Source organism: Yeosuana sp., assembly GCF_057126245.1.
Map to the genome: position 1 here is coordinate 1 of NZ_DBNGMQ010000088.1, position 53,926 is coordinate 53,926.

Annotated in this window: 52 protein-coding genes and 1 pseudogene; 27 read left to right on the forward strand and 26 right to left on the reverse strand. The window is 33.2% G+C overall.

Annotated elements, in window-relative coordinates:
* Positions 1-86, forward strand: a pseudogene (locus AC15TD_RS11880) (HU family DNA-binding protein); the annotation flags it as partial.
* A 343-nt stretch (positions 87-429) separates the two neighbouring features.
* Positions 430-1,977 (forward strand): Rne/Rng family ribonuclease, encoded by a 1,548-nt coding sequence (locus AC15TD_RS11885; RefSeq protein WP_484452369.1) that lies wholly within the window; start codon positions 430-432, stop codon positions 1,975-1,977.
* A gap of 139 nt (positions 1,978-2,116) precedes the next feature.
* On the opposite strand, the gene AC15TD_RS11890 is transcribed toward AC15TD_RS11885, so the two are convergent.
* From AC15TD_RS11890 to AC15TD_RS11900, 3 genes are all read right to left on the reverse strand, one after another.
* Positions 2,117-3,157: an NADP(H)-dependent aldo-keto reductase gene (locus AC15TD_RS11890; RefSeq protein ID WP_484452370.1), complete on the reverse strand. Its 1,041-nt coding sequence runs from the start codon at positions 3,155-3,157 to the stop codon at positions 2,117-2,119.
* Positions 3,158-3,272: 115 nt separating this feature from the next.
* On the reverse strand, positions 3,273-4,232 hold the full coding sequence (locus tag AC15TD_RS11895; protein ID WP_484452371.1) for an OmpA family protein: 960 nt from the start codon (positions 4,230-4,232) through the stop codon (positions 3,273-3,275).
* Between the two features lie 20 nt (positions 4,233-4,252).
* Positions 4,253-5,038 carry an exodeoxyribonuclease III gene (locus tag AC15TD_RS11900; RefSeq protein ID WP_484452372.1) on the reverse strand — a complete coding sequence of 262 codons (786 nt, stop codon included), beginning with the start codon at positions 5,036-5,038 and terminating at the stop codon, positions 4,253-4,255.
* A 177-nt stretch (positions 5,039-5,215) separates the two neighbouring features.
* Between AC15TD_RS11900 and AC15TD_RS11905 the strand changes: the two genes are divergently transcribed.
* Entirely contained in the window at positions 5,216-8,626 is a 3,411-nt protein-coding gene (locus AC15TD_RS11905; protein ID WP_484452373.1) for a hypothetical protein, read from the forward strand.
* Here AC15TD_RS11905 and AC15TD_RS11910 read toward each other — a convergent pair.
* The 5 genes from AC15TD_RS11910 to AC15TD_RS11930 all read right to left on the reverse strand — a co-directional run bounded on the left by AC15TD_RS11910 (position 8,623) and on the right by AC15TD_RS11930 (position 15,077).
* Positions 8,623-9,561: a M28 family peptidase gene (locus AC15TD_RS11910; RefSeq protein ID WP_484452374.1), complete on the reverse strand. Its 939-nt coding sequence runs from the start codon at positions 9,559-9,561 to the stop codon at positions 8,623-8,625. The two genes, AC15TD_RS11905 and AC15TD_RS11910, sit on opposite strands and share 4 nt — an antisense overlap.
* A gap of 89 nt (positions 9,562-9,650) precedes the next feature.
* Positions 9,651-10,391 (reverse strand): succinate dehydrogenase/fumarate reductase iron-sulfur subunit, encoded by a 741-nt coding sequence (locus AC15TD_RS11915; protein ID WP_484452375.1) that lies wholly within the window; start codon positions 10,389-10,391, stop codon positions 9,651-9,653.
* Positions 10,392-10,401: 10 nt separating this feature from the next.
* A complete protein-coding gene (locus tag AC15TD_RS11920) occupies positions 10,402-12,402 on the reverse strand; it encodes a fumarate reductase/succinate dehydrogenase flavoprotein subunit (protein ID WP_484452376.1) in 2,001 nt (666 codons plus the stop codon).
* A gap of 2 nt (positions 12,403-12,404) precedes the next feature.
* The gene (locus tag AC15TD_RS11925) at positions 12,405-13,100 is read right to left on the reverse strand and encodes a succinate dehydrogenase cytochrome b subunit (RefSeq protein WP_484452377.1); all 696 of its coding nucleotides are present in this window, start codon (positions 13,098-13,100) and stop codon (positions 12,405-12,407) included.
* Positions 13,101-13,265: 165 nt separating this feature from the next.
* On the reverse strand, positions 13,266-15,077 hold the full coding sequence (locus AC15TD_RS11930; RefSeq protein WP_484452378.1) for a T9SS type A sorting domain-containing protein: 1,812 nt from the start codon (positions 15,075-15,077) through the stop codon (positions 13,266-13,268).
* A gap of 88 nt (positions 15,078-15,165) precedes the next feature.
* Here AC15TD_RS11930 and AC15TD_RS11935 point away from each other — a divergent pair, with 88 nt between their 5' ends.
* The gene (locus tag AC15TD_RS11935) at positions 15,166-16,458 is read left to right on the forward strand and encodes an aminopeptidase P family protein (RefSeq protein ID WP_484452379.1); all 1,293 of its coding nucleotides are present in this window, start codon (positions 15,166-15,168) and stop codon (positions 16,456-16,458) included.
* A gap of 59 nt (positions 16,459-16,517) precedes the next feature.
* Here AC15TD_RS11935 and AC15TD_RS11940 read toward each other — a convergent pair whose 3' ends face one another.
* Positions 16,518-17,840, reverse strand: coding sequence for an aspartate kinase (locus tag AC15TD_RS11940; RefSeq protein ID WP_484452380.1), 1,323 nt, complete (start codon positions 17,838-17,840; stop codon positions 16,518-16,520).
* Between the two features lie 99 nt (positions 17,841-17,939).
* Between AC15TD_RS11940 and AC15TD_RS11945 the strand changes: the two genes are divergently transcribed.
* From AC15TD_RS11945 to AC15TD_RS11955, 3 genes are all read left to right on the forward strand, one after another.
* Positions 17,940-18,596 carry a hypothetical protein gene (locus AC15TD_RS11945; protein ID WP_484452381.1) on the forward strand — a complete coding sequence of 219 codons (657 nt, stop codon included), beginning with the start codon at positions 17,940-17,942 and terminating at the stop codon, positions 18,594-18,596.
* Between the two features lie 95 nt (positions 18,597-18,691).
* Entirely contained in the window at positions 18,692-19,471 is a 780-nt protein-coding gene (locus AC15TD_RS11950) for an alpha/beta fold hydrolase (protein WP_484452382.1), read from the forward strand.
* A 411-nt stretch (positions 19,472-19,882) separates the two neighbouring features.
* Entirely contained in the window at positions 19,883-20,131 is a 249-nt protein-coding gene (locus tag AC15TD_RS11955; protein WP_484452383.1) for a hypothetical protein, read from the forward strand.
* Here the strand turns inward: AC15TD_RS11955 and thiL are convergent.
* Positions 20,121-21,167 (reverse strand): thiamine-phosphate kinase, encoded by a 1,047-nt coding sequence (thiL, locus tag AC15TD_RS11960; protein WP_484452384.1) that lies wholly within the window; start codon positions 21,165-21,167, stop codon positions 20,121-20,123. The two genes, AC15TD_RS11955 and thiL, sit on opposite strands and share 11 nt — an antisense overlap.
* A gap of 163 nt (positions 21,168-21,330) precedes the next feature.
* On the opposite strand from thiL, the gene AC15TD_RS11965 reads away from it, so the two are divergent.
* The 17 genes from AC15TD_RS11965 to AC15TD_RS12045 all read left to right on the forward strand — a co-directional run bounded on the left by AC15TD_RS11965 (position 21,331) and on the right by AC15TD_RS12045 (position 36,257).
* A complete protein-coding gene (locus tag AC15TD_RS11965; protein WP_484452385.1) occupies positions 21,331-22,695 on the forward strand; it encodes a choice-of-anchor B family protein in 1,365 nt (454 codons plus the stop codon).
* 9 nt (positions 22,696-22,704) lie between these two features.
* Positions 22,705-24,051, forward strand: coding sequence for a hypothetical protein (locus AC15TD_RS11970; RefSeq protein WP_484452386.1), 1,347 nt, complete (start codon positions 22,705-22,707; stop codon positions 24,049-24,051).
* Positions 24,052-24,819 carry an MbnP family protein gene (locus AC15TD_RS11975; RefSeq protein ID WP_484452387.1) on the forward strand — a complete coding sequence of 256 codons (768 nt, stop codon included), beginning with the start codon at positions 24,052-24,054 and terminating at the stop codon, positions 24,817-24,819.
* Positions 24,820-24,822: 3 nt separating this feature from the next.
* Positions 24,823-25,890: a cytochrome-c peroxidase gene (locus tag AC15TD_RS11980; protein WP_484452388.1), complete on the forward strand. Its 1,068-nt coding sequence runs from the start codon at positions 24,823-24,825 to the stop codon at positions 25,888-25,890.
* Positions 25,891-26,073: 183 nt separating this feature from the next.
* Positions 26,074-26,403 (forward strand): HesB/IscA family protein, encoded by a 330-nt coding sequence (locus AC15TD_RS11985; RefSeq protein WP_484452389.1) that lies wholly within the window; start codon positions 26,074-26,076, stop codon positions 26,401-26,403.
* 26 nt (positions 26,404-26,429) lie between these two features.
* Positions 26,430-27,878 carry a Fe-S cluster assembly protein SufB gene (gene sufB / locus AC15TD_RS11990; RefSeq protein WP_484452390.1) on the forward strand — a complete coding sequence of 483 codons (1,449 nt, stop codon included), beginning with the start codon at positions 26,430-26,432 and terminating at the stop codon, positions 27,876-27,878.
* Entirely contained in the window at positions 27,878-28,363 is a 486-nt protein-coding gene (locus AC15TD_RS11995; protein WP_484452391.1) for a flavodoxin family protein, read from the forward strand. The genes sufB and AC15TD_RS11995 overlap by 1 nt, the downstream gene beginning before the upstream one ends.
* A 10-nt stretch (positions 28,364-28,373) precedes the next feature.
* Positions 28,374-29,126: a Fe-S cluster assembly ATPase SufC gene (sufC, locus tag AC15TD_RS12000; RefSeq protein ID WP_484452392.1), complete on the forward strand. Its 753-nt coding sequence runs from the start codon at positions 28,374-28,376 to the stop codon at positions 29,124-29,126.
* Positions 29,127-29,201: 75 nt separating this feature from the next.
* The gene (gene sufD, locus AC15TD_RS12005) at positions 29,202-30,515 is read left to right on the forward strand and encodes a Fe-S cluster assembly protein SufD (RefSeq protein WP_484452393.1); all 1,314 of its coding nucleotides are present in this window, start codon (positions 29,202-29,204) and stop codon (positions 30,513-30,515) included.
* An 86-nt stretch (positions 30,516-30,601) separates the two neighbouring features.
* Positions 30,602-31,816, forward strand: a complete 1,215-nt coding sequence (locus AC15TD_RS12010; protein ID WP_484452394.1) for an aminotransferase class V-fold PLP-dependent enzyme — start codon at positions 30,602-30,604, stop codon at positions 31,814-31,816.
* Positions 31,817-31,980: 164 nt separating this feature from the next.
* A complete protein-coding gene (locus AC15TD_RS12015; RefSeq protein WP_484452395.1) occupies positions 31,981-33,051 on the forward strand; it encodes a zinc metalloprotease in 1,071 nt (356 codons plus the stop codon).
* 76 nt (positions 33,052-33,127) lie between these two features.
* Positions 33,128-33,556: a hypothetical protein gene (locus AC15TD_RS12020; protein ID WP_484452396.1), complete on the forward strand. Its 429-nt coding sequence runs from the start codon at positions 33,128-33,130 to the stop codon at positions 33,554-33,556.
* Positions 33,557-33,594: 38 nt separating this feature from the next.
* Positions 33,595-34,017 carry a SufE family protein gene (locus tag AC15TD_RS12025; RefSeq protein WP_484452397.1) on the forward strand — a complete coding sequence of 141 codons (423 nt, stop codon included), beginning with the start codon at positions 33,595-33,597 and terminating at the stop codon, positions 34,015-34,017.
* Between the two features lies 1 nt (position 34,018).
* Entirely contained in the window at positions 34,019-34,345 is a 327-nt protein-coding gene (locus tag AC15TD_RS12030) for a DUF59 domain-containing protein (RefSeq protein WP_484452398.1), read from the forward strand.
* A gap of 14 nt (positions 34,346-34,359) precedes the next feature.
* Positions 34,360-34,689, forward strand: a complete 330-nt coding sequence (locus tag AC15TD_RS12035) for a cupin domain-containing protein (protein ID WP_484452399.1) — start codon at positions 34,360-34,362, stop codon at positions 34,687-34,689.
* A 3-nt stretch (positions 34,690-34,692) separates the two neighbouring features.
* Positions 34,693-35,199 carry a DUF2480 family protein gene (locus tag AC15TD_RS12040; RefSeq protein ID WP_484452400.1) on the forward strand — a complete coding sequence of 169 codons (507 nt, stop codon included), beginning with the start codon at positions 34,693-34,695 and terminating at the stop codon, positions 35,197-35,199.
* A gap of 128 nt (positions 35,200-35,327) precedes the next feature.
* Positions 35,328-36,257 (forward strand): DUF3078 domain-containing protein, encoded by a 930-nt coding sequence (locus AC15TD_RS12045; RefSeq protein ID WP_484452401.1) that lies wholly within the window; start codon positions 35,328-35,330, stop codon positions 36,255-36,257.
* Between the two features lie 52 nt (positions 36,258-36,309).
* On the opposite strand, the gene hflX is transcribed toward AC15TD_RS12045, so the two are convergent.
* On the reverse strand, positions 36,310-37,524 hold the full coding sequence (gene hflX, locus AC15TD_RS12050; protein ID WP_484452402.1) for a GTPase HflX: 1,215 nt from the start codon (positions 37,522-37,524) through the stop codon (positions 36,310-36,312).
* Between the two features lie 76 nt (positions 37,525-37,600).
* Between hflX and AC15TD_RS12055 the strand changes: the two genes are divergently transcribed.
* Positions 37,601-38,569 (forward strand): endonuclease/exonuclease/phosphatase family protein, encoded by a 969-nt coding sequence (locus AC15TD_RS12055; RefSeq protein WP_484452403.1) that lies wholly within the window; start codon positions 37,601-37,603, stop codon positions 38,567-38,569.
* Positions 38,570-38,681: 112 nt separating this feature from the next.
* Here the strand turns inward: AC15TD_RS12055 and AC15TD_RS12060 are convergent, their stop codons facing one another.
* Together AC15TD_RS12060 and AC15TD_RS12065 are read right to left on the reverse strand one after the other, a co-directional pair.
* Positions 38,682-39,062 (reverse strand): hypothetical protein, encoded by a 381-nt coding sequence (locus AC15TD_RS12060; RefSeq protein ID WP_484452404.1) that lies wholly within the window; start codon positions 39,060-39,062, stop codon positions 38,682-38,684.
* Positions 39,063-39,146: 84 nt separating this feature from the next.
* Positions 39,147-39,671, reverse strand: coding sequence for a RidA family protein (locus tag AC15TD_RS12065; RefSeq protein ID WP_484452405.1), 525 nt, complete (start codon positions 39,669-39,671; stop codon positions 39,147-39,149).
* A 451-nt stretch (positions 39,672-40,122) separates the two neighbouring features.
* On the opposite strand from AC15TD_RS12065, the gene AC15TD_RS12070 reads away from it, so the two are divergent.
* Positions 40,123-40,536: a hypothetical protein gene (locus AC15TD_RS12070; RefSeq protein ID WP_484452406.1), complete on the forward strand. Its 414-nt coding sequence runs from the start codon at positions 40,123-40,125 to the stop codon at positions 40,534-40,536.
* 456 nt (positions 40,537-40,992) lie between these two features.
* On the opposite strand, the gene AC15TD_RS12075 is transcribed toward AC15TD_RS12070, so the two are convergent.
* The 12 genes from AC15TD_RS12075 to AC15TD_RS12130 form a co-directional block, all read right to left on the reverse strand.
* A complete protein-coding gene (locus AC15TD_RS12075; RefSeq protein WP_484452407.1) occupies positions 40,993-41,187 on the reverse strand; it encodes a hypothetical protein in 195 nt (64 codons plus the stop codon).
* Positions 41,188-41,209: 22 nt separating this feature from the next.
* Positions 41,210-41,671 (reverse strand): hypothetical protein, encoded by a 462-nt coding sequence (locus AC15TD_RS12080; protein WP_484452408.1) that lies wholly within the window; start codon positions 41,669-41,671, stop codon positions 41,210-41,212.
* Positions 41,655-41,858, reverse strand: coding sequence for a helix-turn-helix transcriptional regulator (locus tag AC15TD_RS12085; protein WP_484452409.1), 204 nt, complete (start codon positions 41,856-41,858; stop codon positions 41,655-41,657). Before AC15TD_RS12085 ends, AC15TD_RS12080 begins: the two co-directional genes overlap by 17 nt.
* Positions 41,859-42,156: 298 nt before the next feature.
* Complete coding sequence (locus tag AC15TD_RS12090; protein WP_484452410.1) at positions 42,157-44,031, reverse strand: prolipoprotein diacylglyceryl transferase family protein; 1,875 nt, start codon at positions 44,029-44,031, stop codon at positions 42,157-42,159.
* A complete protein-coding gene (locus AC15TD_RS12095; protein ID WP_484452411.1) occupies positions 44,028-44,714 on the reverse strand; it encodes a hypothetical protein in 687 nt (228 codons plus the stop codon). Before AC15TD_RS12095 ends, AC15TD_RS12090 begins: the two co-directional genes overlap by 4 nt.
* A gap of 71 nt (positions 44,715-44,785) precedes the next feature.
* On the reverse strand, positions 44,786-45,385 hold the full coding sequence (locus tag AC15TD_RS12100) for an ABC transporter ATP-binding protein (RefSeq protein WP_484452412.1): 600 nt from the start codon (positions 45,383-45,385) through the stop codon (positions 44,786-44,788).
* On the reverse strand, positions 45,382-46,197 hold the full coding sequence (locus AC15TD_RS12105; RefSeq protein ID WP_484452413.1) for a hypothetical protein: 816 nt from the start codon (positions 46,195-46,197) through the stop codon (positions 45,382-45,384). The genes AC15TD_RS12100 and AC15TD_RS12105 overlap by 4 nt, the downstream gene beginning before the upstream one ends.
* Before the next feature lie 6 nt (positions 46,198-46,203).
* Positions 46,204-47,055: a hypothetical protein gene (locus tag AC15TD_RS12110; RefSeq protein ID WP_484452414.1), complete on the reverse strand. Its 852-nt coding sequence runs from the start codon at positions 47,053-47,055 to the stop codon at positions 46,204-46,206.
* A 192-nt stretch (positions 47,056-47,247) separates the two neighbouring features.
* Positions 47,248-47,385 (reverse strand): hypothetical protein, encoded by a 138-nt coding sequence (locus AC15TD_RS12115; protein WP_484452415.1) that lies wholly within the window; start codon positions 47,383-47,385, stop codon positions 47,248-47,250.
* A 99-nt stretch (positions 47,386-47,484) separates the two neighbouring features.
* Positions 47,485-47,637 (reverse strand): hypothetical protein, encoded by a 153-nt coding sequence (locus AC15TD_RS12120; protein WP_484452416.1) that lies wholly within the window; start codon positions 47,635-47,637, stop codon positions 47,485-47,487.
* Positions 47,638-47,911: 274 nt separating this feature from the next.
* A complete protein-coding gene (locus AC15TD_RS12125; RefSeq protein WP_484452417.1) occupies positions 47,912-49,357 on the reverse strand; it encodes a DUF5689 domain-containing protein in 1,446 nt (481 codons plus the stop codon).
* Positions 49,358-49,415: 58 nt separating this feature from the next.
* Positions 49,416-52,229, reverse strand: a complete 2,814-nt coding sequence (locus tag AC15TD_RS12130; RefSeq protein WP_484452418.1) for a carboxypeptidase regulatory-like domain-containing protein — start codon at positions 52,227-52,229, stop codon at positions 49,416-49,418.
* A 108-nt stretch (positions 52,230-52,337) separates the two neighbouring features.
* Between AC15TD_RS12130 and AC15TD_RS12135 the strand changes: the two genes are divergently transcribed.
* Positions 52,338-53,387, forward strand: a complete 1,050-nt coding sequence (locus AC15TD_RS12135) for an endonuclease/exonuclease/phosphatase family protein (RefSeq protein ID WP_484452419.1) — start codon at positions 52,338-52,340, stop codon at positions 53,385-53,387.
* A 42-nt stretch (positions 53,388-53,429) separates the two neighbouring features.
* On the opposite strand, the gene AC15TD_RS12140 is transcribed toward AC15TD_RS12135, so the two are convergent.
* Positions 53,430-53,870: a hypothetical protein gene (locus AC15TD_RS12140; RefSeq protein ID WP_484452420.1), complete on the reverse strand. Its 441-nt coding sequence runs from the start codon at positions 53,868-53,870 to the stop codon at positions 53,430-53,432.
* Positions 53,871-53,926: the final 56 nt, after the last annotated feature.

The window sequence follows — 53,926 nt, forward strand, 5'->3', positions numbered from 1 at the left end:
TTAAAATACCATCTCATAATATCCCTGCATTTAAGCCAGCAAAAGTTTTTGTTGAAGGCGTTAAAACAAATGTAGACGTTAAATAAAGCATTAAACGAATTATTAATTTAAAAGATACTATTTATGCCAAGTGGTAAAAAACGTAAAAGACATAAGGTAGCGACGCACAAACGTAAGAAACGTAGACGCGCTAACCGTCACAAAAAGAAAAAATAGATCAAAAAAGTAGTTAGATTAGCTGCTTTTTTTGGTTTTAAAAACAAAACGTTCTTTGAAATGAGTTCATCAAAATTTCACACTTTTTAAGTGCTTTTTGAACTCCACGGATTTAAAAAATCCTGTGACTCTGCCAATTAAAAATTAATTGGTAGATAAATAATGTATAATCCATCTGTTGCGCTATGGCGTAATGGAATTAAAATTAACTAAATGGATAAAGAATTGATCATTAGATCTAGTTCCGAAGCAGTTGATTTTGCCTTATTAAAAGATGGAAAACTTGTTGAATTACAGAAAGACGAAGGAGGTAACAAATTTTCAGTTGGTGATGTGTTTATAGCCAAAATACGAAAAGCTGTTCCAGGTTTAAATGCTGCATTTGTAAATGTGGGTTATGATAAAGATGCATTCTTGCACTATCATGATTTAGGCCCAAAACTTCCATCGCTTTTAAAATTCACAAAAAGTGTAAGCACAGGTAAACTAAGAGATTTTTCGTTAAAAAATTTCCCATTTGAAAAAGATATTGATAAAGACGGCAAAATTGCCAATGTCTTAAAATCAAATCAATCGCTATTAGTACAAATAGTAAAAGAGCCTATATCAACTAAAGGTCCCAGAATTAGTTCTGAGTTGTCCATAGCTGGTAGATATATTGTTTTAGTTCCTTTTTCTAACCGTATTTCTATTTCTCAAAAAATAGAAGACAAAGAAGAAAAAGACCGACTAAAACGATTGGTAAAAAGCATTACGCCACCGGGGTTTGGCATTATTGTACGCACTGTAGCACAAGGCAAAAAAGTAGCAGAGCTAGATAGAGATTTACAAAATTTGCTTAGTCGTTGGACGGCAATGTGTAAAAAGCTACACAAAGCACATCATCCCAGTAAAGTATTAGGAGAAATGAATAAAGCCTCGTCAATTTTACGAGATATATTCAATGACACCTTTACAAGTATTCATGTAGATGATGAAGCGCTTTACATTCAAATTAAAGATTACGTGCAAGAAATTGCACCAAACAAAGAATCAATAGTTAAATTGTATCAGTCTAACGTTCCGATTTTTGAAAAATTCGGTATTGAAAGACAAATTAAAACCTCCTTTGGTAAAACCGTTTCTATGTCAAAAGGTGCGTATCTAATTATAGAACACACCGAAGCCCTTCACGTTATAGACGTAAATAGCGGAAACCGGTCTAACAAAGCCAATAACCAAGAGGATACAGCATTAGAAGTTAATTTAATAGCTGCTGCCGAAATGGCTCGCCAATTACGATTACGTGATATGGGCGGCATCATCGTAGTAGATTTTATTGATATGAAAAGTGCTGAACACAGGCAACAACTGTTTAACCACCTTCGCGATGAAATGAGCGATGATAGAGCTAAACACAAAATATTGCCACCAAGTAAATTTGGTTTGATACAAATTACAAGACAACGCGTTCGCCCAGAAATGAACATTAAAACTAAGGAAGAAAATCCTGATGAAATAATGAATGACTCTGAGGTTGAAGCACCAATAGGAATCGTGCAAAAAATAAATCACGACCTAGAACAACTATTAAAAAAAGACTATAAAAAGCTGACTTTAAACACACATCCTTTTATAGCAGCCTTTTTAACAAAAGGTTTTCCATCAACGCGTTCAAAATGGTTTTTTGAACACAAAAAATGGGTTAAAGTTTTACCAAGAGATGCTTACACATATTTAGAATATCATTTTTTTGATAAAAATGGTAAACAAATTAAATAATTAAAAAAAGCCTAACTTTTTAAAAAGTTAGGCTTTTTTGTTTTAATACGTCTTTGCGAAAAAAATTTCTAATTAACTGTGGTAATCTGTTTTTACGTTTGGGGATTACTTCGTAGAATACTCCTCGTAATTATTTGGATTATGGTGCTGGATTAGGAATCACTGCATGAACCGCATTTATTTGAGATAATACCTCATCACTTAACCTAATGTTTATGCTATCTATATTTTCTTTAAGTTGCACCAATTTTGAGGCGCCAATAATATTACTGGTTACAAAGGGTTGCTGATTTATAAATGATAAAGACATTTGCGCCAAGCTCATATTATTGTCTTCTGCAATTTTTAAATAATGTTTAGTGGCCTTTGTAGATTGCTCACTGCTGTATCTGGCAAACCTAGGATATAATTTTAACCTGGAATCATCACCTGCTTTCCCATTAATATATTTACCAGAAAGTACACCAAATGCCATGGGAGAATATGCTAACAAGCCCATATTTTCTCGCATGGAAACTTCAGCCATATCACCTTCAAAAACTCTATTTAATAAAGAATAGGCATTTTGAATGGTACTCATTCTAGGTAAATCATGAGCTCTTGACTCTTCAATATACCTCATAGCTCCCCAAGCCTTTTCGTTGGACATGCCGATATTCCGAATTTTACCTGCTTTAATTTGTTGGTCCAGCGCATACAATACGTCATTAAAATTATCTTTCCATTCATCACTTGGGTTATGCTTATAGTCTCTAATACCAAAGGTATTGCTTAAGCGCTCTGGCCAATGAATTTGATACAGATCAATATAATCAGTTTGTAACCGTTGCAATTCTTTATCTACAGCGTCTTTAATTGATTCCTTAGTAAGACCTGTTGTCCTAATATGTGCTGAATAATCACTAGAACGACCAATAATTTTACTCGCTAATATTACCTTATCTCTATTCCCGGTTTTTTTAAACCAGGTGCCAATAATTTTACTTGTTCTCCCCTGTGTTTCAGGACTCGCCGGAACAGGATACATTTCAGCAGTATCAAAAAAATTAACCCCTTTTTCAATGGCATAATCCATCTGTTCATGGCCTTCGGCTTCAGTATTTTGATTGCCCCAAGTCATTGTTCCAAGGCATATTTTACTAACTTTTATATCACTATTTGGTAATGTTGTATACTTCATAAATTAGATTATTCAACAATTAGATTCATTAGATTTTTAGAAGAATTGTAAATATAAAAAAACCTTTCAGAGAAATAGAATCTGAAAGGTTTAAAACTTTGTTAATAATAATGTCTTAATTTTCGTTTAATAACTTTGATAACTCATCTAACTTAGGAGTTAAAATCACTTCTATTCGTCTGTTTTTAGCTCTACCTTCAGGAGTATCATTGGTAGCAACAGGCGCATATTCTCCTCTTCCTGCAGCTGTTAAGTTTTCAGGGTTAATATTTACATTTTCTCTTAATATATTAACAATAGCTGTAGCGCGTTTGGTTGATAAATCCCAGTTACCACTTAATTGACTATTGCCTTGATAAGGTACATTATCTGTATGTCCTTCAATAAGTACCGCAATTTCTGGATTCTGTCCTAACACTGTTCCTAATTGGTACACCGCTCTTTTCCCTTCGGTTCCTACAGCCCAACTTCCAGAATTAAATAACAGTTTGTTTTCCATAGACACATATACTTTTCCATTACGTTGCTCTACGGTTAATCCTTTGCCTTCAAAATCTGTTAACGCTCTTGATATAGCATCTTTTAAAGCGGTCATAGCAGCATCTTTATCGGCTATCACCTTTTCTAATTCTGCCACACGGTTTGATCTGTCTTCTAATTCTCTTTTGAGTTTTTCTAATCGCTGATTTTCAACTGCTAAGGCTTGTTCTTTTGCTTCTAACTGCGCTAATAATTCTCGATTTTTTTTAGAATTTGCTGCAATGGCTGCCGAACTATTTTTTTCTAAAGCATCATATGATGCCTTTAACGCATCATAATTGGCTTTTGTAGCATTATAATCACTTTGCAGTCTATCACGTTCTACAATGGCTTCATCATAAGCAGATTGAAGTTGTTTTAATTCATTTTGGGCTAAGGTTTTAGCACTTAAAAGCATATCGTTTTCATCTGAAAGCTTTCTGTTTTCTTTCTTTAAATTATTATATTTCCCCTCTAATTCTTTATACACTTTTGGCGATACGCATGACACTAAAAAGAATAAAGTTAATACCGATATTGAAATTTGTTTTATCATCTTTTAATTCTATTAAGGTTTTAATTTTCTATTTCTACTAAAATGGGACAATGATCACTATGAACAGCATCTGACAATATAACGGCTCTTTTGATATTTTCTTGCAAAGGTTTTGCCACCATAGCATAATCTAAGCGCCAACCTTTATTATTAGTTCTCGAATTAGCACGATAACTCCACCACGTATAATTGTTAGGTTCCTTATTTAAATATCTGAAGGAATCAATAAATCCGCTATCTATAAAACCTCCAATCCATTCGCGTTCCACTGGTAAAAAACCAGATACTTTGCTCAATCCTTTTGGGTTATGAATATCTATTTCTTCATGACATATGTTATAATCGCCACAAATGATTAAATTAGGAATGTCTTTTTTAAGCCTATAGATATAGTCTTGAAACATATCCATATATTCAAATTTATGATCTAAACGCGCATCATTAGTCCCAGAAGGCAAGTACAAACTCATTACCGAAACACCATGCCCGCCTGCAGAACGGGCAGGAAAATCGGCTCTTAGGTTTCGTCCTTCAAAATCCATTGATTCAATTCCTGTGCCATATTCAATATGATTTGGTTCAATTTTACTTAAAATAGCAACACCACTATATCCTTTTTTTTGAGCACTAAACCAATAGTTGTATTTGTAACCTGCTTCAACAAAAAGATCTAAATCTAGTTGCTCTTTTAAGGCCTTTATTTCTTGCAGGCAAATAACATCTGGATTAGCACTTTTTAGCCAATCTAAAAACCCTTTATTTATGGCGGCTCTAATGCCATTAACGTTATATGATATAATCTTCATTATTCGTAATAAATTATTGTGAGATCCTGCCTTTGGCCGGGATAAGTCACTTTTTACAAAAAGTGAGTTAATTTTAGCTAAAATAAATAATGCGTTACTTTTACACTATTATTTTATGGCACATTTAACGAAAACTATTAACAAAATATTTTAAACGATTTTTAGTTTAAGTATCAGATGAAGTTTACACCTATACTTTTTTTCCTTTTGATCGGATTTTGTGCTGTGTCTCAAAACCAGAATTCTAACTATAGAACAAAAAAAGTTGCTGTAAATGATACTATTGTTATTGATAGCCTTAGTATTAATCCTAATTTCTTTTCGGTTAAAACAAAAGATGGTTTATATGTAGATGAATCAAATTACAGTGTTGATTTTCCGAAAGCGATTTTAAGATTTAACACTTCCATTGAAACTGACTCTATTATAGTAAATTATCTTAAATTTCCAGATTTTTTAACCAAAACGTACCAACAATTAGATGAGAAGATTATTGTTGAAAACAACAAGAATATTCAAACCCTTTATAAACTAACACAAAGCAATAAGGAATCAAATTTTGTGCCTTTTGATGGCTTAACAACTTCGGGAAGCATATCCCGTGGTGTTACGATTGGCAACAATCAAAACTCCGTTTTAAATAGTGAATTAGATTTACAAATTACAGGTAAATTAAATGATAAGATATCCCTAAGAGCCTCTATTCAAGATGCTAATATCCCACTACAAGAGAGCGGCTACTCACAACGTTTAGATGAATTTGATCAGGTTTTTATTGAGTTGTTTAGTGACACATGGAATGTGCGTGCTGGTGATATAGATTTAATTAAGACCAATTCTTATTTTGCCAACTTTTCAAAACGCGTTCAAGGATTAATGTTGAATGTGAATCTGGATGAAGAGGATGCGGAAACTGATCTATTTGCTGCCGGTGCTTTAGTAAGAGGGCAATTTACTCGTAGTCAATTTACGGCTCAAGAAGGGAATCAAGGGCCTTATAAACTTCAAGGTCAAAATGGAGAACTATACGTTCTTATTGTTTCTGGAAGTGAAACGGTTTACGTTAATGGCATCGCTTTAAAACGCGGTGAAGACGAAGATTATATTATAGATTATAATGCCGGTGAAATTATTTTTAACTCCACATTTCCTATTACTTCAGAAATGCGTATTATTGTAGATTATCAATACAGCGAACGTAATTTCTCTCGATTAGTTGCCTATGGTGGTGGTGAATTCAAAAGTGAAAAACTAAATATTGGCGTTTCGGTATATTCCGAAAATGATGCTAAAAATCAACCTTTGCAGCAAAATTTGTCTCAAGAACAAACGCTTATCTTATCAAATGCTGGTGACGATACGTCTTTAATGGTATCGCCTTCTGAGATTTCTGAAACCTATAGTGACAACCGCATTTTATATAGAAAAGAACTCATCAATGGTTTTGAGGCGTTTGTGTTTTCTAATAACCCAGATGATGATTTGTATCGCGTTACATTCAGTTTAGTAGGCGCGAATCAAGGCAATTATATTTTAAGTAATGTGAATGCAATAAGCAATATTTACGCATATATTGAACCCATAGCAGGAATTCCACAAGGAAATTACGCACCTATTACACAACTAATTGCTCCTACAAAACTTCAAATGGCGGTACTTAATGGAAGCTATCAACCTTCAGAAAAAACCAATATTAATTTTGAACTATCAGGAAGTAAAAACGATCTCAATTTATTTTCAAATATTGATGATGAAAACAATGATGGATTTGCTAGCAAACTAAAAATAGCGCAATATCTCATTAAAAATGATAGTCTTTGGAGTTTAAATACGTTTGCCGACATAGACTATATTCAAAAGAATTTTAAAACTATTGAACGCTTATATAAAGCCGAATTTGCAAGAGATTGGAACATTGAAAATCCACTTGGTAACCAACAGTTTTTTACATCAGGCGTAGAATTACTTCATCCTAAAAAAGGAATGGCTACCTATCAATTTGAGCATTTAGGGTACTCGGAAAAATTTAGCGGAAACAGACATGTTGCAAACTTCAATTTAGTATTAAACAGATTTAATATTCAATCGTATTCCAGTTTTCTTAAAGCGTCATCAAACATAAACACCTCCTCATTTTTAAGGTCATATAATACGTTTACATTTGGCATGAATAAAAATTGGATAGGGACTAAAATAGCTATTGAAGATAATGAGCAAAAAGATAAAATTACCGCAACCCTTACACCATTAAGTCAGAAATTTAAATCGTATGAAGTGTTTTATGGTATTGGAGACAGCACCAATGTTTTTGCCGAAATAGGCTATAAAAATAGGGTTAACGATAGTATTAGAAATAATGAGCTTCAAAAAGTAAACAGTTCTAACACCTTTTATTTAGACGCTAAACTTGTTCAAAACAAGCACACCAATTTGTCTTTGTATGTTAACTACAGAACCCTTGACAATGTTGATCAGAATATAGACGACGAACAATCAATTAACTCCAGATTACAATACAACCAAAAACTTTTTAAACAAATCATTCAATGGAATACTGTTTTTGAAACCAATTCAGGCGCCTTAGCACAACAAGATTTTACTTATGTTGAAGTTGAACCCGGACAAGGAACCTTTACTTGGATAGACTATAATGAAAATGGCATTCAAGAACTTGAGGAATTTGAAATTGCACAGTTTCAGGATCAAGGAAAATATATAAGAGTCTTATTACCAAATAGGGTATTTATAAAAACGCATCAAAACAGGCTGAGTCAAACCTTAACCGTCAATCCTGCTCAATGGTCTGTAAGTCAAAGTAAAACTCAGAAATTATGGTCTCATTTTTACAATCAAACCAGTTATTTAATTGACCGAAAGATAAGAAGAGATGGTAACAATTTTAATATCAACCCTTTTAAAACCGATGTAGACAATCAACTTGGATTACAATTAAACCTAAGAAACGTCTTATTTTTTAATAGAGGCAAACAACATTATACAACGTCTTACACCTTTTTATCAAACAAATCTCAAAATATTTTATCTGTTGGATTTATTAAAAACAACTTAAAAAGTCATCAAATAAATTTTAACCATAAAATTGAAGAATCTTGGTTAATCGAATGGCTCACTGCCTTTGACACCAATGAAAGTGTTAGTGAAAATTATTCAAGTAAAAATTATAATTTCAATAAACAACGCTACAACCCCAAATTGTCTTATTTATTTGATGATAATAGTAGGTTTGATGTATTTTATCAATATGCTTCAACTTCAAATACTACTGGAAATTTAGAATCTTTGAAACAACAAAAATATGGCATATCATTCACCTTTTCTAAAAGTCAAAATGGCGCTATTAATGGTGAACTTAATTATTTCTCAAATGATTTTTTTGGAAACCCTAATTCGCCTGTAGCTTATCAAATTCTTGAAGGATTGCAACCAGGAAAAAACTTTACTTGGAGTTTATTAGCTCAAAAAAAACTAACTAAATTTTTAGATTTAAACCTAAGCTATTTTGGAAGAAAGACCGAAACAAGCAAGACAATACACACGGGAACTGTTCAGTTAAAAGCCTATTTCTAAAAAGTAATTTCGTCAATTTGTTGAAAAACTGTGATGATATTCTTTACAGATTCAATATAAAAGTTAGCATGAATTTTTTCAAAATCATCATTTGGTGTATGATAATCTTCATGATCGGCAACTCCAAAATATAAAAAAGGAATCTCCTTTTTATGAAATGACCCATGATCAGATGAATACGTCCAGTTTTCTAATTTGTCATCGCCATCATGACCAGCAATTAATTTTACATTTTCAGATTGCTTAAAATTTGATATAAGATATTTAAGGGTCTTATTATATCGTGTTCCAACAACAAACAATTCATTGTTATCACTACGACTTATCATATCCATATTTAAATTAACTATGATAGATTGTAAAGAAACTTTAGGATGATTTACAAAATATTTTGACCCATTAAGTCCTAATTCTTCGGCATCAAAAGCTGCTAATATCACGGAGTGTTTTGGTGGATTTATTATAAAATATTCAGCAAAACTAAACAAAGCACTTACCCCAGAGGCATCATCATCTGCGCCATTATATATTTGACCATTCTTAATACCTTCATGATCATAATGTGCACTAATAACTATATACTTATTAGGTGTTTCAGTACCTTTTATAAGGCCCAAAATATTTGTTCCATTATAACTCTTTCCACTTTTAAAAAAATTGAATGCTTGCGTATAATTTTCAACAAAAGGTAAAACATTAAAATTATTAAATTCGTTGATAATATAGTTCCCAGCCTTTATGCCTCCTCTTGTTCCTGTACGTCTTCCCTCAAAGGTGTCAGAAGATAATATTTTGATATGCCTTAATAATGATTCTTCATTAAAAAATTGCTCTAAAATTGAATCATTATAACTGTAAGAATTACTGGTTTGTCCGTAGTTAAAACTGAAAGTAAAACTAACGAGTATGGTAAAAAAAATGGTTCTAAGGTACATCTAGGCTTCTTAAAAAATTGGAGGGCAAAGCTAAATAAAAAATCCCATGTAATTACATAGGATTCATTTTTTGTTTAGATAGGTGTTTGTTAAATATTAGCTTTCATTAATTCTCTGTTCATGCGAGCAATAGTCTCTAAAGAAATACCTTTAGGACATTCAACTTCGCAAGCTCCTGTATTGGTACAGTTACCAAAACCTTCTAAATCCATTTGAGACACCATGTTTTTAACACGATCGGCAGCTTCTATTTGACCTTGGGGTAATAATGCATATTGTGATACCTTGGCTCCTACAAATAACATCGCTGATGAGTTTTTACAGGTTGCTACGCATGCGCCACATCCAATACAGGTAGCAGCATCCATAGCCGTATCAGCTGCATATTTAGAAATTAAGGTGCCATTAGCATCCTGTGTATTTCCAGAAGTGTTAACCGATATAAAACCACCTGCCTGTTGTATCCGGTCAAAAGCGCTTCTATCTACAATTAAATCTTTAATTACAGGAAAAGCTTTAGCACGCCACGGCTCAATATAAATCGTATCGCCGTCTTTAAAACTACGCATATGTAGTTGACAAACCGTAATGCTTGTATCTGGTCCGTGAGCGCGTCCGTTTATATACATAGAGCACATCCCACAAATACCTTCACGGCAATCATGATCAAATGCTATAGGTTCTTCATCTTTATCTATCAGGTCTTGATTTAATACATCAAGCATTTCAAGAAAAGACATGTCTGGCGAAACATCATCGACCTTATAATCAACTAGTTTGCCTTTATCGTTTGCGCTTTTTTGACGCCATATTTTTAGTGTTAATTTCATAACCAATCTGTTATTTATAACTTCTTTCTTTTACTTCAATATTTTCGTACTCTAATTCCTCCTTATGTAAAACAGCGTCCTTAGGTTCTCCTTTATATTCCCAAGCAGATACAAATTGGAATTCTTTCCGTCGCATTGCTTCACCCTCAGGTGTTTGATACTCCTCTCTGAAATGTCCACCAGCCGACTCTTCTCTATGTAATGCATCTTTTGCAAATAATTCTCCTAATTCTAAAAAGTCCGCAACACGTCCAGCCTTCGCAAGCTCTTCATTATATTCATTTGCATTTCCAGGAATTTTTACATCTTTCCAAAATTCAGCTCTTAATTCAGCTATTTCAGAAATAGCCTCTTTTAAGTCTTTTGCATTTCTTCCCATTCCACATTTATTCCACATAATTTTTCCTAATTTTTTGTGGAAGTGATCAACCGAATATTTACCGTTATTGTTGATTAATTTATCTAAGTTCGACGTCACTTCTTTTTCTGCTTCTTCAAACTCCTTAGAATCCGTTGGAATTGGTCCCGTACGAATATCATCCGCTAAATAATCTCCAATCGTATAAGGCAATACAAAATAGCCGTCAGCTAATCCTTGCATTAGGGCTGAAGCACCTAATCTATTTGCACCATGATCTGAGAAATTAGCTTCTCCTATCGCGTATAATCCAGGTACCGTCGTCATTAAATTATAATCCACCCAAATTCCACCCATAGTGTAATGAACGGCTGGAAAAATCATCATGGGTGTTTCATACGGATTCTGATCCACGATTTTTTCGTACATCTGGAATAAGTTTCCATATTTAGCCTTAATTATTTCCTTCCCTAATTTTTCAAGTAGTCCTTTATCATTTTCATCAAGTCCCTTAACATGGGCTTGCTCTTTTCCATATCGTTCTATTGCTGCAGAGAAATCTAAATAAACAGCTTCTCCTGTTTTGTTTACTCCATAACCAGCATCACAACGTTCTTTTGCGGCTCTTGAAGCCACGTCTCTAGGCACTAGATTCCCAAATGCTGGATAACGACGTTCTAAATAATAATCACGATTTTCTTCCGCTATATCAGTTGGTTTTAATTTACCTTCTCTAATCGCCAGCACATCTTCCATATTCTTAGGCACCCAAATACGACCATCATTTCTTAAAGACTCAGACATCAATGTTAATTTAGACTGATGATCACCAGAAACTGGAATACATGTTGGATGAATTTGTGTAAAACAAGGATTTGCAAAAAAGGCACCTCTTTTGTGTGCTTTCCACGCAGCTGTTACATTACTACCCATTGCATAGGTTGATAAATAAAACGCATTACCATAACCTCCAGTTGCCAAAACTACGGCATGTGCTGAATGACGCTCAATCTCACCAGTCACTAAATTACGTGCTATTATTCCTCTTGCTTTACCATCAACAATAACAACATCGAGCATTTCATGTCGATTGTACATTTTTATTTTGCCACGACCTATTTGACGATTCATGGCAGAATAAGCACCCAATAATAATTGCTGACCTGTTTGTCCTTTAGCATAAAATGTTCTAGAAACTAACACCCCTCCAAATGAACGGTTATCTAATAATCCGCCATAGTCACGAGCAAAAGGAACACCCTGTGCGACACATTGATCGATGATGTTTGTTGAGACCTCAGCCAAACGATAAACATTTGCCTCACGTGAACGATAATCACCACCTTTTACGGTATCATAAAATAATCTATATGTTGAATCCCCATCACCCATATAATTTTTAGCGGCATTGATTCCTCCTTGAGCTGCAATAGAATGCGCGCGTCTGGGTGAATCTTGAAAACAAAATGATTTCACATTATATCCTAGCTCTGCTAAAGTTGCAGCAGCCGAACCACCTGCTAAACCTGTACCAACGATAATCACATCAATAAGACGTTTGTTCGCTGGATTAACAAGGTTAATTTTATCTTTATATGTTGTCCATTTATCTTTAAGTGGACCTTCTGGTACTTTTGAATTTAACGTTGCCATATCTATGATAATAGGTATTTAAGGTGATGATAAAGTGCAACAACTATAAACCCTAAAGGAATGATAATTGAGTAAGCTTTACCAATAGTTTGTAATGTTTTCTTTCTCCCAGCCGTTACTCCCATAGACTGAAAAGCAGATGTAAATCCGTGAGCCAAATGTAGTCCTAAAAGAATAAAGGAAATAATATAGAAAATGGTTCTTAGGTGATCGTGAAATTTCTCAGATAATTCTTCGTAATAACGAAATCCGGAATCTAAATTTGCTGGATCTATAAGTCCAGTCATATCGCCTCCTACATATTTCACAGTAATCTCGTGGATCCAGAAATCATAAAAATGTAAGCCTAAAAAAGCAAGTACAACGAGTCCGCTATAAATCATGTTTCTGCTCATCCATGTTGAATTTGCAGCACCATGATTTTTTGCATAGGAAACTCCTACTGCTTTTTTGTTTTTAATTTCTAAAATAAATCCTAATACAAAATGAAACACTACACCAAAAATTAAAACGGGTTGTAATGCAAATTGCACCAGAAGATTAGTTCCCATAAAATGGGACATCTCATTAAAAAGAGACTCGCTAAATACAGAAAGAAGGTTTACCGACACATGTATTATTAAGAAAAACATTAAGAAGAAGGCTGAAAGTGCCATGGCAACCTTCCTTCCAATCGAAGATTTAAAAAATCCGCTCATTTTTTTGAAGTTATTTATATACACACAAAAATACACTTCAAGAACATTATTAACAAAAACTAAGACACTTAAATATTTATTTAGAATGATTTTAAAGAAGTTTAAAATTGTTAACAAAAATGGCACTTTTAAGTGCCATTTTTTTAAATATTCTACATATATATACTACTCTAAAATAATTTTTTTGGTTACAAAAGCATTATCAGAATGAATGTTTAAAAGATAAATACCTTTAGAGACCCCTATTAAATTAATTGTATTTGTTCTTGAAGCACCTGAAATATCAAATTCTGATATCATTCTTCCACTTAAATCATAAACAACAGCCTTTGTTAGATTAATCTGCAATTCATTACTTATATAAAATTCTCCTTTAGAAGGGTTTGGATAAAGCTTGATGGCATCGCTAAAAGCAACATCATCAACACTTAAATTACATACATATGCTGTCATTGCTGATGTTCCTGAATAACAACTTGGTACACTTGATTCATTTATAGATTGAATATAATTACCTGCTGTTATATTATCCGGGTGCAAAACACGCTGTTGTTCACTATTTGAAATAGCATAATACATAATATCTCCACTATTGTCTGTATGACTAGAAACATCAATAACATGACCTAATTGATGACCATGACCGAGCTCATGAAGTGCTACGCTTTGAAAATCATATTGAGGAAAACCAGGTAAGCTTGAACCGTAATACCAATTTTCAGCATCATCAAAAACAATATCTAATTCATAAGTAAAAACACTATAATTAGCCAAGGTAGAACCACATCCATCAAGATAATAAGTACACTGCCCCAGAACTCCATCAGGTAATTCATTTCCAATATCAAATCTTATCACATTAACCCCATCATCAGCAACTACATCTGTAGAAGTAACTGCTCCAATGGTCCAATTCACACCTGTTTCACAACGCCAGGTATCTAATGCTTGTAAAAAAGAAGATTTTGCTTGATTATTTGAATTAAAATTTGTTTCCATATGCCATTCATAACCTCCACTCCCATCGCTATCCAAAAGTCTTGAAGGATAGGCATAATCAACAGGACCTGAACCTAAATCTATTGAAGCTATAGCATTAATCTGAGAAAATGTAACAGTTAAATCTGTACTTGACTCAATACTGCTTAGCGAGGCATCTGTTACCTGAATTGCACCTGTTCCCGCTTCTGCCGGCACTTCAACTGTAATTAAATCATCTTCCCAAGACAAAACTTGAGAATCTAGCGCTTCAATAAAAGTGGAACCTCCATCGTCTGCATTTTTAAAACCAACTTTACCTTGAGTCAACCCAAAACCTGACCCATTTATTCTAAGAACCATTTTTGTTCCGGCAGTAACGGTTGTTGGTGTGAAATTGGATATACTCGGAGCTAACGCTTTATTATTTTGAGATGATTTTAACTGTAATAAATTAACATCAACAACAGATATTTCTATATATTTGGATTTCGTAAATCCGGTAATTTTATTATAAAAAACTGAAGTAACACCTTTGCTTTTACTAAAAGGATTTACAACTATATCTGATTTTAAATTGTACTTATAAAACCCTTGTAACGAACTGTATACTTTAAATTGTTTTGTTATGCTTTTTGAAAACGTAGAAAGAGATGTATCATTATCAAAAAGTGTAAAAACACCAATATCTCCTTTATTCAATTTTAAGCTTGGAAAAACTAATTGATTTTTAGAACCAATAACTCCACCTTGCGTAATAACTTCAATAGTGGCTATAGGTTCTCCCTTAAAAACTTTATAAACTTCTACTGTATTGGCAGTATAAATTAAACTGTTTTGCCAAAAAGATCTTTTAGAAACTACCTTTCCTTCGATTACTAAAGTTGACTTATTAATCTGCTGCTCTAAAGATATTTCTTTAAGCATTGTTTGAGAAAACGCACCATTTGCACTTAAAAACAAAAAAGCAACAACGACACCTAACAAGCTCTTTTTCATAATATTAATTTTCAGTATCTATCAAAAATACAGAATTATAAATAAAGTCCTGATTGTTTTTGTAATTTTATGGTTAAATTAATTTTACATGAAATATCATCCTATAAAACAAAGTCTCTTTGTTGAAAACAGAAGAAAATTTACTGCTAAAATGCTGCCAAATAGTTTGGCTGTATTCAATTCAAACGATATCTATCCAATAAGTGCAGATAGTACAATGCCTTTTGAACAACATCGCGATATTTTTTATTTAAGTGGTGTCGACCAAGAAGAGAGTATTTTGGTTTTGTTTCCAGATTGTCCTAAAGAAAAGCATCGCGAAATTTTATTTTTAAAAGAAACGAATGACCATATTGCTGTTTGGGAAGGTGAAAAATTAACGAAAGAGGCAGCTTTTGAAACCAGTGGTATTAAAACTGTTTATTGGCTTCAGGATATGGAAAAAATCATGTTCGAAATCATGACACAATGCGACACTGTTTACATAAACACCAACGAACACTATCGTGCTAATGTAGAACTTGAAACCCGAGAAGACCGTTTTACAAAATGGCTAAAAGCAAAATATCCTGCCCATTCCGTAGCGAAAAGTGCTCCTATATTACAACGCTTGCGTTCCGTTAAAAGTCAGATTGAAATTGATTTAATTCAAAAGGCTTGTGATATTACAGAAAAAGGCTTTAAGCGCGTGTTAAATTTTGTAAAACCCAATGTTTGGGAATATGAGATAGAAGCGGAATTTTTACATGAATTTTTGATAAATCGTTCCAAAAAATTTGCCTATACACCTATCGTAGCTTCAGGAAATAATGCTAATGTTCTGCATTATGTTGAAAATAATCAACAGTGCAAATCTGGCGATTTAATTTTATTGGATGTAGGGGCTGAATATGCTAATTATTCCAGTGATATGACACGCACTATTCCTGTTTCAGGCAAATTTACGGATAGACAAAAGGACGTATACAATGCAGTAAATCGCGTTAAAAATGAAGCAACCAAAATGTTAGTTCCAGGAAGTGATTGGGCTGAATATCATGTGGAAGTTGGAAAGCTTATGACCTCAGAATTATTAGGACTAAAACTTTTAGACAAAGCTGATGTTAAAAATGAAAACCCGGAATGGCCTGCTTATAAAAAATATTTTATGCACGGCACATCTCATCATATGGGATTAGACACACATGATTATGGCATATTAACCGAACCTATGCAAGCCAATATGGTGTTTACCGTTGAACCAGGCATTTATATTCCAAAAGAAGGTTTTGGTATTCGTTTAGAAGATGATGTTGTAATTCAAAAAACAGGAGAGCCTTTTAATTTAATGGGCAATATACCTATTGAAGCAGAGGAAATAGAGGAAATAATGAATTCTTAAACAAAAAATAAAGGGTCGTTTATAACGACCCTTTTTGCTAACCTGACTAAATTTTAATTTTAAAGAGTGACTAATTCAAATAAGTAATCGTTTAGTTTGCCTAGCGTTTTAATTTTATCATCTGCATTAATTAATAGCGAAATATTATTTCTACTTCCACCATAAGAAATCATTCTTATTTTAACATCTTGCAATATTTGGAATAACTTAAAAGTTTCGTGATGGTTCACAATGGAGTGGCCTACCAAACAAACAATCGTCTGTTTTTTATCGACTTCAACAACCGAAAACTTTTCAAGATCTTCTATAATTTTATCTAAATTTTTATCATTATCAATAGTTAAAGATATTGCAACTTCCGACGTTGTAATCATATCTATCGCCGTTTCATAGACTTCAAAAATTTCAAATACTTTTCTTAAAAAACCATGAGCTAATAACATTCTGCCCGACTTAATTTTTATAGCTGTAATATTATCTTTAGCAGCAATGGCCTTTACACCATTTTCAACATGATTATCATTTATCAACGTTCCAAAAGCCTCTGGATTCATTGTGCTTTTTAAGCGAACAGGAATATTATCAGCTCTTACAGGCGTAACGGTTTGCGGATGCAAAATTTTAGCCCCAAAATAAGCCAGTTCTGCGGCTTCATCAAAAGATAAATTTGAAATAGGCTTCGTATTTTCAACATACCTTGGGTCGTTGTTATGCATACCATCAATATCGGTCCAGATTTCAACTTCTTCTGCTTTAATAACAGCACCTATAATCGTTGCTGTATAATCACTCCCCCCTCGCTGTAAATTTGAAATATGGCCTTCTTCATCCAAACAGATAAATCCTTGCGTAATATATATGATTGCCTCTGGAGCTTCTTTAAATGTAGACTGAAAATCTTGTTTTATATAAAATAAATCGGGCTCCTTATTCTTATCTATACGCATAAAACTTAGCGCAGGTAACAAAGCCGATTTAATACCTTCTTGCATTAAATAGCTATGAAACATATAGGTAGAAAGTAACTCACCTTGAGCAACAATTTTGTTTTCTAAATGAATAGAATATTCTTGATAGGTGCATGAAACCAAAAAGTTGAAAATTTCCGTGACATATTTTTTAACATCCACATTTAAAGATTCATCATGCAGTAAATTATCTATAGTGCTAAAATAGGTTTCATGTAATTTATTTATCTTTTCAATAGCTTCATTAGGCTTATCATTAAAAATGCTGTTCGCTATTGCAAGCAAAATATTGGTAGTACCAGACATGGCCGATAAAACCACTAGTTTTTTCTTCCCGTCGTTAATAATGTTTTTAACATGACACATGTTATCAACAGAACCAACAGAAGTACCTCCAAACTTTAATACTTTCATTTTAATTTAATTTATTGAGCGAATGTATACTACATAGCTCTAAATATGATATTTATTAAAAAAAATGATTACTTTTGCACAAATTGTTAAATAATTAACATGAAAACGGTATCTAACTGTGTAGAAGACATTTTAATAGCGCAACCTTACTTAGAAGAAGCGCTTTCTAGAAACATTATAAACTTTAGTGCTTTAGCTTTAGAATTAACAGAGCCTATTAGTAAAATGTTGAAAAAAGATGTAAAACCCGGCGCTATTATGATGGCGTTAAGACGCTATAATCCACCAATTAGTTTAACCAATTCTGTAAAGATGAAAAAGGTTATTCAGAATTTAGGTGACATTACGGTTCGTTCAAATTTAACTGACTTTACCGTAAAAAATTCTGAAACACTTATTAATAATCATACCCTTATTTTAAAAAAAATAAATGAAGAACCTCAACTTTTTTACACCTTTACGAGAGGAATACATGAAAGCAATATTATTGTTTCAAGTAGTTTAAATGACTATATCAATAATCATTTTCAAAATGAAACATTTATAGCTACTCAAGAAGGTTTAACCGCCATAAGTATAAATTTACCAGAAGACAACTCGAAAATTGCTGGATTATATTATCATTTTTTTAAACGATTAGCGTGGGAAGGGGTAGTACTATACGAAGTTATTTCAACAACCAATGAGTTCACTATTTTAGTTGAAGAAGAATATGTTGATAATGCATTCTTAGCCATTAAAAGATTTAAAAACTAGTAATTCTAATATGTTAAAAGGTTTTATAATATCATTACTTATTCTTTTATTCGGTAACTAGTAGTGAAGAGATCTTAATTTTTTTTTCAATAAAAATGATTTTACACTATAAAGGTATCGATATTTTTTACACCGATAATGGAGAAGGTACCCCTGTTGTTTTGCTGCACGGATTTTTAGAAAATGCTACGATGTGGAATCCATTTATTCCAAAGTTATCAAAAAATAATAGAGTTGTTTGCATTGATTTATTGGGGCATGGTAAAACAGAATGTTTAGGCTATGTTCATAGTATGGAATTAATGACTGAAGCTGTCAAGGCCGTTCTTAATTTTTTAAATGTTAAAAAATCTATTTTAATTGGCCATTCAATGGGTGGCTATGTGGCCTTAGCTTTTGTTGAAAAATACAAAAATGAGGTTCTAGGTTTATGTCTAATGAACTCAACCGGGGAAGATGATAATAAAGACCGCAAAAAAAATAGAGATCGCGCCATTGTAGCAGTAAAAAAAAATCATAAGTCGTTTATAAGAATAGCCGTTGTAAATTTATTTAGACCAAAAAACAGGACCCTATTTTCTAAAGAGATTCAAGTTGTTAAAGAAGAGGCTTTAAAAATGCCTGTTCAAGGCATTGTTGCAGCCCTTGAAGGCATGAAAATACGACCAAATAGAGTTACTCTTTTTAGAAAAAGTAATTTTAAAAAGTTAATGATTATTAGTAAAAAAGATCCTGTTTTAGAATATGAATCTTTAAAAAAACAAGCTAAAAAATCAAACATAGAAATTGCTGAATTTCCTGATGGACATATGAGTCATATTGAAAATAAAGGCTTATTCCTACAAAAAATAATGCATTTCATCGAAAAAATATAGCATTTAAACGTTTTTTATTCAATTTATTTGTATATTTATGTCCTTATAAGTCCAAAATCATATGAAAAAAACTACTAATAAGCCAGCTTTCATCCCTACCATGTATTGTAACCTGTTTGGTCATGATTTTGTAGTCTCTAAAAAAGTTACCTATTTTGTTAAAGAATACACGTGCACACATTGTAAAAAACAATTAACAACAAATAGCAATGGTTATCTCATTGAGCTAACCCCTAAATTTAAAGAAATAAATGCTATCTTAGAACGAATTCATAATTCCAGACTACAACGTTCAAAGGAAAAATTGATCACTTCATCGATTTAATAACAACCAAGCTTTAATCATTAAAAACGTTTTTATACCTTAACGGTCTCTCCTTAAGTTATTAATTAAAAAAGCGAAACGTTTTTATGAAACAAATTCATTGTAAGGTATTTGGGCACGATTATCATATCTCCAGAAATGTTACCTATCATGTAAAAGAATACACGTGCAGAACGTGTAAAAAACAATTAACTACAAATGGAAATGGCCATTTAATTGAGCTTTCTCCAAAGTTTAAAGAAATCAATGATGTTTTAGAGCGCATCCATGATAAGCGGAGAGAAAAATTAAACAAGAAAGAAGGTTTTGAAAATTTATTAGTTTTTAAACACTAAAGTTTTTCCATCCCTGTGCTTTAATTGGAATTCTTGTTTCCGCCCTGGTTACTAAATGTAACCCGGCCTCTTGTTCTTGTATAAAACCAATAACTGTTAAATTTGGATTTTCTTTTATTTTAAGGAAATCATCTTGAGAAATAGTAAACAACAATTCATAATCTTCACCACCGTTTAATGCAACTGTTGTGCTGTCTATATTAAATTCCTCACAGGTTGAAATCACAACCGGATCTAATGGAATTTTTTCCTCATACAAGTCACAACCCACATTGCTTTGCTTACATAAATGAATTATTTCAGAAGATAAGCCGTCACTAATATCAATCATAGAGGTAGGTTTAACTTCTAACTCTTTTAATAAGGTAACAATATCCTTTCTTGCCTCTGGCTTTAATTGTCGCTCAATAATGTAAGTATAAGGTTCTAAGTCCGGTTGGTTGTTCGGGTTTACTTTATAAACTTCTTTTTCTCTTTCTAAAATTTGTAAGCCCATATAAGCTCCGCCTAAATCACCCGTTACAACAAGTAAATCATTTGGCTTCGCACCATTTCTATAAACTTCATTATTATCCTCAACAACTCCTAACGCGGTTATTGATATTAATAAACCTGTTGTGGATGATGTTGTATCACCACCAACAACATCAACGTTATAAATTGAAGTTGCAGTTTCAATACCTGCATAAAGTGATTCAAGAGCTTCTAAAGGGAACCTATTTGAAACAGCAATAGACACTGTAATTTGAGTAGGTGTAGCGTTCATAGCGTAAACATCAGACAAATTAACAATGACTGCCTTATAACCTAAATGTTTTAAGGGCATATAACTTAAATCAAAGTGAACACCTTCAACCATCAAATCTGTTGTAACAACAATTTTTTTGTTTTTAAAATCTAATACAGCGGCGTCATCTCCAACTCCTTTCACTGTTGACTTATGATGCATTTTAAAATTCTTTGTTAAATGATCAATGAGTCCAAATTCACCTAAATCACTTAACTGTGTGCGCTGTTGATTTTTATCTTCTGTCATCCTGCAAAAATAAGAAGCTTATTCCGAATAAACATCATTTCATTTTAAAAGTAAAAACCTACAAATAATAGTCGTAAGAACTATCTTTAACATAATTTGTTAACAACACATCATTTTAAAATTAAAAATTAATATGTTTTCTTTATATTGACCAAAAAAAATTATGAAACTATTTTCAAAAACAAACTATTGGTTATTTATCATAATTATCGGAAGTTTTGTGCCTCTCCAAACAAGTTGTAATAATGAACCTGTTGTACCAATCATTCTCACTGATACCGATAATGATGGTATTGAAGATACTTTAGATAATTGTCTGAATACATTTAATCCAAATCAAGAAGATGCTGATAATGATGGAATAGGTAACCTGTGTGATAGTGATTATATTGAACCTATTGAACCACTAGCCTACTGCGAAAATGGTTTTGCTGATATTTATCCATGCAGTGGATACGATTTAATAGCTCATATACCACTAAGTACCATGGGTGCCGCAGAAGGAAATGATTCATGGGGATGGACTGACCCAACAACAGGACGGGAATATGCTTTAGTTGGAACCGATGCCAATACATCGTTTGTTGATATTACGTTACCAAATAGCCCAATTTACTTAGGTAGTTTGCCAACCGCAACAGTAAGTAGTCCTTGGAGAGACATTAAAGTTTATAACGATCACGCATTTATAGTAAGTGAAGCCCCATCGCACGGTATGCAAGTTTTTGATTTAACGCGTTTAAGAAATGTTGTAAATCCGCCACAATCTTTTTCAGCAGATCATCATTTTACAGGATTTGGAAGTTCTCATAATATTGTCATAAATGAAGCTAGTGGTTACGCCTACATTGTGGGTACGAATAGAAACTTAAGCCCTTCGTTTGGTGCCCCAATATTTATAAATATTCAAAACCCTACAGCTCCAGTAATGGAAGGATCTTTAACTCAAGGAGGTTATGCTCATGATGCACAAGTAATAACATACAATGGCCCTGACACAGATTATGCTGGAAAAGAAATTTTAATTGGTAGTAATGAAAATGAAGTAGTGATTGCTGATGTTACCGATAAATTAAACCCAACCATAATTTCTACAATTAGTTATAGCAACGTAAGGTATGCACATCAAGGTTGGTTTACTGAGGATTCTCGTTATTTTATCTTAGGAGATGAGTTGGATGAATTTAGGTTAGGAACGCCTACAAGAACAATAATTTTTGATTTTCAAGATTTAGATAATCCTACATATCATTTTGATTATTTAGGTCAATCAAATGCCATAGACCATAACGGATATGTTAAGGGCAACACGTATTATATGGCAAATTATCGTGCTGGCGTGCGGATGTTAGATATAAGTCAAATAGCAAATAGTTCTATAACTGAAGTTGGTTATTTTGATACGTACCCCGCAAATGATGGGACAGACTTTAATGGTGTTTGGAACGTTTATCCATATTTCCCAAGCGGAAATATTATTGTAAGCGATATTGAACGTGGGTTAATTGTAATTAAAAAAAGCAATTAAACCCGCATCATGAAACCTAAAAAAGCTATCGTTTTTTGCCTAGGGATGCTATGCATATTATCCTTAAATTCATGTTCAAACGACGATAATGATGGTGGCGATGGCACTACAGAAACTAATATTGAATTCGTAAAAACATTTGGAGGCTCAAAAAACGAGAGTGCACAATCTGTAACTAAAACGCAAGATGGTGGTTATGCCGTTTTAGGTCATGCCCAAAGTAATGATGGCGATCTTCAAAATAAAGCAAATGATTCTTATGATTATTGGCTTCTAAAATTTGACAGTACCGATAATTTAAAATGGCAAAAGAATTATGGCGGAAGTGATGATGACCGGGGAAGCAGCATAATACAAACGTCAGATAACGGTTTTGCAATTCTTGGTTATAGTAAAAGCAACGATGGTGACGTTTCTCAAAATAATGGGTTTGAAGATTTTTGGGTATCAAAATTAGATGCATCTGGAAATATAATTTGGGAAAAATCTTTTGGTTTTGCTGGTACAGATAATGGTATTTCCATCATACCAACCAACGATAACGGTTTTTTGCTTGCAGGAGTTTTAGATGTTTCGGCATCTGGCGGAGAAGGTAATAGTAAATCTTTTAGAACCAAAATACATGCCGGTGGGGATTATTGGGTTATTAAAATCAATGCATTAGGTGAAAAACAATGGAGCAAATTTTTTGGAGGCTCTTTTACCGATACATCGTTTGGCGTTGTTCAAGTTGAAAACAATAATTATGTTATAATTGGCTCTTCAGATAGTAACGATGTCGATATTTCTAGTAATATTGGAACATATGATTTTTGGATAATTAAAATATCTGAAAGTGGTTCTTTAATTTGGGAAAAATCTTTTGGAGGAACAGAAATTGATGAAGCCAGAGCAATAACAGAAGCTTCAGATGGTAACTATGTTATTGTTGGAGACACTAGGAGTAATGATTTTGACGTTTCTAAAAATAACGGAGCTGCTGATGTATGGATTATAAAGATATCGCCTGATGGCTCTTTAATTTGGGAAAAATCTTTTGGGGGAAGTAGTTTTGATGTTGGTCGTTCCATCAGACTAACTCAAGATAACGGGTTTATTATTTCCGGAAGCTCAAGAAGCGCAGATGGTGATGTCACTGCTAACCAAGGACAAAATGATGCCTGGTTTTTAAAATTAAATTTTAATGGTGATTTACTCTGGCAAAAAAGTATTGGCGGATCTGAAATTGATTTTGCTTACGATGCTGTTGAATTAAATGATGAAACTATTATAGCTGTTGGCGAATCTAATAGCAGTGATTTAGATGTTCCTGAAAACAAAGGATTCTCCGATTTACTAATATTAAAGTTAAAATAAATGAAAAGAATAATTTCAATTCTTATAATCTTAATTATGTTTACTTCTTGTCATGAAGATAATGATGATGGCATTTCTCAAGCTCAAATTACCTTAAATTTTTCTCATAATTGGGATGGAACTGCCGTTTCAAATACAAATTTTAACAGTGTCATTTATACGAATGCAAACGGAGACAATTTAAGTATTACCAAATTACGTTATCTCATTTCAAAATTAACTTTTCAAAAATCAAACGGTGAAACATTCGTTTTAGATGGTTATAATTTAGTAGATGTAACAACTAATAGCAATCAATCATTTACACCAGTTTCAACAATACTTAATGGAGATTATAGTAACGTGTCATTTACATTTGGATTTGATAATGATTATAATTACAACGGAAACTATGCCGATTTAAACTCAGCGTCATGGAATGTTCCAGGTATCTTAGGTGGTGGCTACCACTTCATGCAATTAGAAGGAAAGTTTATTGATAACAGCTCCAATGAAATAGGATATGCCTATCATGTTATTAGGGCCGTGGATAACACTGGTCCAGTACAAATATTTGAAGACACTTTTTTTGAAGTAAATTTAGGTGCTGTTAACATTTCAACTGATACTACTTTTAATATTGAAATGAATATTGCAGAATGGTTTAAAAATCCAAACACATGGGATTTAAATGTGTTAAACAGTATGCTTATGGCAAATTTTAATGCCCAAGAGTTAATGTTTGAAAACGGCCAAAATGTATTTAATTTACAATCTGTTACACAATAGAAATTGAAAGAATGGCTCAAACATATTTGTTTATTACTTCTATGCATTGTTGCGTCTTGCTCAAATGAGGAGATAGACCTGTATGTAGCAAGTCCAAGTCCGCTTCAAATACCTCAATTATTTGAAGTCAACATTTTAAATCCTGTAATTCCAATTGATAATCCGCAAACTGTTGAAGGCATTGCTTTAGGGAAAAAATTGTTTTTTGACCCTATTTTATCAGCTAATAACACTCAAGCTTGCGCAGATTGTCATGCGCCACAAAATGCCTTTTCAGATTCAGGCAGATTTAGTGATGGTATTGATGGTATTTTAGGAAAGAGAAACTCAATGCCTCTGTTTAATTTAGCATGGAATTATGACGAAAAATTCTTTTGGGACGGACGTGCTTTTAGCCTTGAACATCAAGCTTTTGAACCTGTCACAAACCCTATTGAAATGCATAGCATATGGCAAGAAGTTACATCAAAACTAACAGAGCATTCCGAATATCCCGAAATGTTTAAAAAAGCATTTGGCAATCAAAAAATAGACTCCATACTTGTTACCAAAGCAATAGCCCAATTCGAAAGAACATTAATTTCCGCCAATTCTAAATTTGACAAATACCTTTTAGGACAAGTTAGTTTAACACCATCTGAACTTAATGGGTTTAATGTATTCATGGATGAATCAAAAGGAGATTGTTTTCACTGTCATGGTAACGAAAAGAATCCATTGTGGACAGACAACATGTTTCACAACAATGGTTTGGATGAAACTTTTACAGACTTAGGTTTAGGAATCGTAACTGGTGACCCGGCCGATAATGGAAAATTCAAAAGTCCCTCTTTAAGAAATCTTGCCTTCTCTGCTCCTTACATGCATGATGGCAGGTTTAATACACTTGATGAAGTTATTAATCATTACAGCGAAGGCTTAAAAAACTCTAATACTATCGATCCTTTAATGAAAAAAGTAGCTCAAGGTGGTGTGTTGTTATCAGAACAAGATAAATCAGATTTAAAAGCTTTTTTGTTAACTCTTTCTGACGTCGAATTTATCAACAATTTAGAATTTATCAATCCATAAGAAAAACCTATAAAAGCATTTACTAATATAATGTAAGTAAGTATGGAAATACATGACTTATATTGTATATTTGTACTCTATTTAGAAACCTTCTTAATAAAAAATTAAGATAATTTACAATATGGTTTGTAATATTATCCAAAAAAAACAATCAATAAAAGGTGTAAACCTAAATATAAAAATATGATTAAAGTTTCAGAAACAGCTAAGAAAAAAGTCATTGAACTTATGCAAGAAGAAGGATTCGATCCGGCTTCTGATTATGTTCGTGTTGGTGTTAAAAGTGGTGGTTGTTCTGGTTTATCATACGATTTAAAGTTTGATAAAGAGAATGTTGAAGACGACAAAGTTTTCGTTGATAATGATGTGAAAATTATTGTAGACAAAAAAAGCTTTTTATACTTAATAGGAACCACTCTTGAATATTCAGGAGGACTTAATGGGACAGGATTTGTTTTTAATAACCCCAACGCAAACAGAACTTGTGGATGCGGTGAATCTTTTTCACTGTAAACAAACAAAATTGAACAACACATACAATGAGCAAATATACTGAAGACGATTTAAGAGAAGAACTTAAAACAAAGGAATACGAATATGGATTTTATACGGATATAGAATCAGACACGTTTCCTATTGGTTTAAATGAAGACATTGTAAGAGCTATTTCCCTCAAAAAAGAAGAGCCAGAATGGATGACAGAGTGGCGACTTCAAGCGTTTAAAGCCTGGAAAAAAATGACAGAGCCCGAATGGGCAAATGTACACTATAAAAAACCTGACTTTCAAGCTATTTCATACTATTCTGCTCCTAATAGCAAACCAAAATATGACAGTTTAGATGAAGTGGATCCTGAATTATTAGCAACTTTTGCAAAATTAGGAATATCACTTGATGAGCAAAAGAAGCTGAGTGGTGTCGCGATGGATGTGGTCGTTGATTCTGTTTCAGTGGCTACGACATTTAAGAAAACATTAGGTGAAAAGGGCATTATTTTTATGAGTATTTCTGAAGCTATTAAAGAACACCCTAAACTTGTAAGAAAATATTTAGGAACCGTAGTTCCTCAAAAAGACAACTTTTATGCGGCATTAAACAGTGCTGTTTTTAGTGATGGTTCTTTTTGTTACATTCCAAAAGGCGTGCGTTGTCCAATGGAATTATCAACATACTTTAGAATTAACCAAGCCGGAACAGGACAATTTGAAAGAACCCTTGTTATTGCTGATGAAGGCAGTTATGTAAGTTATCTTGAAGGTTGTACTGCACCAAGCAGAGACGAAAATCAATTACATGCAGCCGTTGTAGAATTAATTGCTCTCGATGATGCTGAAATAAAATACAGCACCGTACAAAACTGGTATCCAGGAAATTCTGAAGGTAAAGGTGGCGTTTATAATTTTGTAACCAAACGTGGTTTATGCGAAACTAATGCAAAAATCTCATGGACTCAAGTAGAAACAGGAAGTGCAGTAACTTGGAAATACCCAAGTTGTGTACTAAAAGGTGATAACTCTGTTGGAGAATTCTATTCTATAGCGGTAACGAACAATCATCAACAGGCAGATACAGGAACCAAAATGATTCACCTTGGAAAAAATACAAAATCCACGATTATATCTAAAGGTATTTCAGCCGGCAAATCACAAAATAGTTATCGTGGTTTAGTTCAAGTACATTCTAGAGCAGAAAATGCAAGAAACTTTTCGCAATGCGACAGTTTATTAATGGGAAATGAATGCGGTGCGCACACCTTTCCTTACATAGAAGCAAAAAATAAAACGGCAAGAATTGAACATGAGGCAACGACGAGTAAAATTGGTGAAGACCAAATTTTCTATTGCAACCAAAGAGGTATAGATACAGAAAAAGCCATTGCGCTTATCGTTAATGGGTTTAGTAAGGAAGTTCTGAATAAACTCCCTATGGAGTTTGCTGTTGAAGCTCAAAAATTATTGGAAATAAGCTTAGAAGGATCTGTAGGGTAATGAATAATTCAGTAATTATAGTCGGTTCATCTAGAAAAGATGGAAATACATCTCGAATAGTGAGCGATATTGCGAACCAATACAATATTGATGTTGTTAATCTAAGTGATTATAATTTCTCGTATTACGATTATGAAAGTAAAAACAGAAATGATGACTTTTTTGAGTTAGCCAAAGGTATTATAGAAAAATATGACACCTTAATTTTTGCAACGCCCGTTTACTGGTATAGTATGAGTGGCATCATGAAAGTCTTTTTTGATAGGTTTTCTGATTTGATTAGAATAGAAAAAGAAACGGGAAGGCAATTACGAGGAAAAAATATGGCAGTTATTTCAAACTCGCATGATAATGAATTAGATTATGACTTTTATATTCCTTTTAAAAAATCAGCAGAATATTTAGGTATGATTTATTTGGGCAAAAAACATGTTAATGCAGATAACCCTCAAAAATTAAAAAAATTAGAATTAGCGTTCATATAAAATAAAAACAATGTTAAAAATTAATAATCTACACGCGAGTGTTGAAGATAAATCGATTTTAAAAGGTATTAATCTGGAAATAAACCCAGGTGAAGTTCATGCCATTATGGGACCGAATGGTTCTGGTAAAAGCACATTGGCATCTGTCATTGCAGGTAAAGAAGAATATGAAGTTACTAAAGGAAATATTCTCTTTGAAGGTGAAGATATCGATGAATTAGCTGCTGAAGATCGCGCTCACAAAGGGATCTTTTTATCCTTTCAATATCCGGTTGAAATACCAGGAGTTTCGGTAACTAATTTTATGAAAACAGCTATTAATGAAACGCGTAAAGCTAAAGGTCTTGAAGACATGCCGGCAAAAGACATGCTTAAGCTTATTCGTGAAAAAGCGGAGTTATTAGAAATTGATAGAAAGTTTTTATCTCGTTCCTTAAACGAAGGCTTTTCGGGCGGTGAGAAAAAACGTAATGAAATTTTTCAAATGGCCATGTTAGAACCAAAATTTGCCATACTTGATGAAACCGATTCTGGACTTGATATTGATGCACTTCGTATTGTAGCCAATGGTGTTAATAAGCTTAAAAACAAAGATAATGCGGTCTTGGTTATTACGCATTACCAACGTTTATTAGAATATATAGTACCCGATTTTGTGCATGTACTGCATAATGGTAAAATTGTGAAGTCTGGAACCAAAGAGCTAGCTCATGAGTTAGAAGAAAAGGGTTACGACTGGATAAAAGAAGAAGTGAACGCATAAAATAGTAAGCAGTCTACAGTCTCCGTTTGCAGCAAATATCTGCCTACTGTTTCTGAAAACTGAAAACTGAAAAAAATGGATTTAAAAGAAAAACTCATATCATCCTTTTGGGCATTTGAAAATCATCTAGACGAAGATTCCTATCTACATTCTTTAAGAACAGAGGCTATTAAAAATTTTGAGGAACTAGGTTTTCCTACAAAAAAAGAAGAAGCCTGGAAATATACGTCTTTAAATAGTTTGGTGAAAAATGACTTTAGCGTCTTCCCAAAACAAGAAAATGCTATTGAATATAACGATGTTAAAAAATATTTTATTCATGATATAGACTCTTATAAAATTGTGTTTATTGATGGAAAATATTCTTCACATTTATCTCAAACCACACACGACGGCATGGATATTTGCTTGATGTCGTCGGCATTATCAAAACCAAAATACCGTATTTTAATTGAAAATTATTTCAATAAGATTGCTAAAAGAGAAAGTTTAACATCCTTAAATACAGCCTTTTCAAGCGAAGGCGCCTATATTCATATTCCAAAAAACAAAATGGTGGCGAAGCCCATCCAAATCATCCATTTTTCAACAGGAAATGAATCGGCCATCATGTTACAACCACGTAATTTAATAGTGGTTGATGAGAATTCTCATGTTCAAATTATTGAGCGCCATCAAAGTTTAACCAACAATCCCGTGTTAACCAATAGCGTTTCAGAAATTTTTGTAAACAAACGCGCTATTGTAGATTATTACAAAATACAAAATGACAATTTAGATGCCTCGTTAATAGACAATACCTATATCAAACAAAGACAAGAAAGCATCTGTTCTGTTCATACCTTTTCCTTTGGCGGAAAATTAACCCGTAACAACCTTAATTTCTCACAACAAGGTGAACGCATCAATTCCATTTTAAAAGGTGTTACTATAATAGTAGACAAACAGCATGTAGACCATAATACTTTGGTTCACCATATTGAGCCTAACTGTGAAAGTCATCAAGATTACAAAGGAGTTTTTGGAGAAAATTCTACTGGTGTTTTCAACGGAAAAATTATTGTTGACAAAATTGCCCAGAAAACCAATGCCTTCCAATCCAATAAAAATATTCTCATTAGCGATAAAGCAACCATCAATACCAAACCCCAGCTTGAGATTTTTGCAGACGACGTAAAATGTTCTCACGGTTGTACTATTGGCCAGTTGGATGAAAGTGCCATGTTTTATTTACGATCGCGTGGTATTCCAGAAAAGGAAGCGAAAGCCTTACTTATGTATGCGTTTAGCAACAATGTATTAAGTTCTGTTAAAATTCCAGAAATCAAACAACGTATCAACAAAATTATTGCCAATAAACTGGGTGTTAATATCGGATTTGATTTATAAAATTATTTGAAGCTCATCCCGCTTTTGGCAGTCGCTCTCTTTGAGAAGCTCCAACAAATGCCTCAATCGGGGCTAAACACAACGCTATGTTCAATGTAGAAGACATACGAAAAGACTTCCCCATACTTTCTAGAAAAGTTAATGGTAAACCTTTGGTGTATTTTGACAATGCAGCAACCTCACAAACCCCACAACAGGTTATTGATGTGATTGTAGATTATTATTCAAATTACAATGCCAATATTCATAGGGGTGTGCATAGATTAAGTCAAGAGGCAACAGATAAATACGAGCAAGCACGATTAAAAATTCAAACGCATTTTAATGCCCAATTCTCTCATGAGATTATATTCACCTCGGGCACGACACATAGCATTAACATAGTAGCGAACGGATTTTTATCCATCTTAAAAAAAGGCGACGAGGTTATTGTATCCGCTTTAGAACACCATAGCAATATCGTGCCATGGCAAATGTTATGTGAACGTACTGGCGCCATTTTAAAAGTGATTCCAATGAACCAAGATGGCGAATTGGTAATGACCGAATATGATGCGTTACTATCTAAAAACACAAAACTAGTGTTTGTAAATCATGTATCTAACGCCTTAGGTACCATTAATCCCATAGAATATATTATTAATAAAGCACATCAGGTTGGTGCAGCCGTTTTAATTGATGGCGCACAGGCTTGCCCACATATAAAACCCAATGTACAAGACTTAGGTGCCGACTTTTACGTTGCTTCTGCTCATAAAATGTGTGGTCCTACAGGTGTCGGTATGCTTTACGGAAAAGAAGCATGGCTTAACAAACTACCTCCTTACCAAGGTGGTGGCGAAATGATTGCAGAGGTCACTTTTGAAAAAACAACCTATGCCGATTTACCTCATAAATTTGAAGCCGGTACACCAAATATTTGTGGAGGTATTGCTTTTGGAGCTGCTATAGATTATATGAATGCCATAGGACTTGAAACTATCGCAGCCTATGAACATGAGTTGTTAGTGTACGCTACTAATAAACTTATTGAAATAGATGGCCTAAAAATTTACGGAACGTCTAAACATAAAGCATCTGTTATTTCTTTCAATCTTGAGGGCATTCATCCGTATGATGTTGGGACTATTCTTGATAAAATGGGAATCGCTGTAAGGACAGGTCATCATTGTGCGCAACCCATCATGGACTACTTCAAAGTTCCCGGAACCGTTAGAGCATCCTTCGCTTTTTATAATACAAAAAAAGAAATTGATGTTTTAGCAACTGCTATTAAAAAGGCTAAAATGATGCTATCTTAAATCCCTTTAAGTAACTTTTAATCATATTTGTTTAAGATAACTTGTTATTTATTTTACAAAAATTAACACTTTATCGAATATTTAACAAATTATATTCATTTTTATCAATTGTTTTGAAAATTTTTTCTAGATTCAACAACACTAATCAAAATTTGATAATTATTATGAAAAAATTAGTTTTTTGCTTGGCTTTAATTGTCATCCTTTTTACGGCGTGTAACACCGATGAATCCCGAGAAATCGCTCAAGAACCAGAAATAGACATGAGTGATTTTTATGTTTACACAGATTTTAATAACGATTTAAATTCTAAATCTATTAATTCCAAAGAATCATACAAAACTTGCTACACCATGGATGTTCTTAACAGACAGCTCAGTGAAAATCCTGGTCTTGAGAAAAAAATGTTTGATGTGGAATATCATACCAGAAAATTTATTGCTGCAAAAGGCAAACCAAGCGGAATTGGTGGCGGCGGTGGCAGTAGTGGCGGCGAAACCGATGTAGATGTTTTACCAATAGATGATGGCTTAGGCACTGTCAACATCCCGGTTTATGTTCACATAATTTTACCTAATGCTAACGATGTAACCAACGGTCAAGTAACGGCACAAATGAATGTGTTAAATGATGATTTTAATAGCACCAATACAAATTTATTGCCTTCTGACGCAACAAGCTTTATAAATGATGCTACAATTACAGGAGTTGAATTTACACTGGCTGGAACATTCAGACATAATGATCCTAAATCATCTTGGGGAACTAATAATTCTGTAAAATCAGCCTATCCTCCTATTACGCCTGAGACCCATTTAAATATATGGGTTTGTAATATTGGTGGTGGTATTTTAGGGTATGCCCAATTCCCTGGTGGCAATTTAGCTACAGACGGTATAGTATTGCTCTATTCTAGTTTACCAGGTGGTTCTGCAACCAATTATAACTTAGGAAGAACAGCAACTCATGAGGTTGGTCATTATTTAAATTTAAGACACATTTGGGGTGATGGAAGATGCAGACGAGATGACTTTGTGACTGATACTCCTACTTCTGATGGCGCTAACTATGGATGCCCTTCATACCCAACAATTAATTGTAGCACAACAGATATGACTATGAATTATATGGATTATACATATGATAGTTGTATGTACATGTTTACAGATGGACAACGTAATAGAATGCGTGCTATTTTTTCTTCAGGCGGATCTAGAGAGAGCATGGTACCATAATTAGATATTTAAAATACATATATAAAAGACGCCAAATTTGGCGTCTTTTTTGTATTATTACCTTTAAAACAACCCTATGAGAATTTTTATATTTCTACTATCGCTAATTATTTTTGATAAAGGTTGTTCTGATTCTAAAATTAATCAAGATACCCTATCAATAGAATATTCAGCACTTTCAAGAGGTTATTATAAACACATAACCATGAACAACAAAGAAATAACAGTAATTAATAAACGTAATATAAAACCAATCACTAAAACTTGCAGTGAAAAAATTTGGGAAGACCTTATTAGTATCCTTAAAACTGTTGATATTGAAAACATCCCTAATTTAAAACCTCCCACTCAAAAACGATTGTATGATGGTGCGGCTATCGCAAACCTAAAAATAACACACAAGGGTTCCACCTATGAGACCGTTAGTTTTGATCATGGAAACCCACCAAGAGAGTTAGAAGCTCTTATTAATAAAATCTTATCTGTTTCAGAAAATATTGAATAGGAACTTTTCTTATTGTATTTTTGTTTAAAATGATGATAATGACTATTGAAGACATACAAAACGAAATAATTGATGAGTTCTCTATGTTTGATGACTGGGAGGAACGCTATCAATATATGATCGATTTAGGGAAAGATTTACCTTTAATTGACGACCAATATAAAACGGATAGTAATATTATAAAAGGTTGCCAAAGTAAAGTATGGGTACATGCAGAGTTGATAGATGATAAAATATTCTTTACTGCAGATAGTGATGCTATTATTACAAAAGGCATTATAGCCATTTTAATTAGGGTATTTTCAAATCAGCATCCTAAAGATATTATAGGGGCTGATATGGACTTTATTGAGCAAATTGGTTTAAAAGAGCATTTGTCACCAACCAGGGCCAACGGTCTAGTAAGTATGATTAAACAGTTAAAAATGTATGCCATAGCATACCAAACACAATTAAATTAACATGAGCAAAACAAAAATAGATACTATAGAATTAGGTGAAAAAATAGTAGGTGTTTTAAAAACTATATATGACCCTGAAATTCCTGTAGACATTTATGAATTAGGTTTAATATATGATGTTTTTGTCAACGAAGATTATGATGTAAAAATATTAATGACTTTAACAACGCCTAATTGTCCTGTTGCAGAAACCTTACCATTAGAAGTAGAAGAGAAAATCAAATCACTTGACGCTGTTAAAAATGCTGAAGTTGAAATTACCTTCGACCCACCTTGGACCCACGATTTAATGAGTGAAGAAGCTAAATTGGAGCTTGGAATGCTTTAATTCTGAACGTCATTATGGAAGTTACAAATCATGATTCTGGCTTTGAGATATTAAAGGACTCATTAAAAAGAAAAGTTGTTTACTTAGAAAACGTAATGGTAACCGTCATTGAGTTTTCAAATGGCCCTATGGAACAACCAGATTCTCCTCATAAACATCAACACGAGCAAATAAGCTATGTCGCTTCTGGTTCTTTAAAATTATTTATTGAAGACAGAGAATATGTATTAAATAAAGGTGATGTTTTTAAAGTAGAATCTAACCTTAACCATTGTATCCAAACACTATCAGAAAACGTAACACTTGTTGATAGCTTCTCTCCTATTAGAAAAGATTTTTTATAACATATGTCAGACGAAATTATTAATCGCGTAGCGAATAGCAAATTAATTACAGTAAACCTTGAAGATTATTATCCTGAAGGAAAACGCGTTCTGTTTGATATTAAAGACTGGCTGTTTGAAGGTTTTGTTTTGCGTGAAAAAGATTTTAGAGATCACGTGATGAAACACGATTGGTCTCAGTTAAAAAATACTTATGTGGCTTTAACATGTAGTAGTGATGCCATTATTCCTGCCTGGGCTTTTATTTTAGTCAGTATTAACTTAGAGCCTTTTGCAAAAAAAATAATTATTGGAGATCTAGAGCTACTTGAAACCTCTATTTACCAAGATGTATTAAATAGCTTAGATGTTTCAGATTTTAAAGACAAACCTATTATCATTAAAGGTTGTTCTAAAAAACCGGTGCCTCAAAATGCCTATATTATGTTAGCCAACAAACTTCAACATATAGCTAAATCTATTATGTATGGCGAAGCCTGTTCTTCGGTGCCTCTTTTTAAAAACAAATAATTTTCTTCATTTTTAAAGTGACCAATAAGTAAGCATAGACCTAAATATCAATACTTATCAATCAGATTGAATAATTATTAAAAAGAAAATAACTTATATTTGCACGCATTTTATTAAATTTTTTAAAAATGAGAAATAAATTACTTATTACCTTAGTCTTTTTGCTATCAATTTCATTCGGCTTTTCCCAAACTAAAGAAGAATTGGAGGCTGAAAAAGCTACAAAAAATGACTCTATTACTGCGATTCAAGCTAGAGTTAAAGCTATACAAAGTCAAATTGATGCCATTCCTGGTTGGAGAGTTGGTGCTTTTGGTACCATAGGCGGAAGCTTATCAAACTTTAATAATTGGTACTCTCAAGGTGCACCAAACAATTCTTCAGGAAACTTTGGATTTACTTTTAATGGTCATGCTAATTTAATTCAGGAAAAGTTCTTTTGGAGAAACTCTTTAAACACCAATTTAAATTGGGTTAAATTAGATAACAAAGATATTGATACTGATAACGACAGCTTCAATCCAACTACCGATGTTTTTAATGTATCGTCTTTATATGGTAGAAATATTACCAAATCGTTAGCTGCCTCTGGGTTAATGGAATATAGAACAACACTCTTAGATAATTTTAACGATCCAGGCTATTTAGATTTTGGTATAGGAGCAACATGGACACCCATTAACAATTTAATTGTTGTGGTTCATCCTTTAAACTACAACTTTGTATTTAGTTCTGGTGATACGGTCTTTGAATCTTCTTTAGGTGCTAAAATAATGGCCGATTATACTAGAGAAATTGGCGCTATTAATTTTAAAACTAACTTATCTATGTTTCAAAGCTATAAGAGCTCAAACTATTCAAACTGGACATGGACTAACTCTTTTGGATATACCTTATGGAAAATGATTGGCGTTGGTTTTGATTTTGGTTTAAGAAGTAACAAACAAGAAGCTTTAAACTATTCAATAAATACCTTAGGAAATACTTCTGAAACTTTTGATAGTGTTGATAACGATTTACAAACCTATTACACGATTGGTTTGAATTATAAGTTTTAACAATTATTAGATAATATAAAGAAAATGCGCTTCAACATGAAGCGCATTTTCTTTATGCCTGATTCTCATCATAATCCGGGTATAGGAAATGATTATAAGGAAACCGTGTGATATGAATTTGTCTCACTTCTTCATAAACGCGTTTTTTAAAATCTTCAATATTTTCTTTATTAATGGCAGATATAAACAAGGCATTATTACCGAGCTTACTCATCCAAGTACTTTTCCATTCTTGTAATGTATAATGCATGGTAGTACGCTCTGTTTCTAAATCATCATCATCGAGCGGTTCTGCTTTATAAGCATCAATTTTATTAAACACCATAATAGTAGGTTTATCGGAGCTATCAATTTCACCTAAAACCTTATTAACAGATTCTATATGCTCTTCAAAATTAGGATGGGAAATATCGACTATATGAAGTAATAAATCGGCTTCTCTCACCTCGTCTAAAGTACTTTTAAAACTATCTACTAATTGCGTTGGGAGTTTTCTAATAAAACCTACCGTATCAGATAATAAAAAAGGAAGGTTCTTAATTACCACTTTTCTTACGGTGGTATCAAGTGTTGCAAACAATTTATTTTCAGCAAATACCTCACTCTTACTTATTACATTCATAAGGGTAGACTTCCCAACATTCGTGTAACCAACCAACGCAACACGCACCATAGCACCCCTATTCCCTCTTTGAACAGCCATTTGCTTATCAATGGTTTTTATACGTTGCTTTAATAAAGATATTTTATCACGCACAATACGTCTATCTGTTTCAATTTCTGTCTCTCCAGGTCCACGCATACCAATACCCCCTTTTTGTCGCTCAAGGTGCGTCCACATACCTCGTAATCTTGGTAATAAATATTCGCATTGCGCCAATTCTACTTGCGTTCTTGCATAACTGGTTTGAGCGCGCTGCGCAAAAATATCTAGAATTAAATTCGTTCTATCTAATACTTTACAGTTTAATATCTTACTAATATTTCGTTCCTGAGCCGCAGATAATTCATCATCAAAAATCGCGGTTCCAACGTCATTATCTTCAATAAATTGACGGACATCTTCCATTTTACCAGATCCAATAAACGTTTTTGGGTTAGGCATTTCCATTTTTTGAGTAAAACGTTTTACCACATCTCCACCTGCAGTATAGGTTAAAAACTCTAGCTCATCTAAATATTCCTTAGACTTAGTTTCGTCCTGTTCTTTCGTCACAACCCCTATTAAAACAGCCTTTTCTAAGCTTATATCTTTTGATTCAATCATAAAATAAATTATAGCACAAAGTTACATAATTGTAACCACTTTAATTTTTATATTTTTAATCCTTTATTTTGAATTTATGACTGATTTTATTGAAGATACTTTTCCAAACCGTGTTAAACATACCATCGCATTTTATAATCTTGAAAATTTGTTTGATTTTAGTAATGCCCAACTTACAAATGATAATGATTTCTTACCTAATTCTACAAAAAAATGGACTTACAAACGCTATGAAAACAAACTTAGAAAATTGGGGTTTGCTATATCCAATATTGGACTGAAAGAAACCAACAGACATCCTGCTATTATAGGTTTGGCTGAAGTAGAAAATGGTACGGTTTTAAAAAATCTTATAGCAACCAAACATTTAAATAAATGCCACTATAACTTTGTTCATTATAACTCCTTAGATGAGCGGGGAATAGATGTTGCGTTAATGTATGATACAACTCGATTTAAAGCGACCTATTCTGAAACGTTTTCAATTCATTTGGTAGACGAAGATGGATTACCTGATTATACACGAGATATTTTATTAGTAACAGGGTTACTTGAAAGTGAAGAAATTCATCTTATTGTTAATCACTGGTCATCTCGACGAGAAGGCGAAAAAGAAACCGAGCCCAAACGAATGGCTTCCTCCAATAAAGTGATTGAAATTATTGCAAATTTACAATTAGAAGATCCTCATGCTAAAATTATTGTTTTAGGTGATTTTAACGATAATCCTTCTAGTAAAAGTATTAAACATTTAGTAACGGAATCTAATCTCTATAATCCTATGGAAACCTTGCGCTCTTTTAGTCGAGGAACCACAAACTATAACCGACAATGGAATCTGTTTGACCAAATTATATTTTCAACTAACTTTTTTAAGACGTCAAGTCAATTATTTGAGTTTAGTGCTGCTAATATCTTTGACGAAGATTTTTTAAAACTATTAAACGGAAAATTTAAAGGCACACCTTTTAGAACTTATGTTGGTAAAAAATATAAAGGTGGTTACAGTGACCATTTTCCAGTGTATGCCATTTTTGAAAAGTGATTATTACCTTATTTCGAATGAGGTGCACCTGATAACATCTCCATTAATTATTTAAAGCCTGCCCCATTTTGAAAAACAAAACTTACAGTGATAGAAAGTTAATACTATCCAACTAACTCGCTTTAGAAATTACATAAGTAAAAGCTAAAACAGCCATTGGTAATAGCCATAATAAGTAAATATTATAGCTGTTTTTAGATTTCCTCTTAAGCATTTTTGTATTAATCATCATGCGCTTTTTACCTGTGTATTGCATCCAATTTTTAAAATAAATAAATACGGCTATTAACGTAAATAAAGTCCATGCTTTTGATGAAGACATGGTAACCATATTCATTTGCCTAGAAAAACCAGCAAAGAAAACGCCTAAAAGTAATAACAACGACACTTGTAAAAGCGTAATATATGCTACTGCAACACGATTAGCTTTTTGCTTTAGTTTTGGTTTGTAATAAGTGAAGATATTATAGAATAAAGTGTCTGATAGGTTCATTGAAGAGAATTTTCTTAATAAGGTGTATAATAGCAATTTAGCTGCATGCCAACAGATTTTATAAAATGTTATGCATTGGCACTTCTATTCAGAACAATGTACTTCTAATTCAATTTCAATCATAAATTCTGGAATCGCCAATTCTTTTACTCCAAGCCAAGAACCTGTCGGAAATTGTTTAGTGTAAATTTCATTTCTGTAAGCCGCGTTTTCAAGAAATAATGGCATGTTGGTGGTAAAAATATTTTCAACAACGACATCATCAAATGTGCAACCATAATGTTTCATAATTTTTTCCAAATCTGCGTAACAATTTTTCATTTGTTGTCCTAAATCACCTATTGCAGTTGGATTTCCTTCATCATCCATACTTACAGCCCCAGAAATTTTAATATCGTTACCTATTTTCACAGCGTGTGAATATCCGTAGGCTTTTTCAACTTCTGGTCGAAGTAAAAAATATTCGGGTTTTTTAGATTCAACTACTCCTTTTTCAACTTCTTTTGTTGTTTCCTTTTCTCTTTGTTCACAACTTTGAATTGTAAAGGTCAATGTGATAAGCATTACAATTAAGGTAAGCTGATTAGTAAGGTTAATTATTTTTTTCATAATTAATTGATTTTGAAACTAAATATAAAAAATAATAGAAAGTCTATGTTAACGATTATCAAAATAATTCAGTTAACTTAAAATTAATTAAATTTTAAAACTTGATTAATCAATAAAATCGTAAGCATTGATTACTAACTCTCATAAACATTCATTGTACGTCAATATCATAACATTTAGGTAGTATCATGGTGCTTTGGAGACGTCATAAATTAATATTTCTAATAAGGCAAAGGTGTTTAAAAGTGGTATTAAAGTTAACGTTTGTGTGATATAGTACCTCATTCAATAAAAAATGCAAATTTTTAAAACTCTAAAAAAAATTGTCAAACAAAACTAAGACTAAATGTTAAATCGTTGATTTTTCTTCATTTTTTTAAAAAAATATATTAATTTAATACTAAATCCAATAGTTCACCAAAGGTTAAATTAAGTTTAAACTTTAATTATTATGAAGAATATTATTACTCTTTTTCTGGTTGCCTTTTTAATGGTTGGATGTAGCAATGACGACGATGACAACTACCACGACTACCACTACGAATATGTAAATGTTATAAGTGCGGACCTTCCAGATGAATTTATTTATGGACAGACCTATCGAATTAATGTAACCATAGAATTACCAAATAGTTGCTATTATCATTATGGTCAGTTTGATTACTTCTATGAAGGAACTTCAAGACTTATTTACCCTATTGCCCATGTAGATGATGGAGTTTCTTGCTCCGAAATCATTACTGAAACTACATTTTCAATACCAATACAAGCCCTACAGTCTGAACCTTATATTTTTAGATTTTATCAAGGGGAAGACGCGAATGGGCAAGATATTTACTTAATTATTGAAGTTCCTGTCATTTAAAATCTTTGTTAATTACAATTGTTTCAAAAATTTTAATTTGGAATTTCGTCAAAAAAATGATTTTCATTCTCAATTGGCGAAAATAAAATAATATTGCATTTAGTATCTGCCGAGATTCTCCAGAAAAGTTAACTTTTATTCTTAACAAGGGGTATTTTTCTAAAGAATTTTATCATTGGTTATTAAAATCAAGGCTAGCGGTTTTTGTAGGGTAGGTATCTCAAAGGAGAGTCCTAACACATATTGTTGATCTTAATATTCATTATTATACCTTAAATTTTCGAGAGTCATTTCTGTTTTTTTTAAGAACAACGGTTTTGTTTATAATTAGTTGCATGGTTAAATACCTCATTTAGCAAATAAAAATCGAATAGACACGAGAAGAGCGAACTGGTGCAGCAATTTTCGTAAATAGGTTTGCACCAGCAATTAATTTTATGCCGTGTCGTGCATTCGTTAGTTGTTATTCTGCTCATCATCTGTACGTTTTTTACTCATACCGATAATGAAAAACAGTCCACCAACAGCTATAAAGACAGTGCCTAATGAGCCAAGTGTGTCTTTTAAAGTTGTATTAAAAGTAATTCCAAGTGAAATAATAATTATTCCTAAAAAAATATATCTTCTATAATTCTCGATTTGCTTTTTCATTTCCTTTTTGTTTTAAAGGGTTTTATTCCAGTTTTTTATCAATTCGTTTTTTAGCCACAAATGAAAGAAATACCCAAAAGACCATTAATAATCCGATTATAGCAGCGATAATTTTAAGTTTGTCAAATAGTTGCTCAAATGATAAGCCCGGACTTTGAAAGATATTATATTTAGCATAGGTAAAAAGACTACCAAGTACAATGAAGCTAATATAAATCAACAAGATAGACTTCATATTCAGCCTTCTAATTTGAATTGCTCCGAAATATAAAAGTGCACTAACCAGGAAAATTGAATTTATTGTCATAATGATAGCAATATCTTCAAATTCACTCAATTCTTGTCCAAGAGCAAATTGGCGATAAAGAACGATTCCCTGCATTGTTATAATTGTCAGGAAATACATAACAGCTATCACTTTTAGAGCAATTTTCTTATTTCTTTCATCCATATTTAAGAATGGTTTTCTATTTTTTGTTTTCATACCAAAATAAATCGTTTAAAGTTCTATTCAATGTTTTTGCAATCTTGATACATAAATTAAGTGAGGGATTATATTTCCCTTTTTCAATTAATCCAATGGTCTGTCGTGTCGCACCAACCAAATCAGCAAGGTCTTGTTGTGACAATCCTTTTTCCACCCTTGCTATTTTGAGTTTTATGTTTTTCATGGATCAAAAGTAATATAAATATTACTTAATGCAATATATATATTACATTAATTTATAAAATTATTTCCCAAATACGATTTTGGCTTAAGAATTGACAAGGTTTTATTGGATCAGCATCAATGACGCACAACGGTATTGTATGGAAAAGTGTGTCTTTCTGGACATGAATTTTTCAGTCGTAATTATTTTTTAAATGTAGGTGATAACTCAAAGGCAGCCAATTTTGACGCATGTTTTATATACGCCTTTAGTGTGTCTTTTTATAAAATAATTAAAGGTATCTAAGCCTTTTATTGTTTCAGACCAGCCTAGAAAAACGTGCGTTTGAATAAGGAAAATCAACACCCATTGCAAAAGCTGTAAATAGACCACCAATAATTGCAGATAACATGGTTTCCCAACCAACATGAGCTTCTATATCTACAATTTCAACATGAATGACGGTCATGATAATACCTATAAAAACTGATATGATTGCTGTCCATTGATATAGCCTTAATCCTTTTATGATAGGCGTTTGCACCTCACCTCTATAGGCCTCTTCAACAAAGCGACCAAGGCCCGTTAAAATTAAATAAAGCCCAAAAATAAAGGGTGATGAAAAATTATGGTACCAAAGTGATAATAAAATAAAACCAACCAAAAAGAGCCATAGCATAGCATAAAGCGGCGTTGGATGAAGCAGTTCACCTTCTAAATGTGAAATGCCACAAACGCGTGAACGATAATGAAAATATTTAATACCAATATCTGGGTTGGCAACTTTATCGCCATGACAACAACCGTTTACCAAACAGCGAAAACGACCAATACCTTGTACCCAAGGCATAACTACCGAGATAACCCCTATAATGATCCATACATTATAACCCATCGCCCAAACAACAAAGCTAGCAAAAATAATGCCTACCAAAGCACCATAGTAGCCATATGGTCTTTTCAATTTCTCAGACCCTTCAATAATTTGTGCCCAAAGTGCTGAAAATACAATAACAACAAAAGCAAAAATCAGAATGGCCCATGAATAAGTGTCGCCAACTAATATACCAGCAAGTAAAATACCCAGAAAAGTACCAATACCAACATAGAAGCCGTGATTGATCACTCTTACTTTGCCAAATACCCATTCTTGCCATGAATTGGCAATTTTTTCGGCGCCTTTCCTTAAAAAGACCCAGATATAAAAGTAATTATCTGCCAACAGGAATATGATGATAGCACTGCTTAGATGAAGCACTGACGAACGACTTAAAGTTAATTGTATACTCATCAATACTAAAGCTACCATCCCAAATAAAACACCCAGTGGTTTCGATTGCTTAAAAATAGATTTGACAGAGAGTAATATTAAAAAGATGGGAATAAAATAGACAGTTCCATGCTGAAATGGAAGATATTGTGCGCCTAAACCCGGATATAAGAGTGCTGTGAAAGTAGAAATACCAATAGCAATAAGGCTTGTAATTGCCCAGAAGCGCAATAGGTGTTTTCTATTAATGACAAAAGGTATGGCCATTATAAATACCACACTCAATAATGGTAAATATTGATTTTCGGTAAAGAAAGGTAAGACCAAGGGTTTTCCTAATATAGCAGCCGTTTGTCCCACCAATTTGGCAATGATAAAATTACTTAATAATAACGATGCAGCTACCCAACACAACGATACGAGTCGTGCTCTGATACCAGCAGTTTCATTCATTTTTGCCGGAAGATCTAAAATGGTAGTCATGGACATAGTTGGAAATCTTTTTTTAAGATCAATGGCTTCATAACCCGTCACCAACGCAATCATACCGAGGATCGTGATGGGTGTTATCAACCAAAGACCACTGGCCGACTTGGTTAAAATAAAATATCCTACCATTAAAATACCAAATCCACAATATATGGGATGTCTAAAAAGATGGTATGGCCCTTTAGTTACGAATTTTAACGGAGGATAGGCATTCATGGGTAATCCTTTGCCGTGTTTTTTTAAAGAGTACATAGCCCATGCCATTAGTAAAAAACCAAAGATTATGAATATGTAACCAACTAATGTTGATTCGATTATAGGTAAATTAATTAAGTCTTCTGTATATTTTGCCCAAAGTAATAGCATACCTGGTATAATAATTAGAAAGACCATTGCATAAAGGGTTTTGTTAATTTGTATCATTGTTTTTTTCATTTCGTTCTCATTTTATAGAAAAAAATTAACATTGAAATAATCAGAAAAACTAATCCGTATAATAAGCCATTTAAAGTAGCTGTTGTAGCTGAATAATCTGTTACCGCCGAAATAATAGCCGTTTGGGATGGAAAATAAGCGGGTAAAAATTTTATAATTGTTTGATTTTGCGCTTCGGCATAAAATAAAGGGTTCTGTAACCAACCGACATCAATATTTACAAGCAGTACTATCATTAAAATTCCTTCTAATTCCATTTTAATGAGGCTGCCAACTAACATTCCATAACTTCCGTAAACGAAACCTATAAGCCCTAAACCAAAGATGAATCTGTCTATATGTTCAACGCTAAAAAAGACGGTGGTAAGTGTTCCTACATAGATTGCAATTAACGCAATCACCAAAATAAGTGCCAGTAAAATCGATAATAATAATTCCAAAGGGTGATAGCCACAAATAATGAGCCTGCGGTTTACCGTATTATTTTTTTGAATAAGATTTAGAGCAAGAAATGAAACCAGAAACCCAGTCGAGGCAACCGCAAAAAAAATGAAGGAAACACCTTTTTCACTAATATTAATGAAGACTTCATCGTCCAGTGATGCCAATTGAAAAGGGAGCATTCTTTCAGAGGTGGTAAACTCGACAATAGTTAAGAAAAATGCGGGAATTATTAAAAGCAAAATCAACACAATCTTTTGACGGATGAGCATCCTCAAAATCATTGATAATCCTATGATGATCTTATTTGCAGTCATACTAAAATTCCATTTTCAAGTTCATAAATGCGATCAAGTCTTTCCTTTTCACTCAATAAATGCGTTACAATAAGAATCGCACAACCCTGTTTTCTAAGATGATTGGTATACTCCCAAAATCGCTGGTAGGTATCCCAGTCAAATCCGTTGTAGGGTTCATCAAGTATTAATAAGTCAGGCTCATGAAGAAGCGCGATGGAGAGGTTGAGTTTTTGTTGGGTACCACCACTCAAATTTATAATTTTTTCTTGTTCGTATTTTTTATAGTTTAAGTGATGCAGTAATTCTTCAGATCGCTTCTTCGATTGTTCACTACCAATCCCATAAGCAACAGAGAAGTACATGAAATGCTCTTGTACAGTTAGATGAGGGAAGAGTAAAACTTTTTGAGGGCAATAGCCTATCCTGCCATTCCTGATAACTGTTCCTTTGTCAGCCTTTCGCACGCCAACAATAATTTCCATTAAGACAGACTTGCCCGAACCATTTTCGCCAACAATTCCCGTAATAGAACCCGCCTCCAGTTGAAAAGAGATGTCTTTCAACACGTTATTCTTTCCAAAAGATTTAGCAATATGTTCTGAATTTAAAATCATTGATCTTGCACATTAAAATTTACCCATTCATGGATAGCCATTCCTTGCGTAACGGGACTCCCGTTCTTTTTAAATTCACCTTTGCTTATCCATTTATGGTTGTCTGCCATTAAAAATTTCGAAGGCATCAACTTATTGAATCCCGGTAGGTAACGCAAAAGCTTTTGCACCACTTGAAATATTTTTTTTCCAGATTCTAACACAACATTACGATCAAGCTTTAGTAAGAAACTTTTTTCAGTTGATGAAATGTGACTGTCTTCGATGCTACAATTCATTAGTTTTTCACCATTAAGCCATAACCATTGCTGTTTTTCCACCTTTCGCAATTCAATCCAAACCACAGTATCATGATGTGAATGAAATCTTCCCCAACGAAGATCGTTCATAGGGATGTGCCATGGAGGTGTAGTGAGGATTAATTGCTCAACGTAGCCATTTCCATTAATAATCTTGTCCTTTATTTTTAGTCGCACAGAGGACGCAGGTTGAAAACAGTTCCAGTCAAGATAACCATCGTCAGATTCAAATATTCTGGCATGAAGGGGTTTAGCCATAGATTCCCACGTTCCAGATATCTTAAATTTATTGTCATGCCAAGTGATTAATTTGTCTTTTATTTCAGGGGCTTTCACATTTAGAAAATGTGATTTTACTTTAACACCACTTTTGGGATTGTAGTCTATCCAACTTGCATAATGAGCAGTAAACCCCTTCCAAGATAATTTTGCGCTATAAAAGATTATAGTTTCACCATTGTTTCCAATAAAATCAAGAAACCATTTATTCAGATGAAAATGTGATCTCCCCATTTGTGTTTAACAATTTTTGGTTTCAGAAATAATTTTTAAAAAAACTTTCTTTGCCGGAAATTCATAGACTAGTAAAAAAGTCCATCTTTCTAATAAAGAAAAATCACCTACATGTAATTTGCTGTGATGTTCTTTAAGGAGTTGCAAACCATCGATAGCTCGTTGACGAATCCATTTTCTTATTTTTAAAGACGAAGGATTAATAAGGTCTTCCTTTAAAATATCAAATTTCGTACAATCTTCCTCAGAAATATTCACATAGCCCGCAGCCAAATCAGCTTCAATATCCTCTATATCATATTGGTACCGACATGCTATTCCAAGAGGCTCTAATAGTTCATACTTATCAGGATCATCTTTAAAGACCTTCAAAGTAGCTCTTATGGTTCCTCTGATATCCAATAAATGAAAATGATGCATTAATTCCTTTTTAGGAAAAATGATCATTTTGCCCCTTCGTTTTGCATCAAAAAGCAAAGAATTAAGTATATCTTCAGTTTCAGCTTGGAAATCTTCACCAAACTTATCAGCTAGTTCAAAACAATAAAGAATCAAATAATCTACCTCATCTTTAGGATTAATCATGCTTTTCGAGAACTTAATTTTCTCAAAAATATAATCACTCTCATTGAAATACCCCTTAGGTAAAGGCGCATCGCCATCTACGATATCATCAAGAAAGCGCATTAACACATAATAAGATTCAAGAAATTCGCCTCTCGTAGGTGCAAAGGCAGCGTATTTGAAAAATCGCAGATAGCGCAAAAAAGCACGGTATTTCCAACCTCTAGTTTTAAGCATATGCTTAAATACTCGATTACGGATTTGTGCATGGTTTTTTTCGTCTCCGCTTTTCATTATCATATCTTTAAAAATTTAAAGAACTACGAATCATTTTGGTATCCTTTTGATTACCAAAAACGTGTTTTATATGTTAGTTGCGTTGACTTGTACTAAGTTACTAAAAAGAAAACGAACCGGAGGAATATCAGTGCAATTTTTCGATTAGGAGAGAACCAAGCAATTATTTTTACACGGTGTTGTAACACGTTATTTATTTTTCAAAGGAAACTTTAGTCCAACTGCAAATGCTCCAACATACTGTTCAACAGATGGCTGAAAGTAATAAGTAAAAGCTAAATCAACATTATTATTTTTACCCAATTCCAGTCCAAGTGAAAAAGGCATATGATAAATAATTCCACTTTTGTCAATATTGTCAAATGCTGTTAATGTTTCAAATTTTCCAATTGAAGTTCCTATTCCAATTTCGATGTATGGTGCTACCTAAGGAATTGGCGCACGAACTCTTGCTTTTCCACCACGCAAAAAGGCTTTTGATTCCGCTTTTTCATCAGTAGGATTATCATTTATGTCTTTTCTATTTGAGTTTGTGAAAATGAAACCTGCATAAGGTCGTAATTCGACCCAAGAAGCCACTTTCAGTACTAATTCTCCTTGTGCAAAAAATCCACTTCCACGATTTCATCAACACTATTATTCGGTGCACTTAATTCCATATCCAATTTGAGCATTTATCGATTTTTCTTTTATAAACTGTGCTTCAGTTAAATTTGAATTCAGAACAATTATTAATAATATCAGGATTTTTATCATGATGTGTTACAACTAGTTATATGTGAATAAAAGCACTTATTATCCACTAATTATTTCCGAATAACAGGAATTTTTGCTCCTCTTTTTGGGTAAACCATTATGGCGTATAATCAACACTAATTTCGTCTAATTCAAAAATACCATCAAACGTATCTAAACCGCCGCCTGTATATTTAAAGGCGATGTGCATGGTTCCGGAAGCACATGATAAATCTACCGTACCAGAATTAAACCATTGCACAAACGAATCACTATCTTTCACTACATATGCAGCAGAAAGCACACCCCAAGTTGCCAAGGTAATATTGGCTTCCGTTCCATCCCAATCTAAAGAATACAAGACTTCCATAAAACTACTATCGGCCAAACTATTAGAGGTTTTAAATCGAAGCGTCACATCGTTATATGCATCCAATTCAATACCTGGTGTAATAAGCCAGGTAATATTACTTAAATCTCCTGAACTTGCAGGCTGTACTCTGGCAGAGCGCCCCAATGAGGCATTAGATGATGTTGAGGAATAGCCTTCCCAACCTTCGCTGCCAGTTTCAATATAATTGGTCCAACCACTTATCTCTATTAATCTGTTATTAGATTGTGACTCGAAATCTTCATAAAATAAATTTTCTGTCCCCGCAGTCTCCGCTAGCCCACAATCTAATTCCATAGGATCACAACGCTCTGCACTATCAAAATATACATCAACAGCACTATTAGGAATTAACACATTAAAATCGTCTCCAAAATCTCTACTTAAAACACCTGTTATACGCCCTTGACCTTGAGGTACAATAAGCGCTTTAAAATCTGCAAACGTACTGGTTTGCATAATAATTGAGACACCAGAATCGCAGCTCTCTAAAGTACGCAATCCGTCAAACTCGTCGATAGATTCGCTGGCAAACGATGCCCCTAAGTCAAACCTATTTAATTGCATATGTTCTAGGGTAATAAGTGTATTCTTATCTGCGTCTGTTAAATTAATCAACGTAGTAGTTTTTGGAGTAATAGTAGCCACTTCTTCAGTTCTAATAACAATATCTCGATATTCAAATTCTTGTATTTGCTCCAACCGTTGCCCTTCGCCTTTTGCAATGGTTAATACCCCGTTAGATTCGCCTATGGTTAAGCCACTTAGCTTCAGGAAAACTTTTCTACCAAATTCGTAAGTATCAGACAAACTACTAACATTAATATCAACCTTAAACCCCAATCTCGGGTCGTTATCTGGGCTGCTATCGTCTGTTTTATTCTGAATAATAAGTTCTTCAAAAAAGTTACCAGCGGCATCGGTTGACACCACATAACCTTCAAGATATATGTCTTCATCTGCATCAATGGTCGCTATTAAATCACCGTTGTTTATTGCTTGCTCAAACCTTTGGTGAATGGCCCTAAACGTCGTAATTTTATTAGCAGGAATAACAATATTTTCAGAATCACCAGGACTTGGAATACCATAATCATCATCGTTCACACAGGATGCAGTAATAAACAATATAGTAACTAAACCAAATACTATTTTATTAATTTTATTCATCATTATTATATTTTAGTTTCCATCCTTCGCGGAAATGTCAGTTTCAGTAAAACATCAATTATTAAAATCTAACATACAGATTTAAGAAGTAGGTTGCTCCTCTTCCATACCAATATTTATATCCAAAAACAGGTTTATCTAACGCTTTATCGTCTCTTAATTGCCTGTAATTCGCATTTCTTCCTTGTTCAAAACCACCCGTTTTATAAACGGCATCTAATAGGTTATTAATACTCACAAAAAAACCAATATAGTATTGATTAACTTTCCATGATTTTCCGCCTATAAGGTTTATCGACATATAATTATCAAACCGTTCTTGTTTCAGGAGTTCTTTGGCCAAAGTTTCATCATAATCACTAAAGGGAAAACCATCAATATCTTTAAAAAAATTATCTGTTCTGGTTAACGGACTAATATCAACATAAGTGTTTTTAAAAAAATTAGCCGTGGCGCCAAACCACCAAAAATCAGGGTCTCGATATTCAAAACCAACAGAATAAGCTTGATGCGGGCCTGCTGCTAGTTTATAATTCTTTAATTTTGAAGTGCCTAAATAAACATTCTCAAACCTATCAGAAGACAAATACAAATCAGGGTTGTTAGCATAGGTGAATTGCCCAACGGAAGACACCCCTTTTAGTTTTATCGTTGATGTTACTTGCGCTTCAACACCTAATTCTAACCCCAAATGCTCTTTATTAATTCCTGTAAGTATTTCTTGGATAAACTCGGTATCATCATTCCCCGATTGTTGTGTCCCAGAACCGGCAATGACATTTCCAATACCATCGGCGAAGAAAAACGAAATTTCATTCGCATCCTGGATGCTGGTGTAATACCCGGTAAGTTTTGCGTTAATAATAGAGGTTCTAAAAATATAGCTCGCATCAAAAGACATGATTTTTTCTTCAGTTATATTCGGCACAACATTATGGTTCGACCTTGAATTGGTATAACTATTTCTTATAGATGGTGCTTTGGTAATGTAACCCGCATTTATATCAAATAAATGGGCCCCTGATAATTTATAGGTTAATCCACCTTTAAAACCTAAACCTGTAAAGGCTAGTTTTTCACCTTTTCCAAACGAGTTGTTTTCAAAGTTTTCATTTTGAAACAAGCCTTCTCTTTGGTATTGCGTGGTTGTTAAACTTGCAGAGGCGTAAAAATCTAACTTTTTATATTTAAAAATTGACTGAGCAAAAACAGACATAACATTAGCAAACACATTATAATTGTAACTATACCTATCGCCTTCCTGTAATATGGTATTAGGATTTCTTAAATCGAATTGAATACCATCAAAATTATCGACATTTAAAAACCCTGTTCCGCCCAATAAATCCTGAACTTGCCCGAAGTTTTCAGATTTTAAATTTTTATAGTTTAGAGCCGCATTAAATAATATATTATCATTTATTTCGCTGATTAAAATTGTATTAGCGGTAAATTGCGTGTCGTCAACCATATCTTCGTACACCATATAAGTGGCATTTTTACCTTGCGATGCGTTAATTAAATTAGCTTCATATAAATTATTCCAATTAATTTGTCCCTTATCTAAAAAGTCTTGTTGCGCACCATAAGCAAACTCTAGATCGTCTGGGAAATTACGTTCAAAATAACTTGGTAATTTTTGGTAATAGGTTGGACTAGGGTTTCGTCCACCTCCTTCAAAGGTAACTTGGTTATCGATTGTTGTTACTTGCGTTGTCCCGCCAAAAGCTAAACGACTATTTCCTAAAGTACCAAACTGAAGTCCTAAATTGGTGTTTAATTTTGTTTTACTGTTAATATCCCAAAAATGATTAAGCATAAAAATAGGCTCTTCAACTTCTTTTATACGCGAGTTCCGTTTTTCACCCTCTTGAAACCCCCAATATTCATTATACTTTATACCTTTTAAATCATAGACTTCTTGCGTATTTGGTGATGATTTCCCTCGCCTATTAGGCGCATAAATACCTGTGAAATTTAAACTGTGCTTTTCGTTTATTTTTTTTTCTGCGGAAATAAAAAATGAATTAGATTCGTATAAGGTGGCATCTTGATAGCCTTCGTTTCCCCAACGTCTTCCAAAGGATAGTGTAAAAGCCCAATTGTTTTTTAATAATCCAGAGGCATAAGACACCATAAGCCTATTTGTATAACTTCTATTGGATGAAGAATAGGTTAATCGGCCACCTTCAGCCATTTCAGAAGCTCGTGTATTTATATTAGTGGTACCTACAATACCACCAAAACTATAGTTTGAAGGCGTTAACCCAGCTGATAATTCTTGAGTCCGCATCACATCATTCAATCCGCCCCAATTACTCCATTGCGGTCTGCCATTATAGAGTTTATTCATTTCAATCCCATTGATTAAAATGGTTCCGTTATCGGAATCTAAACCTCGTAATCGGTAAAAAGACGAGCTAAACTCAAACGCCGCAGTTCTTTGAAACACATCGAGCGATGATGATAAAAGACCCGAAATATTATCGGACCCTAAAAAATCGTTATCTAATTCATCATCAGAAAGCGTAATAGTAAACAAATCTTGACTTTTAGAATTATCGCGTTCTAAAGTCATGTCGGTAATATTTACAGTCTGATTTTTATTCACAACAATAGGATAGCGTTTTGTTATAAAACCTGTTTTTGATATTTTTAAAACTTGTTCGCCTAAAGGCAGATTTTCAATAAACATAAATTCACCTAAAGCATCTGTTTCAGTGGTTTGATTTGTTTCTTCTATAGTAACAATCACTCCAGAAATTAATTGAAAAGACACACCATCTCTTACACTACCTTTAATGAGTGTTTCTTGTGCAAACGTTGTGGAAATTGATAAAATTGCAGCTAAAAATAGGAGTAAGCCTTTATTCATTTCTTAATTTCGTATTACCATCAAAAACTTAAATTTAATTCATTTATATTAAATATTTACTTTTGGCTTAAGTTTTGTATCGAAAACAGTAACCATAGTTAGTTATTAATGAGACATCTTACACTTATTCTGTTATCCTTTTTCTTTTGTTTGTTACTTAACGGACAAGATAAAAAAGTATATAAAATTCATACAGTTGCATTTTATAATCTTGAAAATCTGTTCGATACCATAAACGACCCTACCAAGTTTGATGAGGCTAGCCCCATGATGGAGCTAAAAACGAATAGGCAAAATATTTATAAAAAAAAAGTGAGGAATATGGCGCGTGTTATTTCAGACATTGGGTTTGATGTTACCAATAATTCGCCTGCAATCATTGGTGTTTCTGAAGTAGAAAACAGAGCTGTTCTTGATGATTTAGTCAATGATTCTTTGCTATTAAAAAAAGACTATGGTATCATCCATTATTCGTCTCCAGATGCCAGAGGTATTGATGTCGCTTTATTGTATCAGAAGGAATTATTTATACCCATTTCTTCAAGCAATCATGAATTAAGACTTTACGACGATACTGCACAAAAGCGTGTTTATACAAGAGATCAGTTATTGGTTAGCGGTAATTTAGATGGTGAGTATGTTCATATCATAGTAAATCATTGGCCCTCTAGAAGTGGCGGAGAGGCACGAAGTGAGCCTAAACGCATTGCAGCCGGAAAATTAACCAAGCGCTTGGTAGATTCGCTTCAAACCATAGACCCTTATGCCAAAGTTTTTATTATGGGTGATTTAAACGATAACCCAACGAATACAAGTGTAAAAACAATTTTAAAAACACAAAAAAACATAAAGCGCGTTGGTTTAAAAGGTATTTATAATCCTTATGAAAGTATCTTTAAAAAAGGTATTGGCACGACAGCGTATCGAGACAACTGGAGCCTTTTTGATCAAATTTTACTTACTAAACCCCTACTGGAAAAAGATTATACATCCTTTCAATTTTATAAGGCAGGTGTCTTTAATAAGCAATACCTCATAACTAAAACCGGAACGTACAAAGGATATCCGTTTAGAAGTTGGGGTTATGGAGGTTTTACAGATGGTTATAGCGACCACTTTCCAGTATACGTATATCTTATTAAAGAAATAAGCAAATGAGTTTAATAAAAAAGGCGACTTTTACAAGTCGCCTTTTTGTATTTAGTTAGGCCAAACGGCCCACGGGATTCTTGACAAAAACAAGACTAATGCTATGGTATAAAAAATAGCTATTAATTTTAGTTTAGCCTTAGATGTAAGTTTCTTTTTATGTTTTGAGTAACCAATTGTAATTAAAACCACCGCTAATATATTAATAAACGGATGCTCAACTAAATATAATCTGTGTACTGCATCTTTCATTACACCACCCATTCCTAATTCACTAAATAAATCTAACCTAGGGGATACAAAATAAAGCAATACCCCGATTAGTAACTGGATATGTGATACAATTAACGTAAATAAAGAAATTCTAAAATCTCTAGCTTGATATTCTTTTCCAGAAACACTTTTTAAAATGGCATTTATTACTGCTATTACTAAAACTATAAGCACCAAGTATGCCCAATAGGAATGTAATAATTTAACGGTGTTATACATAAACTGCGTTTTTAAATTTTTAATAAGTTACAAATGTAGTAATTAAATAAATATGC

Excerpts from the sequence above, each read along its gene's own strand:
- AC15TD_RS11925 (WP_484452377.1), bottom strand. The coding sequence starts at position 13,100 with ATGAGCGGATTTTTTAAATCTTCGATTGGAAGGAAGGTTGCCATGGCA.
- AC15TD_RS11905 (WP_484452373.1), top strand. The coding sequence starts at position 5,216 with ATGAAGTTTACACCTATACTTTTTTTCCTTTTGATCGGATTTTGTGCT.
- AC15TD_RS11955 (WP_484452383.1), top strand. The coding sequence starts at position 19,883 with ATGAAACAAATTCATTGTAAGGTATTTGGGCACGATTATCATATCTCC.
- AC15TD_RS11940 (WP_484452380.1), bottom strand. The coding sequence starts at position 17,840 with ATGAAAGTATTAAAGTTTGGAGGTACTTCTGTTGGTTCTGTTGATAAC.
- AC15TD_RS11895 (WP_484452371.1), bottom strand. The coding sequence starts at position 4,232 with ATGATAAAACAAATTTCAATATCGGTATTAACTTTATTCTTTTTAGTG.
- AC15TD_RS12125 (WP_484452417.1), bottom strand. The coding sequence starts at position 49,357 with ATGATGAATAAAATTAATAAAATAGTATTTGGTTTAGTTACTATATTG.
- thiL (WP_484452384.1), bottom strand. The coding sequence starts at position 21,167 with ATGACAGAAGATAAAAATCAACAGCGCACACAGTTAAGTGATTTAGGT.
- AC15TD_RS12060 (WP_484452404.1), bottom strand. The coding sequence starts at position 39,062 with ATGAACCTATCAGACACTTTATTCTATAATATCTTCACTTATTACAAA.
- AC15TD_RS11935 (WP_484452379.1), top strand. The coding sequence starts at position 15,166 with ATGAAATATCATCCTATAAAACAAAGTCTCTTTGTTGAAAACAGAAGA.
- AC15TD_RS11910 (WP_484452374.1), bottom strand. The coding sequence starts at position 9,561 with ATGTACCTTAGAACCATTTTTTTTACCATACTCGTTAGTTTTACTTTC.
- sufB (WP_484452390.1), top strand. The coding sequence starts at position 26,430 with ATGAGCAAATATACTGAAGACGATTTAAGAGAAGAACTTAAAACAAAG.
- AC15TD_RS12020 (WP_484452396.1), top strand. The coding sequence starts at position 33,128 with ATGAGAATTTTTATATTTCTACTATCGCTAATTATTTTTGATAAAGGT.
- AC15TD_RS11920 (WP_484452376.1), bottom strand. The coding sequence starts at position 12,402 with ATGGCAACGTTAAATTCAAAAGTACCAGAAGGTCCACTTAAAGATAAA.
- AC15TD_RS11885 (WP_484452369.1), top strand. The coding sequence starts at position 430 with ATGGATAAAGAATTGATCATTAGATCTAGTTCCGAAGCAGTTGATTTT.
- AC15TD_RS12140 (WP_484452420.1), bottom strand. The coding sequence starts at position 53,870 with ATGTATAACACCGTTAAATTATTACATTCCTATTGGGCATACTTGGTG.
- AC15TD_RS12130 (WP_484452418.1), bottom strand. The coding sequence starts at position 52,229 with ATGAATAAAGGCTTACTCCTATTTTTAGCTGCAATTTTATCAATTTCC.
- AC15TD_RS12010 (WP_484452394.1), top strand. The coding sequence starts at position 30,602 with ATGTTCAATGTAGAAGACATACGAAAAGACTTCCCCATACTTTCTAGA.
- AC15TD_RS12100 (WP_484452412.1), bottom strand. The coding sequence starts at position 45,385 with ATGATTTTAAATTCAGAACATATTGCTAAATCTTTTGGAAAGAATAAC.
- AC15TD_RS11970 (WP_484452386.1), top strand. The coding sequence starts at position 22,705 with ATGAAACCTAAAAAAGCTATCGTTTTTTGCCTAGGGATGCTATGCATA.
- AC15TD_RS11950 (WP_484452382.1), top strand. The coding sequence starts at position 18,692 with ATGATTTTACACTATAAAGGTATCGATATTTTTTACACCGATAATGGA.
- AC15TD_RS12085 (WP_484452409.1), bottom strand. The coding sequence starts at position 41,858 with ATGAAAAACATAAAACTCAAAATAGCAAGGGTGGAAAAAGGATTGTCA.
- AC15TD_RS11985 (WP_484452389.1), top strand. The coding sequence starts at position 26,074 with ATGATTAAAGTTTCAGAAACAGCTAAGAAAAAAGTCATTGAACTTATG.
- AC15TD_RS12070 (WP_484452406.1), top strand. The coding sequence starts at position 40,123 with ATGAAGAATATTATTACTCTTTTTCTGGTTGCCTTTTTAATGGTTGGA.
- AC15TD_RS11900 (WP_484452372.1), bottom strand. The coding sequence starts at position 5,038 with ATGAAGATTATATCATATAACGTTAATGGCATTAGAGCCGCCATAAAT.
- sufD (WP_484452393.1), top strand. The coding sequence starts at position 29,202 with ATGGATTTAAAAGAAAAACTCATATCATCCTTTTGGGCATTTGAAAAT.
- AC15TD_RS11915 (WP_484452375.1), bottom strand. The coding sequence starts at position 10,391 with ATGAAATTAACACTAAAAATATGGCGTCAAAAAAGCGCAAACGATAAA.
- AC15TD_RS12110 (WP_484452414.1), bottom strand. The coding sequence starts at position 47,055 with ATGAAAAGCGGAGACGAAAAAAACCATGCACAAATCCGTAATCGAGTA.
- AC15TD_RS12025 (WP_484452397.1), top strand. The coding sequence starts at position 33,595 with ATGACTATTGAAGACATACAAAACGAAATAATTGATGAGTTCTCTATG.
- AC15TD_RS12065 (WP_484452405.1), bottom strand. The coding sequence starts at position 39,671 with ATGAAAAAAATAATTAACCTTACTAATCAGCTTACCTTAATTGTAATG.
- AC15TD_RS11890 (WP_484452370.1), bottom strand. The coding sequence starts at position 3,157 with ATGAAGTATACAACATTACCAAATAGTGATATAAAAGTTAGTAAAATA.
- AC15TD_RS12030 (WP_484452398.1), top strand. The coding sequence starts at position 34,019 with ATGAGCAAAACAAAAATAGATACTATAGAATTAGGTGAAAAAATAGTA.
- AC15TD_RS12075 (WP_484452407.1), bottom strand. The coding sequence starts at position 41,187 with ATGAAAAAGCAAATCGAGAATTATAGAAGATATATTTTTTTAGGAATA.
- sufC (WP_484452392.1), top strand. The coding sequence starts at position 28,374 with ATGTTAAAAATTAATAATCTACACGCGAGTGTTGAAGATAAATCGATT.
- AC15TD_RS12135 (WP_484452419.1), top strand. The coding sequence starts at position 52,338 with ATGAGACATCTTACACTTATTCTGTTATCCTTTTTCTTTTGTTTGTTA.
- AC15TD_RS12080 (WP_484452408.1), bottom strand. The coding sequence starts at position 41,671 with ATGAAAACAAAAAATAGAAAACCATTCTTAAATATGGATGAAAGAAAT.
- AC15TD_RS12035 (WP_484452399.1), top strand. The coding sequence starts at position 34,360 with ATGGAAGTTACAAATCATGATTCTGGCTTTGAGATATTAAAGGACTCA.
- AC15TD_RS11965 (WP_484452385.1), top strand. The coding sequence starts at position 21,331 with ATGAAACTATTTTCAAAAACAAACTATTGGTTATTTATCATAATTATC.
- AC15TD_RS12105 (WP_484452413.1), bottom strand. The coding sequence starts at position 46,197 with ATGGGGAGATCACATTTTCATCTGAATAAATGGTTTCTTGATTTTATT.
- AC15TD_RS11995 (WP_484452391.1), top strand. The coding sequence starts at position 27,878 with ATGAATAATTCAGTAATTATAGTCGGTTCATCTAGAAAAGATGGAAAT.
- AC15TD_RS12055 (WP_484452403.1), top strand. The coding sequence starts at position 37,601 with ATGACTGATTTTATTGAAGATACTTTTCCAAACCGTGTTAAACATACC.
- AC15TD_RS11930 (WP_484452378.1), bottom strand. The coding sequence starts at position 15,077 with ATGAAAAAGAGCTTGTTAGGTGTCGTTGTTGCTTTTTTGTTTTTAAGT.
- AC15TD_RS12115 (WP_484452415.1), bottom strand. The coding sequence starts at position 47,385 with ATGCCTTTTTCACTTGGACTGGAATTGGGTAAAAATAATAATGTTGAT.
- AC15TD_RS12040 (WP_484452400.1), top strand. The coding sequence starts at position 34,693 with ATGTCAGACGAAATTATTAATCGCGTAGCGAATAGCAAATTAATTACA.
- hflX (WP_484452402.1), bottom strand. The coding sequence starts at position 37,524 with ATGATTGAATCAAAAGATATAAGCTTAGAAAAGGCTGTTTTAATAGGG.
- AC15TD_RS12045 (WP_484452401.1), top strand. The coding sequence starts at position 35,328 with ATGAGAAATAAATTACTTATTACCTTAGTCTTTTTGCTATCAATTTCA.
- AC15TD_RS12015 (WP_484452395.1), top strand. The coding sequence starts at position 31,981 with ATGAAAAAATTAGTTTTTTGCTTGGCTTTAATTGTCATCCTTTTTACG.
- AC15TD_RS11975 (WP_484452387.1), top strand. The coding sequence starts at position 24,052 with ATGAAAAGAATAATTTCAATTCTTATAATCTTAATTATGTTTACTTCT.
- AC15TD_RS12090 (WP_484452410.1), bottom strand. The coding sequence starts at position 44,031 with ATGAAAAAAACAATGATACAAATTAACAAAACCCTTTATGCAATGGTC.
- AC15TD_RS11945 (WP_484452381.1), top strand. The coding sequence starts at position 17,940 with ATGAAAACGGTATCTAACTGTGTAGAAGACATTTTAATAGCGCAACCT.